Origin of the sequence: Pseudomonas sp. B14(2017), assembly GCF_002113255.1 — a bacterium.
GTDB lineage: Bacteria > Pseudomonadota > Gammaproteobacteria > Pseudomonadales > Pseudomonadaceae > Aquipseudomonas > Aquipseudomonas putida_Z.
The window spans coordinates 51942-106518 of the sequence record NZ_NEJY01000013.1 but is presented as its reverse complement, the minus strand read 5'-3'; the positions used below and the strand labels follow the sequence as shown (position 1 = coordinate 106518).

The 54577-nt window shown below is 62.9% G+C and carries 60 protein-coding genes and 1 tRNA gene (1 of these 61 running past the window's edge); 30 read left to right on the top strand and 31 right to left on the bottom strand.

The window, feature by feature from the left end:
- Nucleotides 1-938, top strand: the 3' portion of a protein-coding gene (locus tag CAG34_RS15245) for a TerC family protein (protein ID WP_085590957.1). 127 nt of this gene lie to the left of the window's left edge; only the last 938 of its 1065 coding nucleotides appear in the window; its start codon lies beyond the left edge, outside the window; it ends in the stop codon at nt 936-938.
- 140 nt (nt 939-1078) lie between these two features.
- On the opposite strand, the gene CAG34_RS15240 is transcribed toward CAG34_RS15245, so the two are convergent.
- Complete coding sequence (locus CAG34_RS15240) at nt 1079-2308, bottom strand: acyl-CoA dehydrogenase (RefSeq protein WP_013973159.1); 1230 nt, start codon at nt 2306-2308, stop codon at nt 1079-1081.
- 140 nt (nt 2309-2448) lie between these two features.
- On the opposite strand from CAG34_RS15240, the gene CAG34_RS15235 reads away from it, so the two are divergent.
- Both CAG34_RS15235 and CAG34_RS15230 read left to right on the top strand, forming a co-directional pair.
- Nucleotides 2449-3375: a LysR family transcriptional regulator gene (locus CAG34_RS15235; protein WP_025339647.1), complete on the top strand. Its 927-nt coding sequence runs from the start codon at nt 2449-2451 to the stop codon at nt 3373-3375.
- Nucleotides 3376-3569: 194 nt separating this feature from the next.
- The gene (locus CAG34_RS15230) at nt 3570-4724 is read left to right on the top strand and encodes a cysteine desulfurase family protein (protein ID WP_085590955.1); all 1155 of its coding nucleotides are present in this window, start codon (nt 3570-3572) and stop codon (nt 4722-4724) included.
- Nucleotides 4725-4731: 7 nt separating this feature from the next.
- On the opposite strand, the gene CAG34_RS15225 is transcribed toward CAG34_RS15230, so the two are convergent.
- The 3 genes from CAG34_RS15225 to nfsB form a co-directional block, all read right to left on the bottom strand.
- Complete coding sequence (locus CAG34_RS15225; protein WP_015270851.1) at nt 4732-5169, bottom strand: RES family NAD+ phosphorylase; 438 nt, start codon at nt 5167-5169, stop codon at nt 4732-4734.
- The gene (locus CAG34_RS15220; RefSeq protein WP_013973163.1) at nt 5166-5615 is read right to left on the bottom strand and encodes an antitoxin Xre/MbcA/ParS toxin-binding domain-containing protein; all 450 of its coding nucleotides are present in this window, start codon (nt 5613-5615) and stop codon (nt 5166-5168) included. Before CAG34_RS15220 ends, CAG34_RS15225 begins: the two co-directional genes overlap by 4 nt.
- 150 nt (nt 5616-5765) lie before the next feature.
- Nucleotides 5766-6419 (bottom strand): oxygen-insensitive NAD(P)H nitroreductase, encoded by a 654-nt coding sequence (nfsB, locus tag CAG34_RS15215; RefSeq protein ID WP_085590953.1) that lies wholly within the window; start codon nt 6417-6419, stop codon nt 5766-5768.
- Nucleotides 6420-6523: 104 nt separating this feature from the next.
- Between nfsB and CAG34_RS15210 the strand changes: the two genes are divergently transcribed.
- The 3 genes from CAG34_RS15210 to CAG34_RS15200 are packed head-to-tail and all read left to right on the top strand — an operon-like array spanning nt 6524 to nt 8960.
- Complete coding sequence (locus tag CAG34_RS15210; protein ID WP_085590951.1) at nt 6524-7447, top strand: LysR family transcriptional regulator; 924 nt, start codon at nt 6524-6526, stop codon at nt 7445-7447.
- Between the two features lie 47 nt (nt 7448-7494).
- A complete protein-coding gene (locus CAG34_RS15205; RefSeq protein ID WP_085590949.1) occupies nt 7495-8325 on the top strand; it encodes an AraC family transcriptional regulator in 831 nt (276 codons plus the stop codon).
- Nucleotides 8326-8375: 50 nt separating this feature from the next.
- Nucleotides 8376-8960: a LysE family translocator gene (locus CAG34_RS15200; protein ID WP_025339653.1), complete on the top strand. Its 585-nt coding sequence runs from the start codon at nt 8376-8378 to the stop codon at nt 8958-8960.
- Nucleotides 8961-9084: 124 nt separating this feature from the next.
- Here CAG34_RS15200 and CAG34_RS15195 read toward each other — a convergent pair whose 3' ends face one another.
- Complete coding sequence (locus CAG34_RS15195) at nt 9085-10299, bottom strand: sugar transporter (protein ID WP_085590947.1); 1215 nt, start codon at nt 10297-10299, stop codon at nt 9085-9087.
- 204 nt (nt 10300-10503) lie between these two features.
- On the opposite strand from CAG34_RS15195, the gene CAG34_RS15190 reads away from it, so the two are divergent.
- A complete protein-coding gene (locus tag CAG34_RS15190; protein ID WP_085591075.1) occupies nt 10504-11823 on the top strand; it encodes a hypothetical protein in 1320 nt (439 codons plus the stop codon).
- Nucleotides 11824-11959: 136 nt separating this feature from the next.
- Here the strand turns inward: CAG34_RS15190 and calA are convergent, their stop codons facing one another.
- Nucleotides 11960-13012, bottom strand: a complete 1053-nt coding sequence (calA, locus tag CAG34_RS15185) for a vanillin reductase (RefSeq protein ID WP_075045606.1) — start codon at nt 13010-13012, stop codon at nt 11960-11962.
- 180 nt (nt 13013-13192) lie between these two features.
- Here calA and CAG34_RS15180 point away from each other — a divergent pair, with 180 nt between their 5' ends.
- A complete protein-coding gene (locus CAG34_RS15180; RefSeq protein WP_054572090.1) occupies nt 13193-14098 on the top strand; it encodes an AraC family transcriptional regulator in 906 nt (301 codons plus the stop codon).
- A 571-nt stretch (nt 14099-14669) separates the two neighbouring features.
- Here the strand turns inward: CAG34_RS15180 and thpR are convergent.
- Nucleotides 14670-15215, bottom strand: a complete 546-nt coding sequence (gene thpR / locus CAG34_RS15175; protein ID WP_085590945.1) for an RNA 2',3'-cyclic phosphodiesterase — start codon at nt 15213-15215, stop codon at nt 14670-14672.
- A gap of 124 nt (nt 15216-15339) precedes the next feature.
- Between thpR and CAG34_RS15170 the strand changes: the two genes are divergently transcribed.
- From CAG34_RS15170 to CAG34_RS15145, 6 genes are all read left to right on the top strand, one after another.
- Nucleotides 15340-16140 carry a hypothetical protein gene (locus CAG34_RS15170; protein WP_085591073.1) on the top strand — a complete coding sequence of 267 codons (801 nt, stop codon included), beginning with the start codon at nt 15340-15342 and terminating at the stop codon, nt 16138-16140.
- Nucleotides 16141-16288: 148 nt separating this feature from the next.
- A complete protein-coding gene (gene lpxO / locus CAG34_RS15165) occupies nt 16289-17188 on the top strand; it encodes a lipid A hydroxylase LpxO (RefSeq protein ID WP_013973173.1) in 900 nt (299 codons plus the stop codon).
- 119 nt (nt 17189-17307) lie between these two features.
- On the top strand, nt 17308-17652 hold the full coding sequence (locus CAG34_RS15160) for a carboxymuconolactone decarboxylase family protein (RefSeq protein ID WP_013973174.1): 345 nt from the start codon (nt 17308-17310) through the stop codon (nt 17650-17652).
- Nucleotides 17653-17730: 78 nt separating this feature from the next.
- Nucleotides 17731-18300: a GNAT family N-acetyltransferase gene (locus CAG34_RS15155; protein ID WP_085590943.1), complete on the top strand. Its 570-nt coding sequence runs from the start codon at nt 17731-17733 to the stop codon at nt 18298-18300.
- Between the two features lie 78 nt (nt 18301-18378).
- Complete coding sequence (gene sstT / locus CAG34_RS15150) at nt 18379-19590, top strand: serine/threonine transporter SstT (RefSeq protein ID WP_085590941.1); 1212 nt, start codon at nt 18379-18381, stop codon at nt 19588-19590.
- Between the two features lie 179 nt (nt 19591-19769).
- Nucleotides 19770-20417, top strand: coding sequence for a YceH family protein (locus tag CAG34_RS15145; protein ID WP_085590938.1), 648 nt, complete (start codon nt 19770-19772; stop codon nt 20415-20417).
- A 4-nt stretch (nt 20418-20421) separates the two neighbouring features.
- On the opposite strand, the gene CAG34_RS15140 is transcribed toward CAG34_RS15145, so the two are convergent.
- The 8 genes from CAG34_RS15140 to CAG34_RS15105 form a co-directional block, all read right to left on the bottom strand.
- Nucleotides 20422-20610: a hypothetical protein gene (locus tag CAG34_RS15140; RefSeq protein WP_013973178.1), complete on the bottom strand. Its 189-nt coding sequence runs from the start codon at nt 20608-20610 to the stop codon at nt 20422-20424.
- Nucleotides 20611-20779: 169 nt separating this feature from the next.
- Nucleotides 20780-22342, bottom strand: coding sequence for an alkyl hydroperoxide reductase subunit F (gene ahpF / locus CAG34_RS15135; RefSeq protein WP_075045611.1), 1563 nt, complete (start codon nt 22340-22342; stop codon nt 20780-20782).
- Nucleotides 22343-22467: 125 nt separating this feature from the next.
- Entirely contained in the window at nt 22468-23031 is a 564-nt protein-coding gene (gene ahpC / locus CAG34_RS15130; RefSeq protein WP_004375926.1) for an alkyl hydroperoxide reductase subunit C, read from the bottom strand.
- Nucleotides 23032-23299: 268 nt separating this feature from the next.
- The gene (gene gorA, locus CAG34_RS15125) at nt 23300-24655 is read right to left on the bottom strand and encodes a glutathione-disulfide reductase (RefSeq protein ID WP_075045612.1); all 1356 of its coding nucleotides are present in this window, start codon (nt 24653-24655) and stop codon (nt 23300-23302) included.
- 188 nt (nt 24656-24843) lie between these two features.
- Nucleotides 24844-25683 (bottom strand): UTP--glucose-1-phosphate uridylyltransferase GalU, encoded by an 840-nt coding sequence (gene galU, locus CAG34_RS15120; protein ID WP_085590936.1) that lies wholly within the window; start codon nt 25681-25683, stop codon nt 24844-24846.
- A 298-nt stretch (nt 25684-25981) separates the two neighbouring features.
- Nucleotides 25982-26896, bottom strand: a complete 915-nt coding sequence (locus CAG34_RS15115) for a c-type cytochrome (protein WP_046614978.1) — start codon at nt 26894-26896, stop codon at nt 25982-25984.
- Nucleotides 26893-27543: a cytochrome c gene (locus CAG34_RS15110; protein ID WP_085590934.1), complete on the bottom strand. Its 651-nt coding sequence runs from the start codon at nt 27541-27543 to the stop codon at nt 26893-26895. The genes CAG34_RS15115 and CAG34_RS15110 overlap by 4 nt, the downstream gene beginning before the upstream one ends.
- A gap of 77 nt (nt 27544-27620) precedes the next feature.
- Nucleotides 27621-27980, bottom strand: coding sequence for a hypothetical protein (locus CAG34_RS15105; RefSeq protein WP_085590931.1), 360 nt, complete (start codon nt 27978-27980; stop codon nt 27621-27623).
- Nucleotides 27981-28140: 160 nt separating this feature from the next.
- On the opposite strand from CAG34_RS15105, the gene CAG34_RS15100 reads away from it, so the two are divergent.
- The 8 genes from CAG34_RS15100 (at nt 28141) to csrA (ending at nt 34005) form a co-directional block, all read left to right on the top strand.
- A complete protein-coding gene (locus CAG34_RS15100; protein ID WP_004375922.1) occupies nt 28141-28443 on the top strand; it encodes a DUF1883 domain-containing protein in 303 nt (100 codons plus the stop codon).
- Between the two features lie 7 nt (nt 28444-28450).
- Complete coding sequence (locus tag CAG34_RS29035; protein ID WP_013973186.1) at nt 28451-28621, top strand: hypothetical protein; 171 nt, start codon at nt 28451-28453, stop codon at nt 28619-28621.
- 38 nt (nt 28622-28659) lie between these two features.
- Complete coding sequence (locus CAG34_RS15095) at nt 28660-29748, top strand: nitronate monooxygenase family protein (protein ID WP_085590929.1); 1089 nt, start codon at nt 28660-28662, stop codon at nt 29746-29748.
- A 194-nt stretch (nt 29749-29942) separates the two neighbouring features.
- Complete coding sequence (gene modA, locus CAG34_RS15090; RefSeq protein WP_085590927.1) at nt 29943-30701, top strand: molybdate ABC transporter substrate-binding protein; 759 nt, start codon at nt 29943-29945, stop codon at nt 30699-30701.
- Nucleotides 30701-31381 carry a molybdate ABC transporter permease subunit gene (gene modB, locus CAG34_RS15085; RefSeq protein WP_085590925.1) on the top strand — a complete coding sequence of 227 codons (681 nt, stop codon included), beginning with the start codon at nt 30701-30703 and terminating at the stop codon, nt 31379-31381. The genes modA and modB overlap by 1 nt, the downstream gene beginning before the upstream one ends.
- A gap of 1 nt (nt 31382) precedes the next feature.
- Nucleotides 31383-32474 (top strand): molybdenum ABC transporter ATP-binding protein, encoded by a 1092-nt coding sequence (gene modC, locus CAG34_RS15080; RefSeq protein WP_085590923.1) that lies wholly within the window; start codon nt 31383-31385, stop codon nt 32472-32474.
- A 57-nt stretch (nt 32475-32531) separates the two neighbouring features.
- Entirely contained in the window at nt 32532-33554 is a 1023-nt protein-coding gene (locus CAG34_RS15075) for a DNA topoisomerase IB (RefSeq protein WP_085590921.1), read from the top strand.
- A gap of 253 nt (nt 33555-33807) precedes the next feature.
- Nucleotides 33808-34005, top strand: coding sequence for a carbon storage regulator CsrA (gene csrA / locus CAG34_RS15070; RefSeq protein WP_004375914.1), 198 nt, complete (start codon nt 33808-33810; stop codon nt 34003-34005).
- A gap of 45 nt (nt 34006-34050) precedes the next feature.
- On the opposite strand, the gene CAG34_RS15065 is transcribed toward csrA, so the two are convergent.
- Genes CAG34_RS15065 through CAG34_RS15050 form a run of 4 tightly spaced genes read right to left on the bottom strand, consistent with a single transcriptional unit; the run spans nt 34051 to nt 37343 of the window.
- A complete protein-coding gene (locus tag CAG34_RS15065; RefSeq protein ID WP_013973192.1) occupies nt 34051-34404 on the bottom strand; it encodes a response regulator in 354 nt (117 codons plus the stop codon).
- An 11-nt stretch (nt 34405-34415) separates the two neighbouring features.
- Nucleotides 34416-35861, bottom strand: coding sequence for an ATPase domain-containing protein (locus CAG34_RS15060; protein ID WP_025339676.1), 1446 nt, complete (start codon nt 35859-35861; stop codon nt 34416-34418).
- A 6-nt stretch (nt 35862-35867) separates the two neighbouring features.
- Entirely contained in the window at nt 35868-37025 is a 1158-nt protein-coding gene (locus CAG34_RS15055) for a nitrogen regulation protein NR(II) (protein WP_025339677.1), read from the bottom strand.
- A gap of 42 nt (nt 37026-37067) precedes the next feature.
- A complete protein-coding gene (locus tag CAG34_RS15050; protein ID WP_025339678.1) occupies nt 37068-37343 on the bottom strand; it encodes a hypothetical protein in 276 nt (91 codons plus the stop codon).
- A gap of 199 nt (nt 37344-37542) precedes the next feature.
- Here CAG34_RS15050 and CAG34_RS15045 point away from each other — a divergent pair.
- A tRNA-Leu gene (locus tag CAG34_RS15045) sits at nt 37543-37627 on the top strand.
- A gap of 103 nt (nt 37628-37730) precedes the next feature.
- Nucleotides 37731-38144, top strand: a complete 414-nt coding sequence (locus tag CAG34_RS15040; RefSeq protein ID WP_025339679.1) for a DoxX family protein — start codon at nt 37731-37733, stop codon at nt 38142-38144.
- Between the two features lies 1 nt (nt 38145).
- On the opposite strand, the gene CAG34_RS15035 is transcribed toward CAG34_RS15040, so the two are convergent.
- Complete coding sequence (locus CAG34_RS15035) at nt 38146-38343, bottom strand: hypothetical protein (protein WP_075045622.1); 198 nt, start codon at nt 38341-38343, stop codon at nt 38146-38148.
- A 260-nt stretch (nt 38344-38603) separates the two neighbouring features.
- Between CAG34_RS15035 and CAG34_RS15030 the strand changes: the two genes are divergently transcribed.
- The 3 genes from CAG34_RS15030 (at nt 38604) to CAG34_RS15020 (ending at nt 41003) form a co-directional block, all read left to right on the top strand.
- Nucleotides 38604-39278: a polysaccharide lyase family 7 protein gene (locus CAG34_RS15030; protein ID WP_085590919.1), complete on the top strand. Its 675-nt coding sequence runs from the start codon at nt 38604-38606 to the stop codon at nt 39276-39278.
- Nucleotides 39279-39537: 259 nt separating this feature from the next.
- Nucleotides 39538-40548 (top strand): alcohol dehydrogenase AdhP, encoded by a 1011-nt coding sequence (gene adhP / locus CAG34_RS15025; protein ID WP_085590917.1) that lies wholly within the window; start codon nt 39538-39540, stop codon nt 40546-40548.
- Between the two features lie 218 nt (nt 40549-40766).
- Complete coding sequence (locus CAG34_RS15020; RefSeq protein WP_075045625.1) at nt 40767-41003, top strand: hypothetical protein; 237 nt, start codon at nt 40767-40769, stop codon at nt 41001-41003.
- Between the two features lie 318 nt (nt 41004-41321).
- Here the strand turns inward: CAG34_RS15020 and CAG34_RS15015 are convergent, their stop codons facing one another.
- Nucleotides 41322-42536 carry an aldose 1-epimerase family protein gene (locus CAG34_RS15015; protein ID WP_085590915.1) on the bottom strand — a complete coding sequence of 405 codons (1215 nt, stop codon included), beginning with the start codon at nt 42534-42536 and terminating at the stop codon, nt 41322-41324.
- A gap of 217 nt (nt 42537-42753) precedes the next feature.
- On the opposite strand from CAG34_RS15015, the gene CAG34_RS15010 reads away from it, so the two are divergent.
- Together CAG34_RS15010 and CAG34_RS15005 are read left to right on the top strand one after the other, a co-directional pair.
- Complete coding sequence (locus CAG34_RS15010; RefSeq protein ID WP_025339684.1) at nt 42754-43647, top strand: LysR substrate-binding domain-containing protein; 894 nt, start codon at nt 42754-42756, stop codon at nt 43645-43647.
- Between the two features lie 98 nt (nt 43648-43745).
- On the top strand, nt 43746-44450 hold the full coding sequence (locus CAG34_RS15005) for an SDR family oxidoreductase (RefSeq protein ID WP_085590913.1): 705 nt from the start codon (nt 43746-43748) through the stop codon (nt 44448-44450).
- A gap of 1228 nt (nt 44451-45678) precedes the next feature.
- Here the strand turns inward: CAG34_RS15005 and CAG34_RS14995 are convergent.
- The 6 genes from CAG34_RS14995 to CAG34_RS14970 form a co-directional block, all read right to left on the bottom strand.
- The gene (locus tag CAG34_RS14995) at nt 45679-45894 is read right to left on the bottom strand and encodes a hypothetical protein (protein ID WP_085590911.1); all 216 of its coding nucleotides are present in this window, start codon (nt 45892-45894) and stop codon (nt 45679-45681) included.
- Nucleotides 45884-46192, bottom strand: coding sequence for a hypothetical protein (locus CAG34_RS14990; protein WP_039615083.1), 309 nt, complete (start codon nt 46190-46192; stop codon nt 45884-45886). Before CAG34_RS14990 ends, CAG34_RS14995 begins: the two co-directional genes overlap by 11 nt.
- Before the next feature lie 119 nt (nt 46193-46311).
- Nucleotides 46312-46518 (bottom strand): hypothetical protein, encoded by a 207-nt coding sequence (locus tag CAG34_RS14985; protein ID WP_023662106.1) that lies wholly within the window; start codon nt 46516-46518, stop codon nt 46312-46314.
- A gap of 23 nt (nt 46519-46541) precedes the next feature.
- On the bottom strand, nt 46542-46754 hold the full coding sequence (locus CAG34_RS14980) for a hypothetical protein (RefSeq protein WP_085590909.1): 213 nt from the start codon (nt 46752-46754) through the stop codon (nt 46542-46544).
- 42 nt (nt 46755-46796) lie between these two features.
- Nucleotides 46797-47309 carry a DUF2514 family protein gene (locus tag CAG34_RS14975; RefSeq protein WP_085590907.1) on the bottom strand — a complete coding sequence of 171 codons (513 nt, stop codon included), beginning with the start codon at nt 47307-47309 and terminating at the stop codon, nt 46797-46799.
- A complete protein-coding gene (locus CAG34_RS14970; RefSeq protein WP_085590905.1) occupies nt 47306-47794 on the bottom strand; it encodes a glycoside hydrolase family protein in 489 nt (162 codons plus the stop codon). The genes CAG34_RS14975 and CAG34_RS14970 overlap by 4 nt, the downstream gene beginning before the upstream one ends.
- 150 nt (nt 47795-47944) lie before the next feature.
- On the opposite strand from CAG34_RS14970, the gene CAG34_RS14965 reads away from it, so the two are divergent.
- A complete protein-coding gene (locus CAG34_RS14965) occupies nt 47945-49087 on the top strand; it encodes an acyltransferase (protein WP_085590903.1) in 1143 nt (380 codons plus the stop codon).
- A 20-nt stretch (nt 49088-49107) separates the two neighbouring features.
- On the opposite strand, the gene CAG34_RS14960 is transcribed toward CAG34_RS14965, so the two are convergent.
- From CAG34_RS14960 to CAG34_RS14945, 4 genes are all read right to left on the bottom strand, one after another.
- Nucleotides 49108-50160, bottom strand: a complete 1053-nt coding sequence (locus tag CAG34_RS14960; RefSeq protein ID WP_085590901.1) for a phage late control D family protein — start codon at nt 50158-50160, stop codon at nt 49108-49110.
- Nucleotides 50161-50221: 61 nt separating this feature from the next.
- Nucleotides 50222-50428 carry a tail protein X gene (locus tag CAG34_RS14955; protein WP_031322913.1) on the bottom strand — a complete coding sequence of 69 codons (207 nt, stop codon included), beginning with the start codon at nt 50426-50428 and terminating at the stop codon, nt 50222-50224.
- Nucleotides 50403-51248 carry a phage tail protein gene (locus CAG34_RS14950; protein WP_085590899.1) on the bottom strand — a complete coding sequence of 282 codons (846 nt, stop codon included), beginning with the start codon at nt 51246-51248 and terminating at the stop codon, nt 50403-50405. Before CAG34_RS14950 ends, CAG34_RS14955 begins: the two co-directional genes overlap by 26 nt.
- Nucleotides 51249-51257: 9 nt before the next feature.
- Nucleotides 51258-54542 carry a phage tail tape measure protein gene (locus CAG34_RS14945; RefSeq protein ID WP_085590897.1) on the bottom strand — a complete coding sequence of 1095 codons (3285 nt, stop codon included), beginning with the start codon at nt 54540-54542 and terminating at the stop codon, nt 51258-51260.
- Nucleotides 54543-54577: the final 35 nt, after the last annotated feature.

Sequence of the window (54577 nt, the reverse complement as noted above, 5' to 3'; positions counted from 1 at the left end):
GGGAAATCGAAATGCGCGAGAGCCTGCTGCTGTATTCGGGCTATTTCAGCGTCGGCGTGCTTTTCGGCGCCGGGGTCTGGTACCAGTTGGGCGCGCAATCGGCGCTGGAGTTCTACACCGGGTTCCTGGTCGAGCAGTCGCTGTCGATGGACAACGTGTTCGTCATGGCGATGATCTTCAGCTATTTCGCCATCCCCCGCCGCTACCAGCACCGCGTGCTGTTCTGGGGCATCCTCGGGGTGGTGTTCCTGCGGGCGATCATGATCGGCGTGGGCGCGGCGCTGGTGCAGAACTTCGCCTGGGTACTGTATATCTTCGGTGCCTTCCTGCTGTTTACCGGGGTGAAGATGGCGCTGTCGAAGGAGGACAGCCGCCCCGACCTGGCCAACAACCCGATCCTGAAGTTTGTGCGCCGGCACATGCGGGTCACCGAGCAGATCCACGGCTCGCACTTCTTCGTGCAGCACACCCCGCCCGGGCAGCACAAGGCGCTACGCCATGCCACCCCGCTGTTCATGGCGCTGGTGCTGATCGAACTGGCCGACCTGGTATTCGCCGTCGACAGCGTCCCGGCAATCTTCGCCATCACCCAGGACCCGTTCATCGTCTATACCTCGAACATCTTCGCCATCCTCGGCTTGCGCTCGCTGTATTTTGCGCTGGCGGCGCTGATGCACCGGTTCGTTTACCTCAAGTACGCGCTGGCGCTGGTGCTGATCTTCATTGGCTGCAAGATCTTCTACCACGGCATGGTGGGCAAGGTGCCGGCGTTGCTTTCGCTGGGGGTGACGTTCGGGTTGTTGCTGGGTGGGGTCGTGGTTTCGCTGGTCAAGACGCGGGGGGAGAAGCCGGAAATCAAGGGTGCTCAATCCAGACAGCCTTCAAATGCCGATCGCACAGTCAGCGAGAAGGAGGAAGACCCGCAGATGCGGGTCTGACCATCCAGAGAAACCAGTGAGCCTTCAAGGGCCTCTTCGCGGGCTTGCCCGCTCCCACAGGTATTGCGCACAGCTTGGAGGCGGCACAGTTCCTGTGGGAGCGGGCAAGCCCGCGAAGAGGCCGGAACAGGCGGGCAAAATCACCGCCCGCTACGCATCATCTCCGCCGGCACGTACTTGCCAATCTCATACTTGCCAATCGCCGCACGATGCACTTCATCCGGCCCATCGGCCAGGCGCAAGGTGCGCTGCATGGCGTACATGTAAGCCAGCGGAAAATCGCCACTCACCCCTGCCCCGCCATGAATCTGGATAGCCCGGTCGATCACCTTCAGTGCCACGTTCGGCGCCACTACCTTGATCTGCGCAATCTCGCTACGGGCGACCTTGTTGCCGACCGTGTCCATCATGTACGCCGCTTTCAAGGTCAGCAGCCGGGCCATGTCGATCTCCATGCGTGAGTCGGCGATCTTGTCGACGTTGCCGCCCAGACGCGCCAGTGGCCGGCCGAAGGCGGTACGCTCAACCGAGCGCTTGCACATCAGCTCCAGCGCGCGCTCGGCCATGCCGATCGAGCGCATGCAGTGGTGGATACGGCCGGGGCCAAGGCGCCCCTGGGCAATCTCGAAGCCACGGCCCTCACCCAGGATCACGTTCTCATACGGCACCCGCACGTTCTCGAAGAGCACCTCGGCGTGGCCATGGGGAGCATCGTCATAGCCGAACACCGGCAGCGGGCGGACAATCTTCACCCCAGGTGCATCGGTGGGCACCAGCACCATCGAGTGCTGCTGGTGGCGTGGCCCTTCAGGGTCGGACAGGCCCATGAAGATCATTACCTTGCAGCGCGGGTCGCAAGCGCCGGAGGTCCACCACTTGCGGCCGTTGATTACCCATTGGTCACCGTCACGCACTGCGGTGGCGGCCATGTTGGTGGCATCCGAGGAGGCCACGTCCGGTTCGGTCATGGCGAACGCCGATCGGATCTCGCCACGCAGCAGCGGCTCCAGCCACTGGCGCTTCTGCGCTTCGCTGCCATAGCGCACCAGCACTTCCATGTTGCCGGTGTCTGGCGCCGAACAGTTGAACGGCTCCGGACCGAGCAACGAACGGCCCATGATTTCTGCCAGCGGGGCGTATTCCAGGTTGCTCAGGCCGGCACCGTATTCCGATTCGGGCAGAAACAGGTTCCACAGCCCTTCAGCGCGGGCCTTGGCCTTGAGTTCTTCCATGATCGCGGTGGGCTGCCAGCGGTCGCCCTCGGCGACCTGGCGCTCGAACACCGCCTCGGCGGGGTAGACATAGGCGTCCATGAACGCGCTGACGCGCTCACGCAGTGCCTGGACCTTGGGCGAATAGGCGAAATCCATCTGGGCTACCTTCACGGTTCGGAGTACATGGGCCAGAGCCTAGAGCAGCATGGCCCCATCCACCTAGTCTATTTTCCGCGTGTATAAACATTCATAACCGATATATGATCGGCCAATAATTCCAACAAAGAGCGGCGCCCATGAACCTCAGCAAGGTCGACCTCAACCTGTTCATCGTGTTCGATGCGATCTACACCGAAGCCAACCTGACCCGCGCCGGGCAGATCGTTGGCATCACCCAGCCGGCAGTGTCCAACGCCCTTTCGCGGCTGCGCGAAACCTTCAACGACCCGCTGTTCGTGCGTACCGCGCAAGGCATGGTGCCCACGCCCATGGCGCAGAACATCATCGGCCCGGTGCGCAACGCCCTGGCACTGCTGCGCACCTCGGTGCAGGAAAGCCGCATCTTCAACCCGCAACAGGCCAACAAGACCTTCCGCATCAGCATGACCGACCTGACCGAAGCGGTGATCCTGCCGCCGCTGTTCCAGCGCTTGCGCCGCCTGGCGCCGGCGGTGCTGATCGAAAGCTTTTTGTGCAAGCGCCGCGAGACCACCAAGGAACTCGCCGCCGGCCGCCTGGACTTCGCCATCGACGCACCGTTGAACACCGACCCGCAGGTACGCCACGTCAAGCTGATGCAAGACCGCTATGTCTGCGCCCTGCGCCAGGGCCACCCGCTGGCCGACAGCAAGCTGACCCTCGACAACTACCTGGGCATGACCCACATCCATATCTCCAGCCGCCGCAACGGCCTGGGCTATGTCGACCTGGCCCTGGGCAAGATGGGCGTGCAGCGCAAGGTTGCCTTGCGCTCGCAGCATTACCTGATGGCCTCGCAGGTGTTGCAGCAGACCGACATGGCGATGACCGTCCCCGAGCGCTTCGCCCGCCGTCATCAGTTGCGTTACCAGCCACTGCCGGTCGAGGTGCCTGCGCTGGAAACGCACCTGTACTGGCATGAAAGCACCGATCAGGACCCGGCCAACCGCTGGATGCGCGAGCAGATCACCGAGTTGTGCGAACGTGTGGTTGCCGAGGAAGAGAGGGCCTTGGCACCAGCCTGAAGAGGCTGACGAGGGGCCTTTGCTGAGCCCCTCGCGATGCGGAGAAAAATTTTCCAGGAAAAGCTCAATAGAGAGAAACTTTTATTGCTCATCCTGAGAATAGAGCCGGCGGAAGCGAAAAATATCTCTCGAGCAGAGGGTACGCTTGCTCCAACGATCGCCGATTTCACGGCGACAGAAACGGACTCGCCCCAATGCCCAGCGCCCCGCTCTACTTCGATTACGCCGCCACCACTCCGGTCGACGACCGGGTCATCGAAACCATGCTCGCCTGCCTTGGCAGCCAGGCCAACTTCGGCAACCCGGCGTCCAGTGGCCATGCCTTCGGCCAGGCCGCCCGCCACGCCGTGGAGCAGGCCCGCCAGCAAGTGGCCGAACGCGTCGGCGCACACGCCGATGCACTGGTCTGGACCTCAGGTGCGACCGAGTCCAACAACCTGGCGCTCAAGGGCATTGCCCAGGGCCTCGGCAAACCCGGGCACCTGATCACCAGCCAACTGGAACACAAGGCCGTGCTCGACACGGTGGCCGAACTGGAGCGCCAGGGCTGGGCCGTTACCCGCCTGGCACCGGATGCCGCCGGCCTGATTCAGCCTGCGGCGGTGCAGGCAGCGTTGCGCGCCGACACCCGCCTGGTATCGCTGATGGCGGTGAACAATGAACTGGGCACGATCACCGACTTTGCCGCGATTGGCGAACAGGTACGTGCCCACGGTGCCCTGCTGCACGTGGATGCGGCGCAGGCGGTGGGCAAACTGGCCATCGACCTGAGCGCCATGGCCGTGGACCTGATGTCGTTCTCGGCGCACAAGGTGTATGGGCCCAAGGGCATCGGTGCGCTCTACGTGGGGCCACGCGCCCGCACGCTGATGCGTGCGCAGATGCACGGTGGCGGCCATGAGCAAGGCCTGCGCTCCGGCACCCTGGCGACCCACCAGATTGCCGGCATGGGCAGCGCCTTTGCCCTGGCCGGCCAGCCCGGCGACAGCGAACACCAGCGCCTCGAGCAACTGGCCAGGCGCCTGCGCGAAGGCCTGCTGGCCCTGCCCGGCGTCACCCTCAACGGCTGCGCCAACCAGCGCATTCCCCATACGCTGAACCTGTGTATCGACAGCAAGGGCTTCAACAGCGCGGCGCTGGCCAGCGAGCTGGCGTTGTCGACCACCTCGGCCTGCAACTCGGCGAGCAATGCGGCCTCGCATGTGCTGCTCGCGCTGGGGCTGGATGAACGCCAGGCACGCAACAGCGTGCGGCTGAGCATCGGGCGTTTCAGCAACGACGCTGAAGTGGACAAGGCGCTCGAAGTGTTTGGCCGGGTGCTGACAGCGGCATCAGCGGCACTTTGGTGAACCGGCCCTAGAACAGCCGGCTGTCCGGGGTGAAGTCCTCGACCTCGAGCCTGGCGCTGTTTGCCTGCGGATGGCGCGGGTTGAACAGGTAATTGGTGGTGCTGGGCATGATCGCGCTCGGCACCGGCAACAGCAATGCCGAGCACTCATCCAGAAAGCGGTTGCCCAGGCCCCGGGTCAGTTCGGTCTGGCTCGACCAGCCCGGCTGCAAGGCGGGCAACTGCGCTTGCGAAACGGTGTCGGGCAACTCGATACGCAGCAGCCGCATGGTGGTGGGGAAATCCTCAGGGTCGATCTCCAGGTGCACAAGCACCTCCAGCATTGCCCCGGCTGGGCTGGTGGCGGCATACACCACTGGCCGGCCCGCCTGGTGCCAGCGGCCGCTGACACGCAAGCCGCCCGTTCCGCTCAAGTCTGCATAGGCGCTGATACGCCACAGAATCACAGGCCGAAGCCCTCGGCGATCTGCAGCAACATCTCTTCGACCTGGGTGGTGCCCTGCTGGGTGGTGAGCATCTGCATCGGCGTCAGCCCCGAGAAGCGCTCCTTGGGCTTGGACAGCCAGCGCTTGGCCTTGCCAGCCTCACCGAACACGGCTTCGGCCATGGCGGTGATATGGGCCGAGCGGAACAGCCGGTCGCTTTCTTCCACGGTCAGTGGCTGGTCACGTTCGATGCGGGTTTTCAGCGTGCGCAGGGGAATGATCTGGTCACGCTCCACAGGGGTGAATACGCCGAGTTCGGTCAGTTTCACCAGCCAGGTGGCAGCGAAGCCATGGGTGATGCGGGTGTGGATTTCGAAGTCACTGGCGAGTTCGGGGATTTCCAGCAGTGCATGCAGGCGCGCCCGGTACTCGTGGTAACCGTTGTCGCGAAGCACTTCGGCAAGCATGGCGCTCTCCTTTCCGGCGTTTGCCGACAAGTATGCGGCATATGCCGGACATATGCCAGTTCATGAGGCCTGTGAAAGCCTTGAAGGCGATGCCATCCTGTGGGGGCGGCCTTGCGTCGCGAAAGGGCCGCAGGGCGGCCCCGGGCAGTCTCACAGGAAGGTGAACACCTGCGAAGCCGGCAACCGCGACTTGTTCAAGCCAGCGTTGAAGTCCGTCTCGCTGCGATAGCCCAGGCTGAGAATGACCACACTGGTGAACCCATGCTCGCGCAAGCCCAGCTCGGCATCGAGAATCTTGCTGTCGAAGCCCTCGATCGGCGTGGCATCCAGCCCATGTGCCGCAGCCCCCAGCAAGGCAGTACCCAACGCCAGGTAGGTCTGCTTTTCCATCCAGTGCTGCACGTCCTTCTGGTCAAAGCGGTGCAGGTCGACGTAATGCCGGCGGCTCTGGTTCTGCCCGGCACGCGCCTGATCATCGCGGAAGCGGCCATCGGCAGCTTCCTGGTCGAGCACGGCATTCAGGTGCGCTTCGGTTATTTCGGTGCGGGTGCAGAACACGATCACATGCGAGGCATCGAGGATCTTCGGCGAATTGTAGGCATAGCGCTCTGTGGTGCTCTTGGCCAGGCGGGCCTTGCCTTCGGCGCTGTCGGCAACGATGAAATGCCACGGCTGCGAGTTGACCGAAGACGGGCTGTGGCGCAGTTGTTCGAGCAAGGCATCGACAGTGGCCTGGGGAATACGGCGCGAGGCATCGTAGGCTTTGGTGGTGTAGCGGCGCTTGGCCAGCGAGACGGTATCCATGCAACAACTCCGGGAATGAACAGGGGATTTGCCGGGCATCTTATCTTTCCTGCAGAAAAGAAAAACCGGCACAATGCAGCAACACTTTCATCCCAGGAGTGAAAATGCTGCGCATCGCCGACCTCGAACTGTTCGTCCGCAGCAGCGTGCTGGGCAGCTTCACCGCCGCCGCCCACGAGGCCGAACTGCTGCCGGGGCAGGTGGCCGCCGCGATCAAGCGCCTGGAGCGCGATCTGGACGTGCGCCTGTTCGCCCGCACCACCCGCAGCCTGCGCCTGACCGCCGAAGGCGAGCTGTACCTGCCGACGGCCCTGAATGTGCTGGAGAGCCTGCGCCAGGGGCGTGAAGACCTGCATGGCAACGCCAACACCCTGCGCGGTACCCTGCAGGTGTCGGCACCGTCCGACCTGGGCCGCAACATGCTGCTGCCGTGGCTGAGCGCCTTCCGCCGCGAGCACCCGGCCCTGCACCTGCGCTTCCTGCTGTCCGACCAGATCGCCGACCTCAACCGCGACCCGGTAGATGTGGCGATCCGCTATGGCCTCAACCAGGACGCCAACTACATTGCCCTGCCGCTGGCCGACTGGAACCGCCGGGTGCTGGTGGCCGCGCCCGAATACCTGGCTCGTCACGGCCGCCCGCTCACCCCCGACGCCCTGCAGCAGCATGCCTGCCTGCTGTACATGCAGCACAACCGGGTCTACGACAAGTGGCGAGTGGGCAACCGCACCGTGCAGGTGCGCGGGCCACTGGTCAGCGACGATGCCGATGTGATCCGCCGCCTGGCCTTGCAGGGCGAAGGCATCGTCTACAAGTCGTGGCTGGACGTAAGCGCCAACATCGCGGCCGGCGAGCTGGAAATCATCCTCCCCGAGCACCTCGGTGAGCCCGCCCCGGTCACCCTGGTGTGCCCGCACCGCAAGCAGCTCACGCCCGCGGTGGCGCAACTGCACCTGTGGCTGCGCGAACGCTTCGAGGCCTTGCGTAACCGGGCGCTGACCAACGGCTGCACAATCGTTCCAGACTGAGCCTGGCCGTTGCGCTAAGGTAGCGATTTCTGCCACGGCACGCCCCCATGAGCAACTGGATCGACCTTAAACAAGACGCCGACACCGGCATCGAGTCGGTCCGCGCGCATTTCGTCGGGCATGCCTACGACCCGCACTGGCACGACAGCTTCCTGGTTGGCGTTACCGAGCAGGGCGTGCAGCAATTCGATTGCCGGCGAGTACGCCATCGCAGCACGCCGGGGCACGTGTTCCTGCTGGAGCCCGGTGAAATCCATGACGGCCATGCGCCCACCGAGGACGGCTTCACCTATTCGACCCTGTACCTGGAACCCACCTGGGTGGACAGCCAACTGCGGGCACTGTTCGAACACGCGCCGGACGACAGCCTGCCCAGCTTCGCCGATACCTTGTGCCACGATGAGCGCCTGGCGCGTGCCACTGCCCTCGCCTTCCAGGCCGTGCATACCCAGGACTTGCGCATTGTCCGGCAGACGGCCATGGACGACCTGCTGGCCTGCCTGACCCGCCACCTGCACTGGCGCCGACGCCTGAACCCGGACCCGCGCCTGCCGCTGACCGCGCAGCGCGCGCGGGATTACCTGCACGCCAACCTGGAGCGCGACATCGGCCTGGAAGACCTGGCCCAGGCCTGTGGCATCGACCGCTTCCGCCTGACCCGCGCGTTCAAGGGCGCATTCGGCCTGGCGCCACATGCCTATCTGATCCAGCTGCGCCTGGCCCGGGCGCGGCGCCTGCTCGCCCGGGGTCAGACACCCACCGAAGTGGCCATGGCCCTGGGCTTTGCCGACCAGAGCCACCTGGGGCGCTGGTTCCGCCGTGCCTACCAGCTGACCCCGGCCGACTACCGCAGGCGCTGCTCAAACCTTCCAGACTGAAAGGCGGCAGGCAGCGAGCATGGTGCTTCGTTTATCCGGAGCCCTTGATCATGTCGCAGTCGTTGTTGCCCTTCATCCTGTTTGCCCTGGTGTCCAGCATCAGCCCGGGGCCGACCAACCTGTTGATACTCGCCCATGGCGCCCGCGTTGGCCTGCGCGCGAGCCTGGCGCCGATCGTGGCGGCCTGCGGTGCAGCAGCAGCGATCGTGCTGATGGTGGGCCTGGGGCTGGGTGAACTGCTGCTGCGCCACCCGCTGGCCCAGCAGTTGATGAGCTGGGCCGGGGTTTTGTGGTTGAGCTGGCTGGCGTGGAAGATGCTGCGCAGTGCTGCCGCCCCGCTGCAGGCGGCCACGGCGCAAGGCTTCAGTGCACTCAGTGCGGCCTCGTTGCAGGTGGTGAACCCCAAGGTGTGGTTGATGGCCGTGGCGGTGGTCGGGGTGTTTGCCGCGCCGTCGTTGCCGGTATGGCAACTGGCGCTGGTGTTCTTGCTGATTGCCCTGCCATGCATGGCGGCGTGGGCGCTGCTGGGGGTGGGCAGCGCGCGATGGTTGCAGGCACCGCGGCGGTTGCGGGTGTTCAACCAGGTGTTGGCGGGGGTGTTGTTGATTTCTGCGTGGGCTGCCGTACTGGCTTGAGCCCGCTATTGCCAGTACCGGCCTCTTCGCGGGCACGCCCGCTCCCACAGGTACAGCATCGCGCCTGAAGTTGATGCAGTACCTGTGGGAGCGGGCGTGCCCGCGAAAAAAACAGCGCGGTCATTCAGGAATGCCCTGCCCCCCCGCCCAGCGCCTCGCGGAACCGCCGGGTGCTGGCCACAGCCAGCAGCAACCCGACCACCGCCACGCTACCGCCCACCAGGCCGATATCCGCCACGTCCAGCTGGCTGCTGACGATACTGCCCAGCAACGCGCCACCGCCAATACCGATGTTGTAGATACCCGAGAACAGCGCCATGGCCACATCGGTGGCATCGGACGCCAGTTTCAGGGTCTTGGACTGCAGCGACAGGCTGAAGCTGAGGATCGCTACACCCCAGAACATGCTCAACGCAGCGAACACGTAGAAGTTGCCCGACAGCGGCAACAGCAGCAACAGGCACGCCGCCAGCAGGCCGATCGACCCTACCAGGAAGCCATGCGGGAAGCGGTCGCTGTAACGGCTGAACAGCAACGAGCCGAACACCCCGGCACCGCCGAACAGCAGCAGCAACAACGTGGTGCGCTCACCGCCTATCTGCGCCACGTGCAGGGCGAACGGTTCGATGTAGCTGTAGGCAGTGAACTGCGCGGTAATCACCAACGTCACCAGCACATAGGTGATCACCAGCGCCGGGCGCTTGAACAGGATCGGCAGGCTGCGCAGCGAGCCCGAGTTCTGGCTGGGCAGCAGCGGCAGCGACTTCATCAGGCACAGCATGGTCGCCAGCGCCACCCCGGCAATGCTCAGGAAGGTGATGCGCCAGCCCAGCGCTTCGCCCACCACGCGGCCCAGCGGGATGCCCAGGACCATGGCCAGGGTGGTGCCAGTGGCCAAAAGGCCCAGCGCCTTGGCCTGCTGCCCTGGCGGCGCCACGCGCACCGCCAGGGAGGCGGTGATGGCCCAGAACACCGCATGCGCCAGGGCAATACCGATGCGGCTGACCAGCAACATGGCAAAGCTCTGTGACAGCCACGACAGCAAGTGGCTGACGATGAACACCAGGAACACGAACAGCAACAGGCGCCGCCGCTCGATGTTGCGGGTCAGCAGCATCATCGGCAGCGAGGCCAGCGCCACTACCCAGGCGTAGATGGTCAGCATCAGGCCGACCTGCGCGGTGCTCATGTCGAAGCTGCGGCCAATGTCGCTGAGCAGCGCCACCGGGACGAACTCGGTGGTGTTGAAGATGAAGGCCGCCAGGGCCAGGGCAATGACGCTCAGCCAGCTGCCGCTACCCGCCGTGGGTGGCATGTTGGTGGGTGTGGGTCCGTTCATGGGTGCAAACCGCTTCTCCGCAGGCAAGGCAACAGGACGCACGCCAGCCACCCGCTTGCAGGGGTGTGGACGCACGCTTTGTTATTGGAAGGAATGCCCGGCATGGTACGCGTCAAGCCGGGGGCTCACAACCGCGAGGCGGGCAGAAGGAGTAACATGCGCGCTTTGTGCGAACGCGTATGCAACAAGGAGCCCGATCCGCTCATGGACCAGCAGCACTCCCAGCAGCAACAGTGGCAGCAGGCGGTCACTGCCTATGCCCAGGCCGTCAACGACTATGTCGCGCAGGGCCGCGCGCAAGGCTGGGATGACCTCGAAGAGCCCCTGCCGCAAGCCACCGAGCATTTGCTCGACGCCTGGCTGCAAGCCCTGCAAGCAGCCAACCGGCCTGGCGTCGAAACCTTCGAGCAGCAAGCCTTCCGCGAAGCCTGGCCGCCCGCCCACCACCCATTGCTGCCGCTGATCAAGGAGCACGGGCAAGGCATCGGCAACGTCCTGCTGCTGGAGGATGGCAGCCTGCTGGCACGTATCGGCATGCCGCATGACAAAGGCCAGGTGGTGCGCATCGACCCTCTCGGGGTGACCCCGGTGATCGGCGTCGATCACTTCGGCCGCTGCCCGGCCCGCCGCTATTTCGCCCTGGCCAATGCCGAGGGCATACGCGTGACCGATGGCTGGGGCGGCCCGCAGGTGCTGCGCCTGGCCTGGCCCACGGGGCTGGAGGGGTTGCCGCCGGGTTACCCGTTCGAGCCATTCGACCTGCCGCCCACGCCGACCGCGCTGATCCCCTTCCCGGATGGCCAGCGGGTGCTGCTGGTGAGTGCCGAAGGTATCTTCCTGCTGACGCGCCACGGCGCGACCCGCCTGCTGCCGCACCAGGCGCGGGTGCTCGACGAGCTGGACGAAGGCACCGACCCCGACGACATCAGCCTCGGGCTGAGCATGGAGCACGGTGCGGTGTCGGCGGATGGCCGGTTGATCGTGGTCGGCGAGCAAGGCAGCCGTCACCTGGTACTGGACGACCAGCTCAGGCCCGTGGCGGCAATCGGCCCGGCCAGCGAGTATCCGCACTTTGCGCTGTTCAATCGCGCGGGTGACCAGTTGATAGTCAATGCCTGCCATTTCTATAGCGGTGCCACGCTGGCTGTCAGGGTGGCCGACTTGCCGGGGCTGGATACCGACTACTACAGCCAGGACCCGCGTACCCCGCTGGTACAGGATGGCGCACGGGTGTATGCCGGCGTGGCGCGCGACGGCGAGTACATCGTGGGGGATGCCTATGGTTATCTGCGGGCATTTGGCGAAGATGGCATGGAGCATTGGCAGCATTACCTGGGGTCGACCATCAGTGCGCTGGATATCAGTGCGGACGGGCGTACGCTGGTAGCGGCGAGCCATGCCGGGTTCGTTTCGGTGATTGCCCTGGACAACGGGCGGCCGGCCTGGCAGATCGGTACCGGGGCGCATGGCGAGGTACGGCGGTGGTTGTTCTGGAAAGGCTGGGACAGGGCATTGGCCTGGTAACAGATCCAGCATCTTCATTGCCTGTACTGGCCTATTCGCGGGCTCGCCCGCTCCCACAGGTAAATCACAGCTTACGAAGTCTGTGCAGTACCTGTGGGAGCGGGCGAGCCCGCGAAGAGGCCGGGGCAGGCAACCATCAGCCCTGCAAAGTAGCCATATCGATCACGAACCGGTATTTCACGTCCCCGGCAATCATCCGCTCATACGCCTGGTTGATGTTGCGGATATCCAGCAACTCGATATCACAACGAATCGCGTGCTCGGCACAGAAATCCAGCACTTCCTGGGTCTCGGCAATACCACCGATCAACGACCCCGCCAGCACCCGGCGCTTCATCACCAGATTGGCCGCATGCACCGCCGGGTCGATCGGCTCGATCAGGCCGACCAGGATGTGCACGCCATCGAATTTCAGGGTTTCCAGGTACGGGTTGAGGTCGTGCTGCACCGGGATGGTGTCGAGCAGGAAGTCGAAACGGCCCGCCGCGGCGTGCATCTGCTCGGCATCGGTGGACACGATCACATGGTCGGCACCCTGGCGACGGGCTTCCTCGGCCTTGGCCTGGGAACGGGTGAACAGGGTCACTTCGGCGCCCAGGGCCTTGGCCAGCTTGATAGCCATGTGGCCCAGGCCGCCCATGCCGAGGATACCGATCTTGTGACCGGGGCCGACACCGTGGTGCTTGAGCGGCGAATAGGTGGTGATGCCAGCGCAGAGGATTGGCGCGGCACTGGGCAAGTCCATGCCGGCCGGGATGCGCACCACGAAGTGCTCGCTGACCACGATGCTGCTGGAGTAACCGCCCATGGTGTTGCTACCGTCGACCCGATCCGGGGTGGCGTAGGTCATGGTCGGGCCTTCCAGGCAATATTGCTCCAGGTCCTTGGCACAGGCTTCGCAGTGGCGGCACGAGTCGACCATGCAGCCAACGCCGACCAGGTCGCCGACCTTGTGCGCGGTCACTTTTTCGCCCACCGCGGTGACGCGGCCGATGATCTCGTGGCCCGGCATCAGCGGGTACACGGCAATGCCCCATTCGTTGCGCGCCTGGTGAATGTCGGAGTGGCACACGCCGCAGTACAGGATATCGATGGCGACGTCGTCAGGGCGCGGGCTGCGACGCTCGAAGGTCATGGGAGCCAGAGGGCTGGTGGGGGTCTGGGCGGCGTAACCGATGGCGGTGTACATGCAGGGCCTCGCTATGAAGTGAAACGATTCAGGCGGCGCATTCTGCGCGCCACGCGCCGCCTCGCCCACGGCTGATTCTCCGGCATCGATGCCTGATTCTCCGAAGATGCCATGCAGCACCTGGCGCCGAGCGTTCATTCTGCGATGATCAGACTGTCTGATCCTCTGCTCAGGTCCATCATGCAACTGACCCGCCACGTCGACGCCAATGCGCCGCTTTGCACACTGATCCGCAGCCTCGCCACGCGCCCGGGCTTCGTGCCCACGCACCTGCCCCAGGTGCAGGTGCTGAGCTGGGACCACTATGTGGCCAGCAGCCCGCAGATCTACGAACCCAGCCTGATGATCCTGGCCCAGGGCAGCAAGCTGGCACGCCTGGGGCCGCGTACCCTGGAGTACGGCGCCGGGCATTACCTGGTGCAGGCACTGTCGGTGCCGTTCATGTGCGAAACCTTCGCCACCCCCGAAGCACCGTTGCTGGGCGTGGCGGTGGACATCGACCGCGGCGTGCTGGGTGAACTGGTGCAAAGCATGGCCCTGGCGCCGGATGCCGCGGTGCAGGCGCAAACCCCGCAGTCGATGACCTCAGCGGCACTCGATGCGCCGATGCGCGAATGCGTGGAACGGCTGCTGCGCTGCCTGCAGGACCCAGTGGACGCCAAGGTGCTGGGGCCGGCGCGGGTGCGCGAGGTGCTGTACACCGCCTTGCGCGGCCCACAGGCGGGGGTGTTGCGGGCGCTGGTGGAGCAACAAGGGCACTTCGCCCGCATCGGCGCCGCCCTTGCCCACCTGCGCGAACACTACACCGAGCCGCTGAGCGTGGAAGCGTTGGCCGCGCGCGCCAACATGAGCGTTTCGACCTTCCACGAGCACTTCAAGCGCTGCACCGACATGGCACCAATGCAGTACCTCAAGCGCCTGCGGCTACTAAAGGCGCAGCAGATGCTGATCGGCGAAGGCCTGGGGGTGGCGCAGACCGCGCACCGGGTGGGGTACCAGAGCACCTCGCAGTTCAGCCGCGAATACAAGCGCCAGTTCGACCGCAGCCCAGGGGATGAATTGCCGTACCAGAGCCTGCCAGTGTAATCGCCTGCCCTGGCCCCATCGCCGGCAAGCCGGCTCCCACAGGGACAGCAAAGCTCTTGAGGTCAATGCGGTCGAGATAGCTGCAACTGTCTTGCATGGCCTGCCCTGGCCTCATCGCCGGCAAGCCGGCTCCCAAGGGATAGCAAAGCCCTTGAGGTCAACGCGGTCGAGATAGCTGCAACTGTCTTGCATGGCCTGCCCTGGCCTCATCGCCGGCAAGCCGGCTCCCACAGGGATAGCAAAGCCCTTGAGGTCAACGCGGTCGAGATAGCTGCAACTGTCCTGCATGGCCTGTCAGGGCCCCATTGCCGGCAAGCCGGCTCCCACAGGGCCTGCAAAGCTCTTGAGGTCAATGCAGTCGAGATAGCTGCAACTGTCCTGCATGGCCTGTCAAGGCCTCATCGCCGGCAAGCCGGCTCCCACAGGGACTGCACATGGCTTGAAACCGATGCGGTCGATGTGGGAGCCGGCTTGCCGGCGATGGGCTGCGGAGCAGCCCCGGCAGCGCATCTGCACACTGCACGCACGCTAGGCGAGCAGATGTTCGCAGACTGCGAGGCCATGGCCTGAATCAGCTTGAAAGCGGCCATTGCGCCAATGGCCAGTAAGCGCCCTTGCGCGACTCGTACAGTGTGAAATGGCGGGCGGCGAGGTAGAAATCCGGCGCGCTGCTGGCTTCTGGCGGCTGGCCGCGGTAATCCCTGGCCAGCGTCAGGTGCGGGCGATACTCGCGGTCGGCCGCTTCCACCCCCAACGGCAGCAGCGCCTGCTGCAAGCTGTACACCAGTTGCAACAGGGCCGGTGGGGTCTGTTGCGCCTCCAGCACCAGGGCGCTGGCCCGCTGCCACACCTGCAAGCGGTCCAGTATCAGTCGTGGTGCCGTGGCCGGTAGTGCCAGCTGGTCGACCGCCGCGCAAATCGCAGGCACATGGGCGGTATCCACATCGCCGAGAAACAGCAGTGTCACATGGAAGTTGGCGGCCGGCACTGGCTTGCCGCTGCGCAGGCCCAGGCCACGTCGCCACTGGGCCAGCACACGGCGCTGGGCATCGCTCACCGGCAAGGCGAAGAACAGGCGCTTGAATGGTTTTTCGATTCGTCCGCTGACCGGTGTCATCGTGCCGCTCCTCGAGATGGCAAAGCACGTACTGATGCGTTGGGAAACCCGCAGGTCTGTCAGTTTCGCGGGCAAGGCCCCAAACCATACGCTGAGGCCTCAATTCAATCACATAGATACGGTCATGAAACAGCACCAGCAAACACGGAATACCCAGCCTGCCATGCAAGCGCAACTGAAGTGGGGCAACCAGCGTGAGCGCGAGTTCACGACTGATGTCATAGATACAGATGTCAGTAATGGCAACCGCTCATTTTTCGCCATTCAGTACACGGAGGGATCAGATACCGCTTATAGCTATATATTCCTGAATATCCCGGAACGTTACCTGGTGGCGGGCGCATCCCTCAAGATCGGTGAAGGCGAGAAAGCCGAGATCAACGCCTATTTCGGTTCGACTTCGATTGGTCGCTCAGGTTGGGCGACCGGGGGCTCAATCGATATTACCGAGATGGATGAGACTTCCAAGGCATTTGCCGCAACGTTCCACTACACCATTGAACACACCATGGGCATGGTCGAGATCGTGGATGGCTCGTTGTCCTTGTCACTGGCCGACGATGCAAGGACCAACGGCACCGGCCGGGTCACCGCCCACCTCGACCCCGCTATTTTCCCTTCGATGGGTAACCTTGACGCTCGAACCATCGAAACCAAGGTACTTCAGGACGGGCGCATCCAACTCATTGCCAGACAGCAAGTGGACAACGCTATCCAAGGCATCATGATGCTGTTCAGTGAACAATATGCACGCCTGTTCTTCTCGATTGGCGGTATGCACTATCCCCTGAGCGGGGGCCGCCTGAAGCATGAGTGGAACGGGGATAAAAAGACCCTGACCGCCGATTTTACTGACTATGTAATCGGCTACCAAGGCAAGGACCATCGCATCACGGATGGCCGCATCGAGGTCACTCTGGCCTGATGCATCGCCATGCAGACCTTGGTACAGCGGTGACGCTTGTACCAAGGTCTGCCATCGCTGCGTAACATTCTCCTACAAAGCATCGGCTCGATTGTTTATGCTGGCGGGCTTAGCCATCACGCATGGCCATTACTTGACGTATCCGCCCATGAAAATCGCCTTAGTCCTCATCTTCGTCCTCTCGATCGCCTATGTTCACCTGCGCGGTCGCGTTCGCCACAAGCTGACCCGTCAGTTGGGCGACCACTCCAGCTTCCTGGCCCCGGTCAACAGCTTCCTGTACCTGTTTTCCAGGCACCCGGCCAAGCCTTACCTGCCGGTAGAGGCCTTCCCTGAACTGCAGACGCTGCAGGACCACTGGCAGGAGATCCGCGAAGAAGCCCAACAGCTGCTGCATGTGGGCGAAATCAAGAAGTCCGACAATTACGATGATGTCGGTTTCAACTCATTCTTCAAGACCGGCTGGAAGCGCTTCTACCTGAAGTGGTACGGCGAAAGCCACCCGTCGGCGATGACCCTGTGCCCGCGCACCACCGAGTTGCTCAAAGGCATCGGCACGGTCAAGGCCGCCATGTTCGCCACCCTGCCGCCGGGCGCCAAGCTGGTGCGCCACCGTGACCCGTATGCCGGTTCGTACCGCTACCACCTGGGCCTGGACACGCCGAACGACGACGGTTGCTACATCGACGTGGACGGTGAGAAGTATTCCTGGCGCGATGGCGAGGGCGTGGTCTTCGACGAGACCTACATCCACTACGCGGCCAATACCACCGAGCACAACCGCATCATCCTGTTCTGCGACGTTGAACGCCCGCTCAAGTACCGCTGGGCGACCGCGTTCAACCGCTGGTTCAGCCGCAACGTCATGGCCGCTGCCGCCGCACCCAACGATGCCGGCGACAAGACCGGTGGCATCAACCGGCTGTTTACCCGCATCTACAAGATCCGCGAACGTGGCAAGGCGATGAAGAAGCGCAACCGCACGCGTTACTACCTGGAGAAGTGGGCGTTCGTCGCGGCGTTGGTGCTGGTGTTCATCTACATCTGATCGGTGTGGTTGCGCGCAGCCAAAAGGCCTGCGCGCAACCAACCAAAGTACAAGCCTCACACTTTCCACTCTTCGACTAGCCTGAAAGCTCCACTCGCAACCTCCCCAAGGTGAAGACGATGAGCATGATGGACTGGGACGCCTACCGTAAGCAGTTGATGGCCGGCATCGGCGATCTCAAGCAGCTTTCCCCTGACACCGTGGCCGGCTACATGACCGCCAGCGGCGCGGGGGCCAAGACCAACCACCTGGACGCCAAGACCCGCGAGCTGATCTCCCTCGCCGTGGCCGTGACCACACGCTGCGATGGCTGCATCGCGGTGCATTCGCAGCAGGCCGTCAAGCACGGCGCCAGCCGCGAGGAAATCGCCGAGGCCCTCGGCGTGGCCGTGGCGATGAACGCCGGTGCCGCGCTGGTCTACTCGGCACGTGCCATGGATGCGGTGGGCAAGGCCAACGGCTGAGCGCAATTGGCGTCGCCGCCCTTGCGCGACGGCGCCGCGCCACCCAGACTGGGCGGCCCAGCCCTTGCAGGAACCCGCATGATCCACATCCGCCCCATGACACCGGAAGACTTCGAACGCTTCTGGCCCACCTTCCAGGCCGTCGTACAGGCCCGTGAAACCTACGCATTCGACCCGGCCCTTAGCTTCGATCAGGCCCGCCAGCTGTGGCTGGAACTGCCCGCGCGCGCATTCGTGGCCGAGGAAGACGGCGAGCTGCTGGGTTCGTATTACCTCAAGGCCAATGCCGCCGGGCCTGGTGGGCACGTGGGCAATTGCGGCTACATGGTCTGTGAGCCGGCACGCGGCCGCGGCGTCGCGCGGTTGATGTGCGAGCACTCCCAGAAACAGGCACGCCAGGAGGGCTTTCTGGCCCTGCAGTTCAACTCGGTGGTGGCCACCAACGAGGTGGCAGTGGCGCTGTGGCACAAGCTGGGCTTCGAAACCGTTGGCCGCCTGCCCAAGGCCTATCGCCATGCCCGCCTGGGGCTGGTGGACTGCCTGGTGATGTACAAGTGGCTGGCGGACGAGCCGGTAGTGGAAAAGCCGCCGCTGCTGATCGGGCGCAAGAACATCGAGGCGCGGGTGTCGCGGCGGCGCGGGCGCTGACTTCTTCAGGCCGCCCTGCTCGACGAAGGTCTATGGTAAAGTCGCGCCCTTTTTGAACATGCTGGGATATCGCTGCACATGACCCCCGTCCTCCGCTTCCTCAACCGCACCAGCCTGGTGACGCAGATCGTCATCGGCCTGATCGCCGGCATCGCCCTGGCCCTGCTTGCGCCCGCCATCGCCCGCGACATGGCCTTCCTCGGGAAAGTGTTCGTCAGCGCCCTCAAGGCGGTGGCCCCCGTGCTGGTGTTCATCCTGGTCATGGCCTCGATCGCTAACCACCGCCACGGCCAGGAAACCCATATCCGCCCGATCCTCTGGCTGTACCTGCTGGGCACCTTCAGCGCAGCGGTAGTCGCGGTGGTCGCCAGCATGCTGTTCCCGTCGAACCTGGTGCTGAGCACCGGCGACGCTACGCTGAGCGCGCCAGGCGGCATCAGTGAAGTGCTGCAGAACCTGCTGCTGAGCGCGGTGGACAACCCGATCAACGCCCTGCTCAACGCCAACTTCATCGGTGTGCTGACCTGGGCCATCGGCCTGGGCGTGGCCCTGCGCCATGCCGGCGAAACCACCCGCACCGTGGTCGAGGACCTGTCCAATGGCGTGACCCTGATCGTGCGCGTGGTCATCCGCTTCGCCCCGCTGGGTATCTTCGGCCTGGTCAGCGCCACCCTGGCCCAGTCGGGCCTGGACGCCCTGCTCGGCTACCTGCACCTGCTGGCGGTGCTGATCGGCTGCATGCTGTTCGTGGCGCTGGTGATGAACCCGCTGATCGTGTATTGGAAAATCCGCCGCAACCCCTACCCGCTGACCCTGCTGTGCCTGCGCGAAAGCGGTATCACCGCGTTCTTCACCCGTAGCTCGGCGGCCAACATCCCGGTCAACCTGGCCCTGTCGGAGCGCCTTGGCCTGCATGAAGACACCTACTCGGTGTCGATCCCGCTGGGTGCGACCATCAACATGGCCGGAGCCGCCATCACCATTACCGTGCTGACGCTGGCGGCTGTACATACCCTGGGTATTCCGGTGGACCTGCCGACCGCCGTGCTGCTCAGCGTGGTGGCGGCGGTCTGTGCCTGCGGCGCCTCGGGTGTGGCCGGTGGCTCGCTGCTGCTGATTCCGCTGGCGTGCAGCCTGTTTGGCATCCCTAGCGAAATTGCCATGCAGGTGGTGGCGGTGGGCTTCATCATCGGCGTGCTGCAGGATTCGGCCGAGACGGCGCTGAACTCTTCGACCGATGTGCTGTTTACCGCGGCGGCGTGCCAGGCTGAAGAGCGGCGCAACGCTTGAGTTTGCCGGGGCCGCTTTGCGGCCCTTTCGCAGGCAAGCCAGCTCCCACAGGGATAGTGCCGGCCTTACGGCTTGTGCTGTACCTGTGGGAGCTGGCTTGCCGGCGATGATCCCAGTGATTGCTTAAGCCTGGCGCTTTACCTAGGCTAGTGGCCTTTCCCCAGCAATGAGACAGGGCCATGTCAGAACACGAAACCGTCGGCGAAGGCCGCTTCAACAGCATCGAGATCCGTATTCTCGGCTCGCTGATCGAGAAGCAGGCCACCAGCCCGGAAAGCTACCCGCTGACCCTCAACGCCCTGGTCCTGGCCTGCAACCAGAAGACCAGTCGCGAGCCGGTGATGAACCTCACCCAAGGCCAGGTCGGCCAGGCCCTGCGCGCCCTCGAAGGGCAAGACATGACCCGCCTGCAGATGGGCAGCCGCGCCGACCGCTGGGAACAACGGGTGGACAAGGCGCTGGAGCTGGTGCCGGCGCAACTGGTGCTGATGGGCCTGATGTTCCTGCGCGGGCCGCAAACCCTCAACGAACTGCTGACCCGCAGCAACCGCCTGCACGACTTCGACGACACCGAGCAGATCCAGCACCAGCTGGAGCGCCTGATCTCGCGCGGCCTGGCCTTGCACCTGCCACGCCAGGCCGGCCAGCGCGAAGACCGTTACACCCATGCCTTGGGCGACCCGGCGGAAATCGAGGCGATCCTTGCTGCACGGCAGCAGGAAGGCGGGGCACGCAGCAGCGGTGGCAATGTGTCGGAAGAGCGCATCGAAGCCCTCGAAGCGCGCATCGCGGCGCTGGAGGCACGCCTGGCCGAACTGGAAGGCTGAGCCGTCACGGCTCGGGGTCGGGGAAGTTGCGGCAGCTCTTGCGCTCGGCCAGCTCCCGGTCACTGGGGCGCTGGTCGACGAACACGGTGCGGCCGTCGGCGTAGATTTCCAGGTAGCCCCAGTGCAGGTCCTGCTCTTGCTGCCCGGGTTTTGGGGGGACTAGCCACCAGGGTTCGCGGCTGATCAGGGTCATGGGTGTGGTTCCTGAGGGTGTCTGCAGTAATCATAGACATCCTCAGATTCAGCTTTGTCAGTTCTGACGCATTCGCGGGCATGCCCGCTCCTACAGGACTCATCACAAATCTCAAGACCTGTGCAGTACCTGTGGGAGCGGGCATGCCCGCGAAAGGGCCGGTACGGGCTTACGCCGGTGCCGAAGTGCGGATCAGGTGGTCAAAGGCCGCCAGCGATGCCTTGGCCCCCTCACCCACCGCAATCACGATCTGCTTGTACGGCACAGTCGTCACGTCACCCGCCGCAAACACACCCGGGATGCTGGTCTGACCCTTGGCATCGACGATGATCTCGCCACGCGGCGACAGCTCGACGGTGCCTTTCAGCCAGTCGGTGTTCGGCAGCAGGCCGATCTGCACGAAGATGCCTTCCAGCGCCACTTCATGCTGCTGGTCGGTGGTGCGGTCCTTGTAACGCAGGCCGGTCACCTTTTCGCCATTGCCCAGCACTTCGGTGGTCAGCGCACTGGTGATCACCTTCACGTTCGGCAGGCTGTGCAACTTGCGCTGCAGTACCGCATCGGCACGCAGCTGGCTGTCGAACTCGATCAACGTTACCTGGGCGACGATACCCGCCAGGTCGATGGCCGCTTCCACGCCCGAGTTGCCACCACCGATCACCGCCACGCGCTTGCCCTTGAACAGCGGGCCGTCGCAGTGCGGGCAGTAAGCCACGCCACGGGCGCGGTATTCCTGCTCGCCCGGCACGTTCATTTCACGCCAGCGGGCACCGGTTGCCAGGATCACGGTCTTGGCCTTGAGCGAGGCGCCGCCAGCCAGGCGTACTTCGTGCAGGCCGCCATCGGTGGCCGGGATCAGCGCTTCTCCGCGCTGCAGGTTCATGATGTCCACGTCGTACTGCTTGACGTGCTCTTCCAGCGCCGTGGCCAGCTTCGGCCCTTCGGTTTCCTGTACCGAGATGAAGTTCTCGATGGCCAGGGTATCGAGCACCTGGCCGCCGAAACGCTCGGCCGCAATACCGGTGCGGATGCCTTTACGCGCGGCATAGATGGCTGCCGAAGCGCCGGCTGGGCCACCACCGACCACCAGCACGTCGAAGGCGTCCTTGGCGTTGATCTTCTCGGCTTGGCGACCGGCTGCGTTGGTGTCGATCTTGCCGAGGATTTCTTCCAGGCCCATGCGGCCCTGGCCGAACACTTCGCCGTTCAGGTAGATGCTCGGCACCGCCATGATCTTGCGCGATTCCACTTCCGCCTGGAACAGCGCGCCGTCGATGGCCACGTGGCGCACGTTGGGGTTGAGCACCGCCATCAGGTTCAACGCCTGGACCACATCCGGGCAGTTCTGGCACGACAGCGAGAAGTAGGTTTCGAAGGTGAATTCGCCTTCCAGCGCCTGGATCTGTTCGATCACTTCGGCACTGGCCTTGGACGGGTGCCCACCGACTTGCAGCAGTGCCAGCACCAGCGAGGTGAATTCGTGGCCCATGGGGATGCCGGCGAAGCGCAGGCTTATGTCGGCCCCCGGGCGGTTCAGCGAGAACGATGGACGACGGGCATCGCTGCCGTCCGCGCTGAAGGTAATAAGGTTCGACAGGCTGGCAATTTCCACCAGCAGGTCGTGCAATTCGCGGGATTTCGCGCCGTCGTCGAGGGAGGCAACGATCTCGATCGGCTGGGTGACCCGCTCCAGGTAGGTTTTCAGTTGCGATTTAAGCGTGGCGTCCAACATACGGGCGATTCCTTTTTCAAAACTCGGATACAAAAACGCCCAGGCGAGGTCGCCCGGGCGCTTTTACGGGGCGGTAGGTACTTCAGCTTTGGCGGCTGGCTACCGCCCGCGACATGCGCATCGGCTTAGATCTTGCCGACCAGGTCCAGCGACGGCGCCAGGGTGGCTTCGCCTTCTTTCCACTTGGCCGGGCAAACTTCGCCTGGGTGAGCGGCAACGTACTGGGCAGCCTTCACCTTGCGCAGCAGTTCGGCAGCATCGCGGCCTACACCACCGTCGTTCAGTTCGACGATTTTGATCTGGCCTTCCGGGTTGATCACGAAGGTACCGCGATCGGCCAGGCCGGCTTCTTCGATCAGCACGTCGAAGTTGCGCGAGATGACGTGGGTCGGGTCACCGATCAGCGGGTACTGGATCTTGCCGATGGTGTCCGAAGTGTCGTGCCAGGCTTTGTGGGTGAAGTGGGTGTCGGTGGACACGCCGTAGATTTCCACGCCCAGCTTCTGGAACTCGGCGTAGTTGTCAGCAAGGTCACCCAGCTCGGTCGGGCAGACGAAGGTGAAGTCGGCCGGGTAGAAGAACACGACAGACCACTTGCCTTTCAGGTCGGCTTCGCTGACCTGGACGAACTCGCCCTTGTGGTAGGCGGTGGCGTTGAACGGTTTGACCTGGCTGTTGATGATTGGCATGAGAGACGCTCCTTCATGGGGTTGGAATCAGTTGATGGAGAGAATCCTAACCGCTGGTCCCGATAAAGGCTCATTGGCAAAGCTCATGCTTGTGATTGGTTTTGGCTATAACCGAGGATAATTAATAGAAGGGAATGGGCTGAGCAAAGGATTGCGGGGCATTCAAGGGCCCCATCGCCGGCAAGCCAGCTCCCACAGGTACTGCGCAGGTCTCTGCACTTGTGCAATCCCTGTGGGAGCTGGCTTGCCGGCGATGAGGCCAGTGGCATCAGCGAGTGACCGTGCGCATGGTCACGAACTCTTCGGCAGCGGTCGGGTGCACGCCAATGGTTTCGTCGAACTGCTGCTTGGTCGCACCGGCCTTCAGGGCAACGCCCAGGCCCTGGATGATCTCGCCGGCGTCGGGGCCAACCATGTGGCAGCCCAGCACCTTGTCAGTCTCGGCATCGACCACCAGCTTCATCAGGGTTTTTTCCTGGATGTCGGTCAGGGTCAGTTTCATCGCACGGAAGCGGCTCTCGAATACCTGCACCTTGTGCCCGGCCTCCAGCGCCTGCTCCTCGGTCAGGCCCACGGTGCCGATGGGCGGCTGGCTGAATACTGCGGTGGGGATGTTCTGGTAGTCCACAGGGCGGTATTGCTCGGGCTTGAACAGGCGCCGGGCCACAGCCATGCCCTCGGCCAGAGCCACCGGAGTCAATTGCACGCGGCCAATCACGTCGCCAATGGCCAGGATCGACGGCGCGGTGGTCTGGTACTGCTGGTCAACCCGAATGTAACCGCGTGCATCCAGTTCGACACCGGTGTTTTCCAGGCCCAGGTTGTCCAGCATCGGGCGCCGGCCGGTGGCATAGAACACGCAATCGGTGACCAGCTCGCGACCATCCTTGAGGGTGGCCTTGAGGCTGCCGTCCTCGAGCTTGTCGATGCGCTGGATGTCGGCGTTGAACTGCAGGTCGAGGCCGCGCTTTTCCAGTTCTTCCTTCAGGTGCGTGCGCACCGAACCGTCGAAACCACGCAGGAACAGGTCGCCACGGTACAGCAGCGTGGTAGCCGCCCCCAGGCCCTGGAAGATGCCGGCGAACTCGACGGCGATGTAGCCACCGCCCACCACCAGCACCCGGCGTGGCAGGTCCTTGAGGTAGAAGGCTTCGTTGGAGGTGATGGCCAGTTCCTTGCCCGGAATGTCCGGCACCTGTGGCCAGCCACCGGTGGCGATGAGGATGTGCTCGGCGGTGTAGCGCTGGCCATCCACTTCCACTTCATTGGCACCGGTCAGGCGCGCATGCCCCTGCAGCAGGGTGACCCCGCTGTTGACCAGCAGGTTGCGGTAGATACCGTTGAGGCGCTCGATTTCCCGGTTCTTGTTGGCAATCAGGGTGCCCCAGTCGAAATGCCCTTCTTCCAGGGTCCAGCCGAAGCCTGCGGCCTGCTCCAGTTCGTCGGCGACGTGTGCGCCGTACACCAGCAGTTTTTTCGGCACGCAACCCACGTTGACGCAGGTACCGCCCAGGTAGCGGCTCTCGGCCACTGCCACCTTTGCGCCGAAGCCGGCGGCAAACCGCGCCGCGCGCACACCGCCGGACCCGGCACCAATCACGAACAGATCAAAATCGTAGGCCATGTATTCACTCCCCTAGGCAGGCGCCCAGCATAACGCACTGGGGCCGCTTTGCGACCCTTCGCAGGCCCGCCCGCTCCCACAGTACCGGCGCAACCTTGAAGGCCTGCACAGTACCTGTAGGAGCGGGCGTGCCCGCGAAGGGCTGCAAAGCAGCCCCAGTTATCAGCTTTGATACAAGTAGCGGCTTATCAGTAAGCCTTGCCAGTCTTGTAGTAGTTCTCGAAGCAGAAGTTGGTCGCGTCGATGTAGCCCTCGGCGCCACCGCAGTCGAAACGCTTGCCTTTGAACTTGTAGGCGATCACGCAGCCGTTCTGCGCCTGTTGCATCAGGGCGTCGGTGATCTGGATCTCGCCACCTTTGCCCGGCTCGGTGTTGGCGATGATGTCGAAGATGTCCGGGGTCAGGATGTAGCGACCGATGATCGCCAGGTTCGACGGGGCATCTTCCGGCTTTGGCTTCTCGACCATGTTGGTGACGCGGAAAATGTCGTCACGGATCATGTCGCCGGCGATCACGCCGTACTTGTTGGTTTCCTGCGGATCGACTTCCTGGATGGCGACGATCGAGCAACGGAACTGGTTGTACAGCTTGACCATCTGGGTCAGTACGCCGTCACCTTCCGGGTTCACGCACAGGTCGTCCGCCAGCACCACGGCGAACGGCTCGTCGCCGATCAGCGGGCGGCCAGTCAGGATGGCGTGGCCCAAGCCTTTCATTTCGGTCTGGCGGGTGTAGGAGAACGAGCACTCGTCGAGCAGACGACGGATACCAACCAGGTATTTTTCCTTGTCGGTGCCCTTGATCTGGTTTTCCAGCTCGTAGCTGATGTCGAAGTGGTCTTCCAGAGCACGCTTGCCGCGCCCGGTGACGATGGATATCTCGCTCAGACCGGCATCCAGTGCCTCTTCAACGCCATACTGGATCAGTGGCTTGTTGACCACCGGCAGCATTTCCTTGGGCATGGCTTTGGTAGCGGGCAGGAAGCGGGTGCCGTAACCGGCTGCCGGGAACAAGCATTTTTTGATCATATACGTCCTTACAAAAGGCTAGGCCTGTGGAATTCGGCGCAGTCTAATCAGGCGGCAGTCACCTTACAATGCCCTACCTGTGACCGATCGATGGGAAGATAGAGATAACCCAGTGTAGATAGTTCCGAGGGATCGTAAATATTGCTGTCATCCATGACCGTTGGATGACAGGAAATCGGGGTTGCCTGTACTGGCCCTATCGCCGGCAAGCCAGCTCCCACAAGGACTGCACAGTTTTCAAAAGCTACGCAGAGACCTGTGGGAGCTGGTTTGCCGGCGATAGGGCCCTGGCAGGCAATCAGCTACCCGTGCCCTGCCCGATCAACACCCCATCGACCTTCTGCCCATACAGGTTCACCCCGTCATTGGCATGGAACTTCACCCGCGTCTTCTCGATGGAGCCTTCCACCAGCCGCGGGTCCTGCGGCCGTTCATGGCGGTTGACCCAGGCCGCCACATCCCAGGCCTGCTGGTCACTCAGGCTGCCCGGCTTGCCCAGCGGCATGTTGTACTTGATGAACGACGCCGCGGTGTTGATGCGGTGCATGCCGGCGCCCCAGTTGTAGGAGTCCTTGCCCCACAGCGGCGGCATCACATACTCGCCCGCCACCTTCTGCCCCTCGCCGTTGTCGCCGTGGCAGATCGCACACTGCTCGCGATAAACCTGCTGGCCGCGCTTGAAGTCGTAACCGCCCTTGGGTTGCGGTACCTCCGGGTAACCTCGCCCGGCGATCTCCACGCCAGTCGGCGCCTTGGTCGACAGCCAGTACGAATACACCGCCAGCGCCGTCATCTGCGGGCTGTCGGCCGCAGGCGGCTTGCCGTTCATGCTGAACTGGAAGCAGCCCTGGATACGCTCGGCGTAGGTGTTGACCTTGTCGTTTTTCTTGCGGTACGCGGGGTACATCGGGTACGCCCCCCACATCGGCGCGGAATGCGCCAGCCGCCCCTGGTCAAGGTGGCAGTTGCTGCAGTTCATGCCGTTGCCCACGGCCTCAGGCATCAACCTGCGGGTGTCGACGAACAAGGCATGCCCCTCGCGCACCATCTTGCCAAAGGCATTGTCAGGCAACTCGCTTTCCGCTGGCGGCACGAACTGCGGCGCGGCCTGCACACCCGGCACTTTCAACTGCGACTGGTCTTCCATGGCGATCTGGGCGGCCTGGGCGCTGCCCATGGCCAGCAGCAGCAGGGCTGGAATCATCGGTTTCATGGCTTGACCTCCTGGCTGGCGGGGCGGGCGAAGAACTCGGCAACGGCCTTGATCTCGTCATCGGTCATGGCCTTGGCCACACCGACCATCAGCTGGTTGGGGTCATTGCTGCGGGTGCCGTCCCGCCAGGCATTGAGCTGCGCCACCAGGTAACTGGCGGGCTGGCCGGCCAAGGGCGGAAAGTGTTCGCCAACCCCGCCACCGCCCGGGCCATGGCATTGCACGCAACCAGGAATCTGCCGGCTCCAGTCACCGTACAGGGCCATGCGGGTGGTGGGGTCATCGGCAATCTGCTGGCGACGCAGGTCGCCTGCAGGGTCTGCCGGCAGGCTGGCCAGATAGGTGCTGACCGCCTCGATCTCATCCTCGCTCAGGGCATTGGCAAGCGGCTCCATCACCGGCTGCTTGCGGCTGCCGTTGCGCCAATCATGCAATTGCTTGCTGAGGTAAGCGGCCGGCAGCCCGGCCAGGCGTGGGAAGCCGGCAGCGGCAATGCCCTTGCCGTCCGGGCCATGGCAACCCAGGCAAGCCATGGCGGCGGGGTTGGCCCCGCCCTGGGTGAAGACTTTCTGGCCATCGGCGGCATGCGCCGCGGGCCAGGCCAGGATCAGCAGGCTGCCGATCACGACGCGACTCAGCGGTGTCATCACGAATCTCCTTTTCTATTGTTATATGCTTAGGCCTAAAACATATAAGCAAAAGGACCGTGATCAGTTGCCCTGGATCAACTACCGGAGATGCATTGGGTGGCTGCGGTGCGCACGTCGCCCAGGCGCAGCGGGAAGTTGTTCAGCCGTTCGTGCAGCTTGATGCTGCTGCCGCTGCCACGCTTGTCGATATCCACCAGCGCCGCCGGGCCCACGCCCGAGCTGATCTTCTGCGGCACGATCAGCCGCAGGCCATCGCCGCGCTGCTCTTCCACCAGCGGGTCGCGGGTATCGGCCAGCTTCTGCTTGACGCAATCGGCATACGCGCGTGGGGACTTGCCCGAGATTACATCAAGCGTTTCGCGCGACTGTTCCAGTTCCGTAACACTCACACAGCCACCCAGCGTCACCGCCACCGCCGCCACCATCCACTTCATTTGCAGCACCTCTGCCTTCAAGAATCCGCTTCGACCACAGCCAGGCCGTTTTGCTCCCTGCTTTGGCAGATTTATCTACGCCTGGCGGAACAGCGCGGCAGTGTAACCCGACATCGTGGTATCTTTCGCCTTTGCAGAACCAATCCTTGCGGAGCATCACATGAAATTCGTACACCAGCGCGAGCACCTGAACGAGGACGACATCGTCGTCATCGAGTGCTCCCAGCGCTGCAACATCCGCCTGATGAACGACGCCAACTTCCGCAGCTTCAAGAACGGCGGCCGTCACACCTACCACGGTGGCCATTTCGACAAGTTCCCGGCGAAGATCACCGTGCCCAGCACCGGTTTCTGGAACATCACCATCGATACCGTGACAACCCGCCCGATCTCGGTCACCCGCAAGCCAACCTTGACCCACAAGATCAAGATCGTCCGTCGTTCATCGTCGAAACTCAGATAAGGCCACCATGACCCAGACCACCAAGTACGTCATCAAGTACAAGCTCGACGGCCAGCGCCGCTGGGACTTCGCACTGATGCCCGACGCCTCCCTCGAACAAGCCCTGGAAGCCCTGCGCAAGATTCACGGCGAAGACGCCGAGAAGATCAGCGACATCCAGGTCAGCAAAGCCTTGTAAGCCCCCGCCGCACCGCTCGCCCGCGCAAGGAGAACCGCATGAGCCACTGGCCCGACCGCCGCATCCTCGACCTGCTGGGCATCGAGTTGCCCATTCTGCAGGCCCCCATGGCCGGTGCGACGGGCTCGGGCATGGCCATTGCCGTGGGCCTGGCGGGCGGTTTGGGCGCCCTGCCCTGCGCCATGCTCACGGGCGACCAGGTGCGCGCCGAGATCGCCGCCTTCCGCGCCGGCTGCCCGGGCCGCCCGTTGAACCTGAACTTCTTCTGCCACCAGCCGCCAGCGCCCGATGCCGAGCGCGATGCACGCTGGAAGCAGGCGCTCGAGCCCTATTACAGCGAAGTGGGCGCAGACTTCGCGGCGCCCACACCGGTGTCCAACCGCGCGCCTTTCGACGAACAGAGCTGCCAGCTGGTCGAGCAACTGCGCCCGGAGGTGGTGAGTTTCCACTTCGGCCTGCCCCAGCCCGACCTGCTGCAACGGGTAAAGGCCAGCGGTGCCAAGGTGCTGTCCAGCGCCACCACCGTAGAGGAAGCCGTGTGGCTGGAGCACCACGGCTGTGATGCGATCATTGCCATGGGCTATGAAGCAGGCGGCCATCGCGGCATGTTCCTCAGCGACGATATCACCAGCCAGATCGGCACCTTCGCCCTGGTGCCACAGGTGGCCGATGCGGTCAGCGTGCCGGTGATTGCCGCCGGCGGCATTGCTGACCACCGCGGCCTGTTGGCGGCACTGGCCTTGGGTGCTTCGGCAGTGCAGATCGGAACAGCGTACCTGTTCTGCCCCGAAGCCAAGGTCTCGCCGGCGCATCGCCAGGCCCTGGACAGCGCGCCCGCCAGCGACACGGCGCTGACCAACCTGTTCACCGGCCGACCGGCGCGCGGCATCAACAACCGCATCATGCGCGAGCTGGGGCCGATGAGCGACCTTGCGCCGCGCTTCCCACTGGCCGGCGGAGCGCTGATGCCTTTGCGGGCGATTACGGATCCGCAGGGCAATAGCGATTTCAGCAACCTGTGGTCGGGGCAGGCGCTGCGGCTGGGCAGGCATATGCCGGCGGGCGAGCTGACCCGGGAGATTGCCGAAAAGGCGCTGGCCTTGGTCGGCTGCAAGGCTTCTGCATAAGCAGGCTCGGCCTCTTCGCGGGCTTGCCCGCTCCCACAGGTTCACCACTGGTTTTGAATGCCGCGCAGTACTGTGGGAGCGGGCAAGCCCGCGAAGGGGCCGGACCTGCCCATGCATCATCCTGCCCCTTCCCGGCCCATGGCCTATCGCTATATAGTTCAGGCTATAACGATAACCCCCAAGGAACTGTCTTCATGCGTATCCGCCCGTTCCACCTGGCTGCCACCGCCCTGGCCAGCCTGCTCGCCTTCAACACTGCCTGGGCCGATGAAGTCCAGGTCGCGGTCGCAGCGAACTTCACAGCCCCCATCCAGGCCATTGCCAAAGACTTCGAAAAAGACACCGGCCACAAGCTGGTCGCCGCCTATGGCGCCACCGGCCAGTTCTACACACAAATCAAGAACGGGGCGCCGTTCGAGGTATTCCTGGCGGCCGACGACAGCACCCCGGCCAAGCTCGAGCAGGAAAAGGCCATTGTCCCGGGCTCGCGCTTCACCTACGCCATCGGCACCCTGGCCCTGTGGTCGGCCACGCCCGGCTATGTCGACGCCAACGGCGAAGTGCTGAAGAAGAACCAGTTCAAGCACCTGTCCATCGCCAACCCGAAAACCGCTCCCTACGGCCTGGCCGCCACCCAGGTGCTGGGCAAGCTGAAGCTGACCGAAGCCACCAAGCCCAAGCTGGTCGAAGGGCAGAACATCACCCAGGCGTTCCAGTTCGTCTCCACCGGCAACGCCGAGCTGGGCTTTGTCGCCCTGTCGCAAATCTACAAGGACGGCAAGGTCGAAAGCGGTTCGGCCTGGATCGTGCCCTCCTCCCTGCACGAGCCCATCCGCCAGGACGCGGTAATCCTCGAAAAAGGCAAGGACAACCCCGCCGCCAAGGCCTTGGTCGATTACCTGAAAGGCCCGAAAGCCGCGGCTGTGATCAAATCCTACGGTTATGAAATCTGATGCCACTGGACGCCAGTGACCTGGGTGCCATCTGGCTGACCGTGAAACTGGCCAGCCTGACCACCCTGATCCTGCTGATCGTCGGCACGCCCATCGCCTGGTGGCTGGCGCGCACGCGCTCGTGGCTGCGCGGGCCGGTGGGCGCGGTAGTGGCCTTGCCGCTGGTGCTGCCACCCACGGTGATCGGCTTCTACCTGCTGATTGCCCTCGGCCCGCATGGCTGGCTGGGCCAGGCGAGCCAGGCGCTGGGCCTGGGCAGCGTGGTGTTCAGCTTCACCGGCCTGGTGATCGGCTCGGTGATCTACTCCATGCCGTTCGTGGTCCAGCCGCTGCAGAATGCCTTCGGCTCCATTGGCCAGCGCCCGCTGGAAGTGGCCGCCACACTGCGCGCCAGCCCCTGGGACACCTTCGTCCACGTGGTGCTGCCGTTGGCCCGCCCGGGCTTCATCACCGCCAGCATCCTCGGTTTCGCCCACACCGTGGGCGAGTTCGGCGTGGTGTTGATGATTGGCGGCAACATCCCCGACAAGACACGCGTGGTCTCGGTGCAGATTTTCGACCATGTCGAGGCCATGGCCTATTCGCAAGCACACTGGCTGGCAGGTGCCATGCTGGTGTTCTCGTTCCTGGTGCTGCTCCTGCTGTACGCTGGGCGCCGCGGCAAGGCTGGCTGGAGCTGATATGAGCGCATCGATTGTGGCGCGCCTGAAACTGGCGCGCGACGACTTCACCCTGGACGTCGACCTGCACCTGCCCGGGCGCGGCATCAGCGCGCTGTTCGGCCACTCCGGCTCTGGCAAGACCAGCTGCCTGCGTTGCCTGGCCGGGCTGGAACGGGCCGCCAGCGCCTACATCGAGGTCAACGGCGAAGTCTGGGAAGACAGCGCCCGTGGCTACTTCCAGGCACCACACCTGCGCCCGGTGGGCTACGTGTTCCAGGAGGCCAGCCTGTTCCCGCACCTGTCGGTACGCGGCAACCTGGAGTTCGGCTGGCGCCGGGTGGCCGCTGCCGAGCGCAAGGTCAGCCTCGACCAGGCCTGCCAGCTGCTGGGTATCGGCCACTTGCTGGCACGCCGGCCGGCAACCTTGTCCGGTGGCGAGGCGCAGCGGGTGGGCATTGCCCGCGCCCTGCTCAGCAGCCCGCGCCTGCTGTTGATGGACGAGCCGCTGGCTGCCCTCGACGGGCCGCGCAAGCGCGAAATCCTGCCCTATCTGGAGCGCCTGCACGACGAACTGGACATCCCGCTGGTGTATGTCAGCCATGCCCAGGAGGAAGTGGCGCGGCTGGCCGACCACCTGGTGTTGCTGGAGCAAGGCCAGGCAGTGGCCAGCGGCCCGATCGGCGAAACCCTGGCCCGTCTCGACCTGTCGCTGGCCGAGGGCGAGGATGCCGGTGTGGTATTCGAGGGCCTGGTGGTCGGGCACGACCCGCACTACGACCTGCTCGACCTGCGCCTGCCCGGCAACGATGGGCCGCTGTTGCGTATCGCCCACCCGGCCCAGGCGATGGGCAGCACCTTGCGGGTCAAGGTACAGGCTCGTGACGTCAGCCTGGCCCTGGCAGCCGACAGCACTTCGAGCATTCTCAACCGCCTGCCAGTGCGCGTGCGCGAAAGCCGCCCGGCCTCCAACCCGGCCCATGTGCTGGTCAGCCTGGATGCCGGCGGCAACGCCTTGCTCGCACGCATCACCCGCTTCTCGGCAGACCAGCTCGGCCTGCACCCGGGCCAGGTGCTGTTCGCCCAGATCAAGTCGGTGGCGTTGCTGGGCTGAGCATCGGCCCCATGGCTGGTGTCCATTGATCAGTGACCTGATCGAGGCCTGCCAGCCATGCTTGACTGCCCCCTGCCGCGCTCCCTGCACTACGTCGACGACAGCCAGCCGGGCCTGACCCGGCGGCGCTGGCGGGGGCGCTTCATCTACCTGGATGCCGACGGCCAGCGGGTGCGCGACAGCGATACCCTCGCCCGCATCGCTGCACTGGTAATCCCCCCGGCCTATACCGAGGTGTGGATCTGCGCCGACCCGCAAGGCCACCTGCAGGCGACAGGTCGCGATGCCCGTGGCCGCAAGCAATACCGCTACCATGCGCAGTGGCGCGAAGTACGCGACCAGCACAAGTATGGGCGCATGCTGGCGTTTGCCCAGGCCCTGCCGAAACTGCGTGCACAACTGCACGCCCACCTTGCCCGGCCAGGCCTGGACCGGGAAAAGGTAATGGCGCTGGTGGTCAGCCTGCTGGACCACACCCTGATCCGCATCGGCAACCAGCGCTACCTGCGTGAAAACCAGTCCTATGGCCTGACCACCCTGCGCAACCGCCATGTCGAGGTGAAGGGCAGCAGCATCCGCTTCCAGTTCCGCGGCAAGCGTGGCGTCGAGCATAACGTCAGCCTCAACGATCGGCGCCTGGCCAACCTGCTCAAGCGCTGCATGGAGCTGCCCGGGCAAGCGCTGTTCCAGTACCTGGACGACGACGGCCAGCGCCACAGTGTCGGCTCCAGCGAGGTCAACCAGTTTCTGCAGCAGCTGACCGGCGCCGACTTCACCGCCAAGGACTACCGCACCTGGGCCGGCAGCAGCCTGGCCCTGGACCTGCTCAGGCCCTTGGCCTGGGAACCCGAGAGCGAAGCCAAGCGCCAGGTCGCCGCCATCGTTCGCCAGGTAGCATCACGCCTGGGCAACACGCCGGCGGTGTGCAGGCGCTGCTACATCCACCCGGCTGTACTTGAACACTATGCCCTGGGGCGCCTGGCCAACTTGCCGAAGAACCGTGTACGCAAAGGCCTGGACCGTGAAGAAGTAGCCTTGCTGTTATTTCTTCAGGCACTCGAGGAACAGGATGACCATTAACCCGGTCTATTCAGACCATGATGCGAAGAAATTTCCCATTGGCCGCCAAGCCCCCTATTCTTGCCACCGAGCACCTTGGCCGACAAACCGCTGGCGGTTTGCTTCGGCACCTGCGACTGAAGACACGCAACAGAATTTGTCTGTCGGGGAATTACTATCCGCCGAAAGCGTCTTTAATGAGAAGGAAGAGGGACAAGCTCCCGCCGCCGTGGCAACTAGCCCGACGGACTTTTACATCACCAAGGAGAACTACATGCTGATACTCACCCGCAAGGTTGGCGAAAGCATCGTCATCAACGATGACATCAAAGTCACCATTCTGGGCGTCAAAGGGATGCAGGTGAGGATCGGTATCGATGCACCGAAAGACGTCCAGGTCCATCGCGAAGAGATCTTCAAGCGTATCCAGGCTGGCAGCCCAGCCCCGGAAAAGCACGACGACTCGCACTGAGCGACCTGCTTCAAGCCGCACGGACGCGCTTGATCGCCCCGCGCCTCAGGTGCCCAGCAGTTCGTGCACCTTGGCGATCATACAGTCCATGTCGAACGGTTTGTCGAACACCGCGGCGAACAGTTCCGGGCATCCCTGGTTGGCCTGCGCGCCACTCATGAGGATGACCGGCAACTCGCTCAAGGCCGGGTCTTCACGCATCGAGCGCACCAGCTCCTCACCGTTGAGCAGTGGCATCATGTAGTCGGTGATAACGAGCTGAACGCGCTTTTCCTTCAGTGCCTCCAGCGCCTTGCAGCCGTTGCTCGCCTTTTCCACCAGAAAACCTTCGTCCTCCAGGGCAAAACCGAGGATGTCGGCAATCAGGTACTCGTCATCGACGATCAGGATGGTATTCATCGCCCGCCCCGTCACCCGCTCCCCTGCGGCACCGGCGTTCCCGAGAGCACACCGCAGGCGCCTTCGAACGCCTTGCGCAGGGTAATGCCTTGCGGCCCGATCAGCAGCTCGTGCAAGGCAGGGTCATGGTGGCTGTCACGCACCTTGAGGATCGACAGCATGCGCCGCAACTGCGAATCCAGCTCGACGAAGCGCATCAGCATCAGGTTGTCGACGATACTCGACAGGTCCGGGGCCGGGGCGCTGATTTCCGCGCCGAAAATGTCGCGCATTTCCCAGGTGAGCATCACGCTGACATCGCGCGCGCGCAGCTCGCCGGCCAGGGCGCGGAAAAACGCATTGAGCCGCGCCGGGTCGATGGCCAGGCGGCTGAACGCCCCCAGGCTGTCGATCAGCACGCGCTTGCTGCCTTGCGCTTCGACTCGCTCGAGCAGGCGCGCACCGACCTGGTCCAGCAGGCCCTCGGTGGTCGGCTGCCAGCACAGCTGCAGGCTGCCGCCCTGCTCCATGGCTGCAAAATCGTAACCCAGCGACGCGGCCTTGATTCGCAGGCGCTCCGGCGTTTCGTAGAAGCCGAAATGCAGCCCCGGCGCCTGCGGGCTGCTGGCACCGAGAAAAGCCAGGCCCAATGACGTCTTGCCAATACCCGAGGGCCCGATCAGCAGGCTGACCGAGCCGGTGGCCAGGCCGCCACCGAGCATTTCATCCAAGGTCGCCACCCCGCTGCTGACGCGCTCCAAGGTGGCGCTGCCCGCCTGGCTGGGGTGGCTGAACAGCGACTCCAGGCGCGGGTATACATGCATGCCGGCTCCATCGATGAGGCATTCATGGCGCCCCGACAACGCCGCACTGCCCCGTGTCTTGCGCAGCTGGATATGGCGCACGGCGCGGCTGCCGAACAGTTGCTCGCCCAGTTCGATCACGCCGTCGACCATGGTGTGCTCCGGGCTGCCTTCTTCCAGCCGGGCGCTGGTCAGCAGCAGCACGGTGCAACCGGCAAAGGCCGCATGGCCCTGTAGTTCGGAGACGAATTTCTTGGTGTCCAGCGCTGTTTCCGCACGCACCCGGGCATTGAGCACACCATCGACGATCAGCAGGCTGGCCTGCTGGCGGGCGATTTCCTGGCGCAGCAGCCGTACCACGGCGTCCAGGCCTTCCTGCTCCAGGGTGTCGAAAGCACTGACGAACTGGATCGGGTCGCCGACCAGCGCCGGGTCAAAGAACTCCAAGGTCGCCAGGTACTGGAACAGCCGCTCGTGCGACTCGCTCAGCAAGGTAGCCACCAGCACCCTGCCACCGCCGCGCACATGCCCGCAGGCCAGCTGGTTGGCGAGGATGGTCTTGCCCGCGCCCGGCGGGCCCTGAATGATGTAGGACGCGCCAGCCACCAGGCCACCCTGGAGCAACGCATCGAGCCCATCGATCCCCGTCACCAGCCGCCTGAGTGCCTGTGCCATGGTGTTCTACCTGTCGAGTTGGCTGTCCGCCTGCTGATAGATTGGCAAGTAGAGCTGCATGCAAGTTCCCCGGCCGGGCTCGCTGTCCACGCAAATGGCACCACCGCTTTGCCTGGCAAAACCATACACCTGGCTAAGGCCCAGGCCAGTCCCCTTGCCAAAGGGCTTGGTAGTGAAAAACGGTTCGAAAATCCGCGGCAGTACCGCTGGCGCTATGCCCTCGCCGCTGTCTTCCACCTCGAAACGCACAAACCCGCCGTGCAGGCCTTCCACCTCGCCGGCCAGTTCGACCACATCGACGGTCAAGCCGATCCGGCCCTGCCCCGTGATGGCATCGCGGGCATTGAACAACAGATTGAGCAGCACCATCTGCAATTGCCCGGCATCCACCTCGATCAGGGGCAGGTCCGGTTGCAACACCACCTCCAGGTCAATCGAACCGGGCAGCGCATGCTCCAGTAGACCACGGGTGGCGGCAATAAGGTTCGCCGGGGCGACACAAGCCACATCAAGCTTGCGGTGGCGGGCAAAGCTGAGCAGTTGCTGGGTCAGTTCGGTGCCCCGCTGCCCGGCATCCAGAATATGCTGCAGCATGCGCTGGGCGCGTGCCGGGTCCTGTGTGGCCAGTGCCAGGCGCGCCGAGCTGATGATGATGGTAAGCATGTTGTTGAAGTCATGCGCCAGGCCACCGGTCAACTGGCCGAGGGCCTCCAGCTTCTGTGCCTGGAACAGCTGGGCGCGCACCGCGTCCAGTTGCAGCGCCGACTCGCGACGGTCGGTGATGTCCCGGGTCACCTTGGCCAGGCCGACGACCTGGCCCTGGTCATCGCGAATCACATCCAGCGCGGCCAGCGCCCAGAATTGCGTGCCATCCTTGCGTACGCGCCAGCCTTCATCCTGCGCCACGCCCTGCTCCAGCGCCTGGCGCAGCAAGCGCTCCGGGCGGCCTTCGGTGCAATCCTGCGGGGTGAAGAACAACGAGAAATGCTGGCCGATCACTTCATCGGCACGGTACCCCTTGATGCGTTGCGCGCCTGCGTTCCACGACACCACATGGCCGGATGGGTCGAGCATGTAGATGGCGTAATCCACCACCGACTGAACCAGCTGTTCATAGCGGTGGGCAGGCATGACAGGGTGGTCGAGGCAGTCAGCTGAAACCATGCGAGCTCCACCGGTACGGCAGGAGGGAAGATAGGGCGAGGCTCAACGCTCTGGCTCAACCAGCACCGGGCTGATGCGCCGCGGCATCGCCACTTTCAGCAGCCACAAGCCGACCAGTAGGATAAGCCCGCCACCGGCCAGGGCCATCAGGCGCTGCGGTTGAGGGTGTTCGGCATCGAACCCCAACATCAGCAGGTAACCGCCCAGGCTGATCAGGCTGAGGTAGAGAAACGCCCCCAACACGACCACCAGCACGAACAACAGTCGCCAGAACAGCCGTGGGCGTACGATACGCTCGGAAGTACCGGACTGATTCATCACCGCACTCTTGGATCCAATAAAGGGGCAACAGTGGCGTAATGACAGCAAGGTGTCAATTGCCCAATCGATCGACCCTTCATTCTGTTGATCATAGGTGCTGTGGTTGACTCAACTATAACAATGGGTTATAAAGCGCGCTTGATTGCGAAGCCCTTCTGCTTAGAAGCGAGCTGGTCGTTACGACCCCTTCAAGCGTGCGAGTGTGGTGGAATTGGTATACACAGCAGACTTAAAATCTGTCGGCGTGAGCCTTGCGGGTTCGAGTCCCGCCACTCGCACCAAATTCTTTGCGAAGGCGCCCTTGCGGCGCCTTTTTGCTGCCCGCCAGCAATCCTTTGCGCAGCTGCTAGAGTGGAGCTTGTCCCCGTCCACTGGAACGCCGCCATGCGCTACTCCCTGTTCGATGGTCAACGCGACATCATTATCCTGATTGCCCGTGTGCTGCTGATGATCCTGTTCGTCTTGTCTGGCTGGGGCAAGCTGACCGGGTTCGAAGGCACGGTCGGCTACATGACTTCACTGGGCGCCCCTGCCCCCATGCTGGCAGCGGCAGTTGCCGTGCTCATGGAGTTCGTTGTCGGCATCCTGCTGATCCTCGGTTTCTACACCCGGCCGCTGGCCTTCCTGCTGGCGCTGTTCGTGCTGGGCACGGCGCTGCTGGGCCACCCGTTCTGGAGCATGGTCGACCCTGAGCGCAGCGCCAACATGACCCAGTTCCTGAAAAACCTCAGCATCATGGGCGGCCTGCTGATGCTGGCAGTGAGCGGCCCTGGGCGTTTTTCGGTAGACGGGCGCTGAGTCAGTCGTCTTCGCAGTCGTCGAACCAGGCTGGGTGATCGCGCTCCTCGTCATCGAGGTCATCCAGCGTTTCCTCGTCTTCCTCAACCTCGTCCTCGGCGCCCTGGGCATCCGCTTCAGGCTCCAAATCGTCGTAGAGGAATTCGTGGTCAAGCAGGTGATCGTGCTCGGGTTCGTGCAGGTCGTCTTCGTCGTGCATGCTGGCTCCTGGGCTGGTGGCAGGCCTGTATAGGCTGATCGGCTGCGCAGGTCAATGCGTTACCGCTTAATGCTCGGTTAACCGGCCGGGTCCACTCTGCAGGCTCTCCCTTCAAACGTTGCTTGCCCGCCTTCCATGGCGGGCTTTTTTATCCCCTGGGTTTTCCCTTCGTCCAGCCTTGGCAAATCACAGTGAACTGCGCCCATGCTGGCCAGGCTCGCAAATGATGCAGGTCCTGTCGTTTTTCAAGGAGAAAGCCCATGGCTGTGTATATCGACAACCTCATCATCACCACTCCCGTGCCGAAGTCCGCGACCAACCCGGTGGCGCTGGAGTTGACCGGCGCCCAGGCGCTGGCGACCCTGCCCGAAGTCATCGCCCGCCTGAGCGACGGCTCGATCCGCATGACCGCCCCTACCAAGGGCGCCTCCAGCAAAAGCACCCACCGCACCCGCTGTGAGTGGAAGGAGCCCACATACTGGGCACTGAACAGCGGCGCCCAACACCGCAATCACCAGACCATGACACTGCAGAAAGTGAACTTTGCGCAAAAAGTGGTGATTGCCCAGATGCACGTCAAAGACGACGACAACCCGCCCATCAAGGTGTTCTGGAACAAGGGCAAGATCACCGTGGGCTTCCGGACCGACTTCAACCAGACGGCCACAAGCAGCAGCACGGTGCTGGCCGACGTACCGCTCGGTGCCCGTTTCGATGTGAGCATCGACGTGACGAACAACGGCGCCTGCACGGTCAGTGCAAGCTGCAACGGCCGTATTGGCAGCACATCGCCTCTGCAACTGGGTGCGACCTGGGCAACGCGCACGCTCAACTTCCATGGTGGGGTATACAACCAGGTGGACTACACCGACGACACGCCTGCCGAGGACGGCTCGGTGTGCGTCATCAGCCAACTGGAACTGAGCCATGCATGACATGCTCATGACCTGACCTTCACGAAATACTGACATCCGGGTGGGCACACTGGCCCTGCTCCGTATGTTCTTGCAGCCCGCCGCATTATTGCCGCGGGCTTTTCTTTTTGTGGCGAGCCTTACGCAGAACCCTGCAGGGCCCTGCTGCGTACAAGCCTCCCACCCCAGACCATGACCTGAAGCAGTTTTGCCCCACCCGGCAAGGGCTATGCTAACCCGGCGATAACCCAAGCTCATTCGGATAGACACGGAGGCTCCTATGAAAGCTGCTGTTGTTGCACCAGGCCGTCGCGTGGATGTGGTGGAGAAAACCCTGCGCCCCCTCGAGCACGGTGAAGCGCTGCTGAAGATGCAATGCTGCGGTGTGTGCCACACCGACCTGCATGTGAAAAATGGCGACTTCGGTGACAAGACCGGTGTGGTGCTAGGCCACGAAGGCATCGGCGTGGTCCAGGCAGTAGGGCCAGGCGTCACCTCGCTCAAACCGGGCGACCGCGCCAGCGTGGCTTGGTTCTACCAGGGCTGCGGGCATTGCGAGTATTGCAACAGCGGCAACGAAACCCTGTGCCGCGAAGTGAAGAACTCCGGCTACACCGTGGACGGCGGCATGGCCGAAGCCTGCATCGTCAAGGCCGACTACTCGGTAAAAGTGCCCGACGGGCTCGACTCCGCTGCCGCCAGCAGCATTACCTGCGCCGGCGTGACCACCTACAAGGCGGTGAAGATCTCCAACATCCGCCCTGGCCAATGGATCGCCATCTACGGCCTCGGCGGCCTGGGCAACCTTGCCCTGCAATACGCCAAGAACGTCTTCAACGCCAAAGTGATCGCCATCGACGTCAACGAAGAGCAACTGCGCTTCGCCAGCGAGATGGGCGCCGACCTGGTCATCAACTCACGCACCGAGGATGCCGCCAAGGTCATCCAGGCCAAGACCGGTGGCGCCCATGCCGCCGTGGTTACCGCCGTTGCCAAGGCTGCCTTCAACTCGGCCGTTGATGCCCTGCGTGCGGGTGGCCGCCTGGTTGCGGTCGGCCTGCCGTCGGAAGCGATGAACCTGAACATTCCTCGGCTGGTGCTGGACGGTATCGAAGTGATCGGCTCGCTGGTCGGTACCCGCCAGGACCTGCAGGAAGCTTTCCAGTTTGCGGCGGAAGGGAAAGTGGTGCCGAAGGTGACCCTGCGGCCGATCGAGGATATCAACCAGATCTTCGATGAGATGCTGGACGGCAAGATCAAAGGGCGAATGGTGATTCAGTTCGCGGGGTGATGGCCCATGTGCGCTGGCTGTTGGTGCAGCGCACGCTACCCTGCTGCATTCGAGCGCGGGCGGTCAGAGATGGCTTCCGCCCCTTGTAAAGCGAACCAATGGGTGCGCCTTGGGCTCTGGTTTCGGGTAAGCGCTATGCTTCATATACGGTTTTATCCAAGTCGTGGTTTGTAGTTGCTTCGCAAGCCGCAAACTGGCTAGCACATCGAGGTCAATGTATGGGCATCCGCAGCTTGGCGAAAAACCTGCCACCCGATCCGGACAATGACGGCTGGGTGCTTGGATGGGGCGTGCTGAGAGACCGGCATCCCTGGCATTTCGTCGATGTTTATGCCGACCAGAAGACTGCCAGGGCCGAGGCGGAGCGCCGCGGGGTTGGCTATGTTGTGGAGTTCGGCTCGCACCGCCTGGGATCGGATGAATTCGTTTGCGGGATATCCCCGCCTGAAGGCTAGCGTTTGAATGGACGGAGCGGCGGGCGATGGATCCTGCGGCCGTAGGCGACAGACAGCTATCGACCCAAAGCGCACATCTGTAACCGGGGCCGCTTCGCAGCCCATCGCCGGCAAGCGCGGCTCCCACAAGTACAGCGCATGCCTGAAGGCTGGTGATATTCCTGTGGGAGCCGGCTTGCCGGCGATGAGGCCTGCACTGACTACAGAGCTTTGGATCAGTGTCCGCTTTGGGTCGAAAGCAGCCTTTCAGCAAAGGCATGAAACCAACAACTTTGATAGTTCTGACTAGTCGACGAGGCCGACATGCCCTGGCCGGCGTTACCCCTTGGTCAGATCAACCAATGGCGTCTGCCGCACCTCGGTTTCGCGCCCTCCTTGTATCTGGCCAACCTGCTTCAAGGCCTTGTCCACTGCCACCTTGTCCGCCAACAAGCTGTAGCTGATGTGGAACTGCCTGTGTTCCTTCGGTCCGATTGTCGGCACCAGGTTCAGTGGCCGCTGGTAACGGCGGTTGTAGGAAAAACTCGTTCCCGGCTCGAGCCCGGTCACATAACCCTGGCCTTGGGTATCGGTATTTTTCCACAGTGAAAATACAGGCAATGTCCGAGTATTGAAGCCGACCGAAACGCCCAGACTGCCAGCCTTGTCATGCAACACGGCCAACGTATTGCCCTGGTCATCGGCATACGGCACCACGTTATAAACCGTTTCGTCATAGTCCTTGGTGGGCGCTCGGTAGGTTTGCCAATCGGCCAGATCTTCCCTTGCCTTGTCGTTGAACGGCGACACCTGTTTCACTGGCGCGGCGAACCGAGCGCCCTGCTCCAGAAACGGGGTGCTGAAGTTACTGTGATACAGCGCCTGGTATTCCTTCGGATAATCGCCGTTGTTGGTCAGGGTGTCGTTGAGGACAAACATCACGCTGCCCGGTTCGGTGACCAATTCAGTCACGACGGAGAAGTCGACCTTCTTGAACGCCTGCTCTTTCAGTTCGCCACGCAGGCTGATGGCGTATGGTGGTTTCTCATCGATGTGCAGGGTGACTTTGTTCGCAGGTATGTTGGCGGCCCGACCGTGCAGGGTCAGCAACTCGCCATTGTCGACGCCGGGGTGGCCGACCCATTCGTAACCGCAGCGGGCGACCAGTTCGTTGAAGCCCTCCAGCCAGCCCAGGCCATTGCGCCCATTGAGTTCGATGAAGGACGGGTTGACCACTTCCTTGACCGGCGAATCCCAGCCCATGCGCACATTGCCGACCGACGCCTGCAAAACGTTCATTCCGCGGGTCGGCACTACTGAAAGTTTCATCGTACCGTTATCGATGTCGACGATGCTGACACCCTCTTGCCGGCCTCCGTGCAAGGTGCGCAAGGTAACGCTGAAGGGCTTGTCGGTTTTTACGCCAAGTTGCTGGCTGGTGATCTGCCAGTTCTGGGCGGCTTTATCGGTGTCGAGCAGAACGTAATCCCAGGCCATGGTGTGGGAGGCTGCGGACAGGGCGCCGAGAGCAACGAAGAATTTGAGGAGGGGCATGACAGGTTGCCTTTCTTGGAGTTGTTCCCCTTTATAGACACGAAGAAACGTTTCAGCAAGCTAGCCTAGCGATGCTTTCGATTGGCACAGGTTTCTTTAGCTAGTTTCAGGGAGTAGCCTCGGCCCAGTGAATCTTTCGAGCCCGATCAGGTTATCAACCTTGTGAAAGCATCAGAGAGACAGAACAATTGCCGAACTCGATAGAATCTTGATTGCCATGCCAGACGGTTTCCCTGATTTGCCCTCGCTGAACGCGTTGCGTGTTTTTGAAGTGGTGGCTCGCCGCTTGAACTTCCGTGTGGCTGCCGAGGAACTGGGCGTGACCCAGGCGGCAGTTGCCCAGCAGATACGTGGGCTGGAGGCGAGCCTGGATCTGCGTTTGTTTGAACGCCTGCCCCGTGGCTTGGCGTTGACTGATGCGGGCCTGGGCTACAGCGGAAGCATTCGCAGTGCACTGGCCATGATCGACGAGGCAACACGCCTGCTTCGGCCACAGACTTCTCACTTGACAGTCAGCGTTACACCTACCTTCGCCTCGAAATGGCTGATTCCCAGGCTGGGCAATTTTGCGCAGAGCCACCCAGACATCGACTTGCGTGTGCTGGCAACCGACCGGCTGTCGCACTTCAGCACCGATGGTGTGGATATCGCTGTCCGCTATGGCAAGCCCGAGTTCGGAGCAGGTTTGAATAGCGAGCTGCTGATGGAGCAGCGAATCGTTGCGGTGGCCAGCCCAAGGCTGTTCGAAGGCAGCGAAATACCTGCCAGCTTTGCGCAGTTGCAGGACTTCGTCATGTTGCACGATGCCCATAATTTCTGGCCTCAGTTCCTTGCAGAGCTGTTCCCGCATCACCTGCAACCCACCGCCAGAAATCTGCGCTTCAATCAGACCTCATTGGCCATTGAAGCGGCAATCAGCGGCCAGGGCATTGCCTTGGCCAGCCCTGCATTCGTCGGTGATGACATTGCCGCAGGCCGACTGATGCAGGTTTTTACCCAGCAACTCAGGGTCGACAAGTCGTTTTATCTGGTCTGGCCACGCAAGATGAAACAGCCGGACTCATTGAGCGTCGTCCAACACTGGCTCAAGCAACAAGCTGTCGATAGTTAATCTATCGCAATAGTGAAGTTTAGCTGTCTCCCTCGCCAATAGGCCTGCTGCTAAGGTGAATGCACCTGAAAAATCCACACTGAGAGATTGGAGGCAGCATGTCAGTAGAAAAAGTTGCGATTATCACGGCAGGTGGCAGCGGCATGGGCGCAGCGGCAGCACGACGCCTGGCCGCCGACGGCTTCAAGGTTGGGATTCTCTCCTCGTCGGGCAAGGGCGAGGCGTTGGCTGCCGAACTCGGCGGTATTGGTGTAACCGGTAGCAACCAGTCGGTTGAAGACCTGCAACGCCTGGTCGACGCTGTCGTGGAGAAGTGGGGCCGTATCGATGTGCTGGTCAATAGCGCCGGCCATGGTCCACGCGCGCCAATCCTGGAAATCAGCGACGAGGATTGGCACAAGGGCATGGATACTTACCTGCTCAATGTCATTCGCCCGACTCGCCTGGTGACGCCTTACATGCAGCGTCAGAAGAGCGGAGTGATCATCAACATCTCCACTGCCTGGGCGTTCGAACCCAGCGAGCTGTTCCCGACTTCTGCTGTATTCCGCTCGGGCCTTGCCGCGTTCACCAAGATCTTCGCCGACAATTTCGCCGGCGATAACGTGCGCATCAACAACGTCCTCCCTGGCTGGATCGACAGCTTGCCGAGCACCGAGCAACGCCGCGACAGCGTGCCGCTCAAGCGCTACGGCACCAGCGAAGAAATCGCTGCGACCATTGCGTTCCTTGCTAGCGAAGGCGCGGCCTACATCACCGGGCAGAACATCAGGGTCGATGGCGGCGTAACACGCAGCATTTGATCGTCCGTGGCCGCAGTATTGCTGCGGCCCTCGTTTCATGGAACATGGTTTTTTCATGCTGGACGATCTGTTTCAGACCATATGGGCGCGGCTGATCAAGGGTTCGCTGATAGGGATGCCATGGGACGATAGCGTCCGGCATCGTTCCCCTCCTCTAGCGCAATACTGAACAGCTCTGCCAAAAGAAAAGGCACCCGCAGGTGCCCTCTCGATACCGTTTACGGAATGAATCGAGTGCCACAAGCGTGGCACATCCAAGTGCGGCGCCACTCTTCCAATTTGTCGTACTGTGCGACGTTGAATTTCCAGTGGCGAACGAATCCAATTACACCGACGGTGATAAATATCGCGCCTATGAAGAACCTGGTCCAATCAACGCCCCAGAACGTGTTCATAAGCTTGAGGCCATCGTACAAGATGATTGCGCCAACCCCTGTAAGGATGACCGGGCCAAGCAAGCGCTTACCTGGAGGTGGACCGACGCTTGCCGCCAAATTGGTCTGATGCCGACCTGAAGTTTCAACGGTCACGCTTGGTCCGAATCCGGATTGGGATTGCGCTTGGTGGGTTGCTTGTATGTGAGAAGTGCCAGCAGCATGGATGATAGACAGAAGCTGGACGTTTTGACCTTGGCATTGCGGGCAGCAGATTGCGTTATTGCTCACCACGTATTCATTCCTTTGAGGGGTGCAAGGCGAGCATTCTAAGGCAATTGCTTACATCAGCGCACTAGGCGACTTCATCCGAACGCTATTCACGACCTACCAGGCCCACAACCAACCCGACCCTCCATCCCATCTGTGTGCCTGCAGTTTCGGAACTCGTAGTTTTTTTCAACCCACAAATAAAAACCCCGCAGACGTTAATCTGCGGGGCTTTCGAATGGTGGAGGCCGAGGTCGGAATCGAACCGGCGTAGACGGATTTGCAATCCGCCCTGCATTTCCTTGAATTTCAGTAGCTTACGCGATTATCAGTTCCGCATAGAATCATTTCTAGCTTCGCTGCAGCCCTTTAAAATCAAGGGGCATAGCAGGAGTTGCGGAACTGTTTTTCGCGCCTAGTCAGCGGTTTTCAAGACCGTGTGATAACCCCCCAATTCATGCATCCTGCAAGGCAAAATCGATTCCAAAACAAAGACGAAACGGCACGGCTATAGGCCGCATACTGCAAGGGTCGCCATTTCAGTTTTGGAATCGATTTTCGCACTCCTCCGGCGCTCTGCCGACCTACTCCCAACCCCTCTCGGATTCATCAAGGGCCCACAGCCTGGCCGACTCGACGATCTCCAGCATGTCGACCAGGTCGCCGTCATCGACCTCTCGCCGCCGGCGTGCGGCATACGCCATCTCATCGAGCACTGCCGCGCGTCCATCAGGATCAGCCACCAGGGCAGCCTGGTCGTTCAGTTCGGCCAACCAGGCCTGCGGAAGCTCAGTTGCCATAGTCGCCCACCGCCCGGCACCACCACGACTGGGCGTAAAGGGCACCGTCGATTTCCTCAACCCCGTTGATGTTGATCCCAAGCTGAGCCATGCCATTGAGCTTGGCGTCGTGCAGCCGGGGAATGATGTCAGGCCCGGGCGACGGGTTGAACACCCAGGCCTGGGTCGATACCCGGCCCAGCGGCTCACTGTGGTGGTCACCGATGTGGATGTCGGCCCGCAGGGGCTGGACCTTCCTCAGCTGATCGGAAGGTATGGCCACACCATTCACGCGGCGGCGAACGAGGAGGAAGTACATGCTGCACCGAATACTGTATATGGATACAGTATTTCAGCATCAGGCAAAGCACCCGCGCCAGTACCGCTCGGCGGACTATGCTCATTTGCTCAGGCAGGAGGTCGACGCATGTGGCCCAATTAGTGAACCGGGCCAGCAGGGCCGCCTAACGCTTTGAGCTGGTAGTCGGTGACCGCCTGGAACTGCGACTCAGCGATCAGGCGCAACCGCTCGACTTCATCAGCTGGCCTGCCAGCACCCTGGGCCTCGTGATAACGCCTCATGGCGTCCACGGCGTCGGTGTACATGGGATGGTCAGGGTAAAGGATCGGCGGCTTACACTTCATCGGGTTCCATCCTGAGGAGGCCATCACTGAATGGTAGCCGGTGCCCGCCCTGCTTGGATTAACTGGTAATCGATAACCGCTTGGTATAGCGAATCCGCCAATAGGCGTAGGCGCTCGATCTCTTCAGGCGGCGCGTTGCGATCCTGGGCTTGGTGGTACTCCCGCATGGCGTCGATGGCCTGCTGGATCAGCGGCTCGCCGGCCTCGACCATACCAATGAAGGTGCGCTTGTCCATTACCCTGCTCCGTCGCGATAGACCTCCCATTATAGGCAGGCGCTACGGAGCCTTCGTGCGGTCAACCACCGCCTCACAGGCCAGCCCAGCTATTCGGCTTCGCTCAAGCGCTGCTGCGCAGCTGCCCGCCATTCGGTCAGACTCTTCAAGCAATCCCCCGAGCACCACGATGGTAGAGGTTCCTGCCTGGCGCTGCTGGGCAGAGATGGTATCGCAGGTGGCTCGGTGGCCATCCCGCAGTCTGGCGATTTCCCCGCGCAGCCCATCAGCAGCAGACTCAGCGCCAGCGGCGCGGCCTTGGGCCAGTTCCAGTTGTTGTCGTGCACTCTCACCCTCCTCGTCCGCCACGGCTTGCCGGCGTTGTTCTTCGGTTCTGGCCCGGGCGGCGACGCGCCGGTCGCGTTCGGCCACCTCCAAGCGGTAGTCGGCAAGTTCGCCGCGGGCAAATGCAGCGTCCCCCTTGGCGACAAAAACCCGGTACTGCTGCCCACCGGCGACCAGCACTAGGGCGATCAGCCACCAGCACCAGGCTGGTACCGCGCTGAGCAAGTTCATGCGAACGCCCCGCCCAGCTTCTGCCACTGAGCCAGCAGCTTTTCCAGGCGGTGCGGATTTTGGCCGTAGCTGTTGCCGGGCAGCGATGCCCAGATGTTCGAACACTTGCCAATCGCCTGCTCAATGCGGCCTGCCTTGATGTCGTCCAGGGCCTTGCGCTCGCGGATCTGCTGCAGCGCGATGCGGTCCTGGTTCTCCGGCGTGAATCCGCCCGCCAAGCGAAGGCTAACCCTGTACGCATCCCAATAACGCTCGAGCAGTTGGTACCGGCCGGCAGCGGTGCTGGTCACCGGCTTTCCGTTGATGGGGAAGGTCAGCTTGCGCCGCGGGTGATCGGCGTAGCTCTGGAACAGGCTGCCGCCATACAGCACGTTAAAGCCGTCGTCGCTGCCCTTGACGGTCGAGGTACCCTCGGAAAAGGCGATCAGGTCCAGGAAGCAGAGCACACTGGCGCCGCCGGCTTGGGCCTCAGTAAGTCGAGCCATGGTTTTCTCCCAGCGAAATGCCCGGATTGCGGGTCTAGAGCGGATGCACAAAACTGCGCTCCCACTATGGATTTTGATTACGGTGACCAAAGAATTGGGAAAACCCAGGTGATGCGAATACAATCGCGCGGTCTAATGGAAGGCTGAGCGATGAACGAACGTTACTTACATCTTGATGGGCTACGCGGATTGGCGGCGCTAGCTGTAGTTTTCTGCCACTTCGTACAGCTATACCTCCCTGCTGCCTTTTCCCGAACAGCACCTGACCACTTCGGTGAGTCGCTGATATCAGCATCGCCGCTCAACCTGATATTCAACGGCAACTTTGCGGTAGCAATATTTTTCGTCCTAAGTGGCTTTGTTCTTGCCGCACCGTTTTTCAACAACAGAAAACCAACATGGTATTTGAAGGCAGCAATCAAGAGATATCCTAGACTAGCAATACCAGCTCTGGCATCCACATTACTACCCTGCCTCATCTACATTGCATTCGGCTCAAATTTTTCAGCCACAACGGAATTTTCTGGATACACAAAAAAAGAATATTTCTCTGGTTTCGACAGCATTACGACAGCAGTATGGCAAGGGCTAATCGGAACGTTTCTATTTGCTGAGCAAGACTACAATCGAGTCCTTTGGACAATTCGCACTGAACTCATAGGTTCATTTGGTGTATTCGCCCTCCTACCAATCCTTGGTAGGTACCGAGCGAGAGTCATTGTCTATGCAGCTCTCGTAGTCATCCTGAAAGACTCCTATCTACTCGGATTTGTACTGGGCACATTAGCAGCAGATCTGGTCATTGGATGTCGAGCCGTTATGAATCGAACGCCTTCGATTATCGCTCTTACAGCCGGCCTCTATTTGGGAGCATTCCCATATGTTGGTCAGGACCTATTAATATGGCGCCCAATCTCCTCAATCCCGCTAAATAATATTTTTACGCTCTCTCATATCGTAGGAGCTTTCTTTTGCATCATTGGCCTTCTTGGACTCCCATCACTTCAACGCTTATTAACAGCTAGACCCTGCGCCTTCCTCGGAAGAATTTCTTATTCAATGTATCTAATCCACTTCACTATTATCGGATTTCTTGGGTCATTTATCATAATCAACCTTTCATCACTTGGTTATGGCACATCACTAATTGTAGCCATGACCTTCCTGCTCCCTGTAATAATCGGAGCATCCTATGTATTCACCATACTGGTAGATGAACCATCGATACGACTCAGCAACTACCTTTCCAAGGCACTAACACACCAGGTAAACGCACTGTCACCAACATCATAGGAAGCATTGCAAATACAAAATCAGAGCAAGCCTACATCCACCGTCTTGAGCGGCTTCGTTTGTTTATTCTTCTTGCCTTTGGCGGTGGCCTTGCCCTTCTTGCCGCCGTTGCATCCGACGGTGGTGGTCCAGCCAGAGGCGGTAAACACCTGCTCCACGCTGTCCACCAGGTATTCACCATCGAGCCCGTTCTTGAAGCCCTGGGCGCTGATGGTCCGTTCAGCAAACAGATCGGTACGCCCGAACATTTCCAGGCGCACGGCGGCGGTGCTGCGGTTGAACGCGGCCAACCGCGCCTTGGCTGCCTGCTCGGCGGCGCTCTTGTTGGGGTAGATATGGCGGTCGGTGTGCACGCCCGGCAAGCCGGTCGGGGCGTCGTCATTGCCCAGCTCCACCACGTTCAACCTGCCGGTGGCCTTGTCTTGGTGCTGGGTCTTCACCGCCTTCTGCGTGCCGCGGTCGCCCAGGCGGAACGAATAGCGGCTCACATCGGCGCGGCTGATGCTGACGGTACCGATTGCCTTGCCGCTCGTGCTCTGCCCACCCTCGCGCGGCAGCACCACCAGCTTGCCGCTGGCCACCTTGGCGGTGCAGTCGTACTGCTTGGCCAGGCGTGTTATGAAATTGAAGTCGGATTCGTTGCGCTGGTCGACGCGCGGCACCTTGGTTTGCACCGTACAGCCCGCCTCCCAACCATTGCGGGCAGCAACGTCACTGACGATCTTGACCAGCGCCACATCCTCCCAGCTGCCGCTGCGGGTGGTCTTGCCACTGCCGCGCATGTCGCTGGCCTTGCCGCGCAACGTGATGGTGTCCGGCGGGCCGGTAACCTCAACCTCGTCCACGGTGTAACTGCCCAGGCGCGCCATGGCCTGCGCGCTGTAGCCTAGAAAGACCTCGATCTTTGCCCCGCGCGAGGGCAACGTGACGGCCTGGGCGCGGTCGTCAATGCGCAGCTCGAACTCGTCCGACTCCATGCCGGGCTTGTCCGAGATGCGCAGCAACAACAGGCGGTCATTGATCAGCGCGGTAATGTCCTTTCCATCCGCGACGATTTGAAACATGGGCTTCATGGGGTTGCTCCAGAAAAGAAAAACCCCGCACAGGGCGGGGGTCGTTACGCGTAACGCGGGATCAATCCCACAAGGTGACTTGCTCGGTCTCGGCCGCTGCCAGGTCCGGCAGGTAGATCAGCACGCCGGCGCGGTACGGCTGCGCCTCCTCGGCCAGGCCCTGATTGGCCTGCAACACAGCCTCAACGGTACCCACCAGGGTGCCGTAGTAGGCGTGGCACAGACTGTCGAGCAGGTCGCCCTCAGACGTTCTGCATGTCATTGCCATAGGCGACAAACTCCAAGTTAAAGCCCTGCTTGCGCGGGATGCCGCCGGCGAGCAGCGCCCCCTGTTCCTCGTCAACGCTCAATAGGCACCAGGTACCCAGCACCTCACCGTAACCCGTGGTCAGGGTCAGTGGCTGCAGGCGCCGGCCGATGCTGCGCAACTCGTTCAACTGGCCGATGCCGCCCCGGAATAGCGGGAAGATCGCGCCCTTGATCGTCAGCTTGTCCTCACCCTGCCCCACCGCCTGCTGCGCAATCTCACGCGTCAGGCGCTCCTGCCCGGCCCAGCGGAACGCGGTCTTGCGCGTCAGCTCGTCAAACGCGGCCGTGTCCAGGTTGAAGTAATAGGGCTTAAGTTTCGGGTCTTGCGGCTGGATGATCAGCAGGTGCGGGAACGGCTTCACCGCTTCGGCCGCCGGCGTCATGTCGGCGCCAAGCGCACTGCTCGGAAAGATATTGCCCAGGCTTGGACTGAGCTTCCCGGCCATGCGATTGATCGCCGCCCCTGCCTTGGCCGCCTGCTCCTTGAGCGTACCCAGGCGCTGCTGCACCTGCGAGGCCGCCGAAACGGCCTGGTTGTACTTTGCCGCCACCTGCCCCACCGCGGACTGGGCTGCGTTGATCTGCCGCATAGTGCGCTGCAGCTTTTCGCCCACCATCGGGCCAACGATCGGCAGGCTTTCCAGCTCCGAGGCGGCGCCCGTCATGTCACGGACGGCCCCATTCAGCGGACCCAGCATGCCGTCGAGGCTGGTACGGCCGGCTTGGCCAGCCGCCACCAGCGACGACAGCGTCGAGCCCATCAGCTCCATGTAAGCCATGGCACCTCCTTAAGCGACATCCGCCGCATCAAACAAGCTGACCGAGGCTTGGCGGGACGCCACCTCGCGCTGGAACCCTTCAAACATCACGCGCAGCGCCTGCTCGGCTTCGCGCACGATCTGGTTGGGGTCTTTCACATCACCATGCACGGTAATGGGCATAGTCGGCGCGAAGGTAAACGACTGGTCGACCTTCGCCGGCTCGGGCTTGGCCTTCTCGACGGCCTTGGTCGCCGCCGGGAGGGCCGCCGCCGGCTGCGCCGAGGCCACCAGCGAGCGCACCACATCGCCCATGGCGCCAGGCTCACCGCCACCCTTGACCACCTGCGAAACCACCGGGGCAATCGAGGGCGGCAGCTGCGGCACCTTCTGCAGCTCGCGCACAGCCATGCCGAGCGCCTGGGTCTGATCCATCGGCGGCGGCTCAGGGCGTGGCTTGGTGGACTTAGCATCAAGCGTCAAGGTCGAGGCGAAGTCCTCGCCCAGGCCCGCGCCGGTACCACCGAACCCGCCAACCCCGTCGAACAGGTCGCGCTGGGCGAACTTCGGCATCTTGGCATAGGCCTGCTCGACCTCGGCGTCAGTCATCTGGTCGACCGGCTTGGACGGCGCGGCCGGCCGGGTGGTGACCGCCGCCGGCACAGGCATGGCGGCCACCGGGGCCAGTTCCTTGACCACCGGTGCCGGCATGGCCGCCGCAACCGGCGGCGCCGATACAGGGGCCGATTCCTTTGCCACCGGCGCAGGCGCTGCGCCAGCCGGCGGCACTGAAGTCAGGCCATTGACCACCGGTGCCGGCATCGCAGCCGCAACCGGCAGGGCCGGCACAGGGGCCGATTCCTTGGCCGGCGGCGCCGGTGTATCCTGCACCTCGCCCTGCTGCGCCGCTGGCTCAGCGCTTGCGGCCTGGTCCAACTCAGGCTGTTCCTCACCGAACCATTGCTTGCCCAGCCAGCCGCCGACGGACTCCCCGCCGAGGCCACCGAGGGCTGCACCAATGGCGCCACCCACAGCGGTACCAATGATCGGCACAACCGAGCCAATCGCCGCACCAGCGGCCGCGCCCGCCATGGCGCCGGCCATGCCGCCCGCCACACCGCCGTAACCCTCGGCCTTTTCGTCCTGGGTTTCGGCGTTCAACGCCACATCGAGCGCGCCCGGTACCGCATCGATCAGCTTGCCACCCGGCAGCTTGCCGGCGGCCCGGGTGATGCCGCGCACGCTGCGCACCATCCGGCCCAGGCTATTCGCCTCGCCGGCTACATCCGCCGCGCCAGTGAGCGCCGCCACACCTGTAGCCGGTAGGTGCACCGCCGGCGCCTTGCCCGCCGGTACCGGCACGGCCGGGAGGCTCGCAGGCACCGCCCGCGTCGGCGCAGCATTCGCCGCACCTGGCGCGCGCCCCACATCAGCCATGGTCCCCGCTCGGCGCCGGTGGCGACGACGCGCACGACGGCTTCCAGCCTCTGCAGGGCCCGAATTAGCCACGCTACCGCCGCCCCGGCCGATAGCGTCGGCGTTGACCACAAACACGCGCAGCGGCTCGCTGCCGACGCCTGGGGCCGGGTCATTGCTGGCCGGCGTGCCAAACACCTTGCCCAACACGCCCACGCCGGCATCGAGCACGCGGTTGCCGGTCTTGGGTAGCGCCGCCTCAGCCGGGGCCTCCTCGAGCTTGCCGCCGCGTCGTGCACTCCAGGCGCGGCCGCGCGCAACGTTTAACGCGCCCCGCGCAACCTTGGCACCGCTGCGGACAGCCAGTAACCCGCTGATACCCGCCGCCAACCCTGCCAGCCCCATGATCACCGCCGGAAACTTGTCCGACAGCGTGGTGATGCCCTGGGCAACCGCCGTCAGCCCCTTCGCCGCCATGTCGGTGGCCGGGCGAATGGCATCGCCAATGCTGCGCATGGCATCGTCAACCGCCTGGGCCGTCTCAGCCCACTGCTGGGACGATGTTTCGCGGCGCTCGGCCAGGTTCTTATCCAGAATACCCGTCGCCTTCTGCGAATCGGCTTTCAGGTCGGCATACAGGCCCCGGTTTTGCGCATAGGCGGTCAGCGCCGCCTTGACCTGCATATCAGCAAACAGGTCGCCGGTGCGCAGGGTCTTTTCCAGCGCCTCCAGCGCCGCCCTGGCCTTCTCCGGGTCGACTTCCTTGTCGATGTTGGCCTGGGCCTCTTTCATCTTCTTGGCTTTCACCGGGTCTGTCGCTTCGACGTACTTCATGGCCAGCGCCATGGAGGACTCGATAACGTTCATGCCCTTCTGCAGGCCGGTGTTCAGCGAGGCCTGGTAGTCGATACCTGCATCCTTGTAGGCCTTGACTACATCGCTGGAACCGATTTTCTCCATCCAGTTCTTGAAGTTGTTCGCCGCTTCATCCGAACTGCCGGCAGTCTTCATCTGCACCTGCAGCATGGCGCCCAGGGACGAAACCGAGTCCATGCCGGTGATGCCGTTCTTTTCCATGCCGGCAAGCAATTGCGGGAACCACTTGGCCATGTCGCTGGCCTCGAAGCTGCCCGCCTGGCCCTGGTAGGCGATGGCCTCCAGCGCCTGCTCCATGACCTTGGGATCGGTGATCTTGGCGTTCTGCTGCAGCGCCATGATCATGCTGGCCGTGTCGACGCCCGAGGCGCCCTGGCCGACTGCAAACTTGGCCGCCGTCGGCGCATAGGCCATGGCCTTGTCCAGCTCCATGCCGGCGCCGACCAACTGGTTGATCAGGTCGGCCACATCATTGCGGCCCATGCCCGTATCTTTGGCCGTCTGAATCACGGTGCGGCTGAGCTGCACCTCTTCGGGCTTGTTGACCGCATCGGCCTTGATCGCAATGTCGCGGATGATCGCCTGATAGTCGGCGCTGATCTTGGTCGGCACGGCCGCCAGGCCCACGCCCACTGCGGCCGCTGCCGCGTTGGACTTGAGCCCCGAGCGTCCGGTGTCGATTTGCTGGTGCCCTTTAAGCTGCAGGTCGGCGCCTTTCGCCTCGCGGGCCAGGCGCTGATATTCGCGGCTCAGACGGCCAACCTCGACGCCTTGCTTGCGCAGCGAATCCAGGTTGCCATTGAGTTTGCGCAACAGCTTGTCGGCGCCGGCGGCGCCGGCATCGTGCGCCCGCTTCCACTCGGCCTGCAGCTTCATGGTTTCGCCAATGGTGCTCTTGAGCACCTTGGCCTTGTTGCCCTTCTGCTCGAGCTTGGAAATGCGCCCTTCGACGTTCTTGAACGCGGCGCCGACCGACGATGCGACGGCGCCCCCGATCACCAGGGCTAACTGCATTTTTGCCATCGGTTACCCCCTGCTCAATCCGAGAGCCACCACAG

Bases quoted from the DNA above. Each gene is read 5' to 3' on its own strand.
- CAG34_RS15240 (WP_013973159.1), bottom strand. From the start codon at position 2,308: ATGGATTTCGCCTATTCGCCCAAGGTCCAGGCACTGCGTGAGCGCGTC.
- CAG34_RS15235 (WP_025339647.1), top strand. From the start codon at position 2,449: ATGAACCTCAGCAAGGTCGACCTCAACCTGTTCATCGTGTTCGATGCG.
- CAG34_RS15230 (WP_085590955.1), top strand. From the start codon at position 3,570: ATGCCCAGCGCCCCGCTCTACTTCGATTACGCCGCCACCACTCCGGTC.
- CAG34_RS15220 (WP_013973163.1), bottom strand. From the start codon at position 5,615: ATGCTTGCCGAAGTGCTTCGCGACAACGGTTACCACGAGTACCGGGCG.
- nfsB (WP_085590953.1), bottom strand. From the start codon at position 6,419: ATGGATACCGTCTCGCTGGCCAAGCGCCGCTACACCACCAAAGCCTAC.
- CAG34_RS15210 (WP_085590951.1), top strand. From the start codon at position 6,524: ATGCTGCGCATCGCCGACCTCGAACTGTTCGTCCGCAGCAGCGTGCTG.
- CAG34_RS15205 (WP_085590949.1), top strand. From the start codon at position 7,495: ATGAGCAACTGGATCGACCTTAAACAAGACGCCGACACCGGCATCGAG.
- CAG34_RS15200 (WP_025339653.1), top strand. From the start codon at position 8,376: ATGTCGCAGTCGTTGTTGCCCTTCATCCTGTTTGCCCTGGTGTCCAGC.
- CAG34_RS15195 (WP_085590947.1), bottom strand. From the start codon at position 10,299: ATGAACGGACCCACACCCACCAACATGCCACCCACGGCGGGTAGCGGC.
- CAG34_RS15190 (WP_085591075.1), top strand. From the start codon at position 10,504: ATGGACCAGCAGCACTCCCAGCAGCAACAGTGGCAGCAGGCGGTCACT.
- calA (WP_075045606.1), bottom strand. From the start codon at position 13,012: ATGTACACCGCCATCGGTTACGCCGCCCAGACCCCCACCAGCCCTCTG.
- CAG34_RS15180 (WP_054572090.1), top strand. From the start codon at position 13,193: ATGCAACTGACCCGCCACGTCGACGCCAATGCGCCGCTTTGCACACTG.
- thpR (WP_085590945.1), bottom strand. From the start codon at position 15,215: ATGACACCGGTCAGCGGACGAATCGAAAAACCATTCAAGCGCCTGTTC.
- CAG34_RS15170 (WP_085591073.1), top strand. From the start codon at position 15,340: ATGAAACAGCACCAGCAAACACGGAATACCCAGCCTGCCATGCAAGCG.
- lpxO (WP_013973173.1), top strand. From the start codon at position 16,289: ATGAAAATCGCCTTAGTCCTCATCTTCGTCCTCTCGATCGCCTATGTT.
- CAG34_RS15160 (WP_013973174.1), top strand. From the start codon at position 17,308: ATGAGCATGATGGACTGGGACGCCTACCGTAAGCAGTTGATGGCCGGC.
- CAG34_RS15155 (WP_085590943.1), top strand. From the start codon at position 17,731: ATGATCCACATCCGCCCCATGACACCGGAAGACTTCGAACGCTTCTGG.
- sstT (WP_085590941.1), top strand. From the start codon at position 18,379: ATGACCCCCGTCCTCCGCTTCCTCAACCGCACCAGCCTGGTGACGCAG.
- CAG34_RS15145 (WP_085590938.1), top strand. From the start codon at position 19,770: ATGTCAGAACACGAAACCGTCGGCGAAGGCCGCTTCAACAGCATCGAG.
- CAG34_RS15140 (WP_013973178.1), bottom strand. From the start codon at position 20,610: ATGACCCTGATCAGCCGCGAACCCTGGTGGCTAGTCCCCCCAAAACCC.
- ahpF (WP_075045611.1), bottom strand. From the start codon at position 22,342: ATGTTGGACGCCACGCTTAAATCGCAACTGAAAACCTACCTGGAGCGG.
- ahpC (WP_004375926.1), bottom strand. From the start codon at position 23,031: ATGCCAATCATCAACAGCCAGGTCAAACCGTTCAACGCCACCGCCTAC.
- gorA (WP_075045612.1), bottom strand. From the start codon at position 24,655: ATGGCCTACGATTTTGATCTGTTCGTGATTGGTGCCGGGTCCGGCGGT.
- galU (WP_085590936.1), bottom strand. From the start codon at position 25,683: ATGATCAAAAAATGCTTGTTCCCGGCAGCCGGTTACGGCACCCGCTTC.
- CAG34_RS15115 (WP_046614978.1), bottom strand. From the start codon at position 26,896: ATGAAACCGATGATTCCAGCCCTGCTGCTGCTGGCCATGGGCAGCGCC.
- CAG34_RS15110 (WP_085590934.1), bottom strand. From the start codon at position 27,543: ATGACACCGCTGAGTCGCGTCGTGATCGGCAGCCTGCTGATCCTGGCC.
- CAG34_RS15105 (WP_085590931.1), bottom strand. From the start codon at position 27,980: ATGAAGTGGATGGTGGCGGCGGTGGCGGTGACGCTGGGTGGCTGTGTG.
- CAG34_RS15100 (WP_004375922.1), top strand. From the start codon at position 28,141: ATGAAATTCGTACACCAGCGCGAGCACCTGAACGAGGACGACATCGTC.
- CAG34_RS29035 (WP_013973186.1), top strand. From the start codon at position 28,451: ATGACCCAGACCACCAAGTACGTCATCAAGTACAAGCTCGACGGCCAG.
- CAG34_RS15095 (WP_085590929.1), top strand. From the start codon at position 28,660: ATGAGCCACTGGCCCGACCGCCGCATCCTCGACCTGCTGGGCATCGAG.
- modA (WP_085590927.1), top strand. From the start codon at position 29,943: ATGCGTATCCGCCCGTTCCACCTGGCTGCCACCGCCCTGGCCAGCCTG.
- modB (WP_085590925.1), top strand. From the start codon at position 30,701: ATGCCACTGGACGCCAGTGACCTGGGTGCCATCTGGCTGACCGTGAAA.
- modC (WP_085590923.1), top strand. From the start codon at position 31,383: ATGAGCGCATCGATTGTGGCGCGCCTGAAACTGGCGCGCGACGACTTC.
- CAG34_RS15075 (WP_085590921.1), top strand. From the start codon at position 32,532: ATGCTTGACTGCCCCCTGCCGCGCTCCCTGCACTACGTCGACGACAGC.
- csrA (WP_004375914.1), top strand. From the start codon at position 33,808: ATGCTGATACTCACCCGCAAGGTTGGCGAAAGCATCGTCATCAACGAT.
- CAG34_RS15065 (WP_013973192.1), bottom strand. From the start codon at position 34,404: ATGAATACCATCCTGATCGTCGATGACGAGTACCTGATTGCCGACATC.
- CAG34_RS15060 (WP_025339676.1), bottom strand. From the start codon at position 35,861: ATGGCACAGGCACTCAGGCGGCTGGTGACGGGGATCGATGGGCTCGAT.
- CAG34_RS15055 (WP_025339677.1), bottom strand. From the start codon at position 37,025: ATGGTTTCAGCTGACTGCCTCGACCACCCTGTCATGCCTGCCCACCGC.
- CAG34_RS15050 (WP_025339678.1), bottom strand. From the start codon at position 37,343: ATGAATCAGTCCGGTACTTCCGAGCGTATCGTACGCCCACGGCTGTTC.
- CAG34_RS15040 (WP_025339679.1), top strand. From the start codon at position 37,731: ATGCGCTACTCCCTGTTCGATGGTCAACGCGACATCATTATCCTGATT.
- CAG34_RS15035 (WP_075045622.1), bottom strand. From the start codon at position 38,343: ATGCACGACGAAGACGACCTGCACGAACCCGAGCACGATCACCTGCTT.
- CAG34_RS15030 (WP_085590919.1), top strand. From the start codon at position 38,604: ATGGCTGTGTATATCGACAACCTCATCATCACCACTCCCGTGCCGAAG.
- adhP (WP_085590917.1), top strand. From the start codon at position 39,538: ATGAAAGCTGCTGTTGTTGCACCAGGCCGTCGCGTGGATGTGGTGGAG.
- CAG34_RS15020 (WP_075045625.1), top strand. From the start codon at position 40,767: ATGGGCATCCGCAGCTTGGCGAAAAACCTGCCACCCGATCCGGACAAT.
- CAG34_RS15015 (WP_085590915.1), bottom strand. From the start codon at position 42,536: ATGCCCCTCCTCAAATTCTTCGTTGCTCTCGGCGCCCTGTCCGCAGCC.
- CAG34_RS15010 (WP_025339684.1), top strand. From the start codon at position 42,754: ATGCCAGACGGTTTCCCTGATTTGCCCTCGCTGAACGCGTTGCGTGTT.
- CAG34_RS15005 (WP_085590913.1), top strand. From the start codon at position 43,746: ATGTCAGTAGAAAAAGTTGCGATTATCACGGCAGGTGGCAGCGGCATG.
- CAG34_RS14995 (WP_085590911.1), bottom strand. From the start codon at position 45,894: ATGGCAACTGAGCTTCCGCAGGCCTGGTTGGCCGAACTGAACGACCAG.
- CAG34_RS14990 (WP_039615083.1), bottom strand. From the start codon at position 46,192: ATGTACTTCCTCCTCGTTCGCCGCCGCGTGAATGGTGTGGCCATACCT.
- CAG34_RS14985 (WP_023662106.1), bottom strand. From the start codon at position 46,518: ATGAAGTGTAAGCCGCCGATCCTTTACCCTGACCATCCCATGTACACC.
- CAG34_RS14980 (WP_085590909.1), bottom strand. From the start codon at position 46,754: ATGGACAAGCGCACCTTCATTGGTATGGTCGAGGCCGGCGAGCCGCTG.
- CAG34_RS14975 (WP_085590907.1), bottom strand. From the start codon at position 47,309: ATGAACTTGCTCAGCGCGGTACCAGCCTGGTGCTGGTGGCTGATCGCC.
- CAG34_RS14970 (WP_085590905.1), bottom strand. From the start codon at position 47,794: ATGGCTCGACTTACTGAGGCCCAAGCCGGCGGCGCCAGTGTGCTCTGC.
- CAG34_RS14965 (WP_085590903.1), top strand. From the start codon at position 47,945: ATGAACGAACGTTACTTACATCTTGATGGGCTACGCGGATTGGCGGCG.
- CAG34_RS14960 (WP_085590901.1), bottom strand. From the start codon at position 50,160: ATGAAGCCCATGTTTCAAATCGTCGCGGATGGAAAGGACATTACCGCG.
- CAG34_RS14955 (WP_031322913.1), bottom strand. From the start codon at position 50,428: ATGGCAATGACATGCAGAACGTCTGAGGGCGACCTGCTCGACAGTCTG.
- CAG34_RS14950 (WP_085590899.1), bottom strand. From the start codon at position 51,248: ATGGCTTACATGGAGCTGATGGGCTCGACGCTGTCGTCGCTGGTGGCG.
- CAG34_RS14945 (WP_085590897.1), bottom strand. From the start codon at position 54,542: ATGGCAAAAATGCAGTTAGCCCTGGTGATCGGGGGCGCCGTCGCATCG.